This window comes from Paenibacillus sp. J22FR21 (assembly GCF_056269135.1).
Window position 1 is genome coordinate 57672 of the sequence record NZ_JBWDNJ010000013.1, and the last position, 44029, is coordinate 101700.

27 protein-coding genes (1 of these 27 running past the window's edge) are annotated in these 44029 nt (G+C 50.5%); 5 read left to right on the forward strand and 22 right to left on the reverse strand.

Annotated elements, in window-relative coordinates; genetic code table 11:
• A protein-coding gene (locus tag AC0YNS_RS29800; protein WP_475784558.1) for a phosphotransferase crosses the window boundary here: on the reverse strand, window positions 1–802 show its 5' portion. 95 nt of this gene lie to the left of the window's left edge; 802 of the gene's 897 nt are visible here — the first part of the coding sequence; the start codon lies at window positions 800–802; the stop codon falls past the left edge of the window.
• A gap of 224 nt (window positions 803–1026) precedes the next feature.
• Between AC0YNS_RS29800 and AC0YNS_RS29805 the strand changes: the two genes are divergently transcribed.
• Window positions 1027–2538, forward strand: coding sequence for a peptidase G2 autoproteolytic cleavage domain-containing protein (locus AC0YNS_RS29805; protein ID WP_475784559.1), 1512 nt, complete (start codon window positions 1027–1029; stop codon window positions 2536–2538).
• Between the two features lie 73 nt (window positions 2539–2611).
• Here the strand turns inward: AC0YNS_RS29805 and AC0YNS_RS29810 are convergent, their stop codons facing one another.
• Window positions 2612–2989 carry a nuclear transport factor 2 family protein gene (locus AC0YNS_RS29810; protein ID WP_475784560.1) on the reverse strand — a complete coding sequence of 126 codons (378 nt, stop codon included), beginning with the start codon at window positions 2987–2989 and terminating at the stop codon, window positions 2612–2614.
• A 245-nt stretch (window positions 2990–3234) separates the two neighbouring features.
• On the opposite strand from AC0YNS_RS29810, the gene AC0YNS_RS29815 reads away from it, so the two are divergent.
• Window positions 3235–5313, forward strand: a complete 2079-nt coding sequence (locus AC0YNS_RS29815; protein WP_475784561.1) for a copper amine oxidase N-terminal domain-containing protein — start codon at window positions 3235–3237, stop codon at window positions 5311–5313.
• Window positions 5314–5688: 375 nt separating this feature from the next.
• On the opposite strand, the gene AC0YNS_RS29820 is transcribed toward AC0YNS_RS29815, so the two are convergent.
• From AC0YNS_RS29820 to AC0YNS_RS29900, 17 genes are all read right to left on the reverse strand, one after another.
• Window positions 5689–6831, reverse strand: coding sequence for an acyltransferase domain-containing protein (locus AC0YNS_RS29820; RefSeq protein ID WP_475784562.1), 1143 nt, complete (start codon window positions 6829–6831; stop codon window positions 5689–5691).
• A 192-nt stretch (window positions 6832–7023) separates the two neighbouring features.
• On the reverse strand, window positions 7024–8514 hold the full coding sequence (locus tag AC0YNS_RS29825) for an arylsulfatase (RefSeq protein WP_475784563.1): 1491 nt from the start codon (window positions 8512–8514) through the stop codon (window positions 7024–7026).
• A gap of 11 nt (window positions 8515–8525) precedes the next feature.
• Complete coding sequence (locus AC0YNS_RS29830; RefSeq protein WP_475784564.1) at window positions 8526–9809, reverse strand: alpha-L-fucosidase; 1284 nt, start codon at window positions 9807–9809, stop codon at window positions 8526–8528.
• A 49-nt stretch (window positions 9810–9858) separates the two neighbouring features.
• Window positions 9859–10731 (reverse strand): sugar phosphate isomerase/epimerase family protein, encoded by an 873-nt coding sequence (locus tag AC0YNS_RS29835; RefSeq protein WP_475784565.1) that lies wholly within the window; start codon window positions 10729–10731, stop codon window positions 9859–9861.
• A 24-nt stretch (window positions 10732–10755) separates the two neighbouring features.
• Window positions 10756–11760, reverse strand: a complete 1005-nt coding sequence (locus AC0YNS_RS29840; RefSeq protein ID WP_475784566.1) for an asparaginase — start codon at window positions 11758–11760, stop codon at window positions 10756–10758.
• Window positions 11761–11794: 34 nt separating this feature from the next.
• Window positions 11795–12490 carry a copper homeostasis protein CutC gene (locus tag AC0YNS_RS29845; RefSeq protein WP_475784567.1) on the reverse strand — a complete coding sequence of 232 codons (696 nt, stop codon included), beginning with the start codon at window positions 12488–12490 and terminating at the stop codon, window positions 11795–11797.
• A 191-nt stretch (window positions 12491–12681) separates the two neighbouring features.
• Window positions 12682–15237, reverse strand: a complete 2556-nt coding sequence (locus tag AC0YNS_RS29850) for a GH116 family glycosyl-hydrolase (RefSeq protein ID WP_475784568.1) — start codon at window positions 15235–15237, stop codon at window positions 12682–12684.
• A gap of 26 nt (window positions 15238–15263) precedes the next feature.
• Window positions 15264–18632 (reverse strand): endo-alpha-N-acetylgalactosaminidase family protein, encoded by a 3369-nt coding sequence (locus AC0YNS_RS29855; RefSeq protein ID WP_475784569.1) that lies wholly within the window; start codon window positions 18630–18632, stop codon window positions 15264–15266.
• Window positions 18629–20989 (reverse strand): hypothetical protein, encoded by a 2361-nt coding sequence (locus tag AC0YNS_RS29860; protein ID WP_475784570.1) that lies wholly within the window; start codon window positions 20987–20989, stop codon window positions 18629–18631. The genes AC0YNS_RS29855 and AC0YNS_RS29860 overlap by 4 nt, the downstream gene beginning before the upstream one ends.
• A 76-nt stretch (window positions 20990–21065) precedes the next feature.
• Window positions 21066–22718: an extracellular solute-binding protein gene (locus AC0YNS_RS29865; RefSeq protein WP_475784571.1), complete on the reverse strand. Its 1653-nt coding sequence runs from the start codon at window positions 22716–22718 to the stop codon at window positions 21066–21068.
• A gap of 70 nt (window positions 22719–22788) precedes the next feature.
• Entirely contained in the window at window positions 22789–23685 is an 897-nt protein-coding gene (locus AC0YNS_RS29870) for a carbohydrate ABC transporter permease (RefSeq protein ID WP_475784572.1), read from the reverse strand.
• Window positions 23686–23713: 28 nt separating this feature from the next.
• The gene (locus AC0YNS_RS29875) at window positions 23714–24655 is read right to left on the reverse strand and encodes an ABC transporter permease (RefSeq protein ID WP_475784573.1); all 942 of its coding nucleotides are present in this window, start codon (window positions 24653–24655) and stop codon (window positions 23714–23716) included.
• A gap of 181 nt (window positions 24656–24836) precedes the next feature.
• Window positions 24837–26558: a sensor histidine kinase gene (locus AC0YNS_RS29880; RefSeq protein WP_475784574.1), complete on the reverse strand. Its 1722-nt coding sequence runs from the start codon at window positions 26556–26558 to the stop codon at window positions 24837–24839.
• Window positions 26555–28114 carry a response regulator transcription factor gene (locus tag AC0YNS_RS29885; RefSeq protein WP_475784575.1) on the reverse strand — a complete coding sequence of 520 codons (1560 nt, stop codon included), beginning with the start codon at window positions 28112–28114 and terminating at the stop codon, window positions 26555–26557. Before AC0YNS_RS29885 ends, AC0YNS_RS29880 begins: the two co-directional genes overlap by 4 nt.
• Before the next feature lie 204 nt (window positions 28115–28318).
• The gene (locus AC0YNS_RS29890; RefSeq protein ID WP_475784576.1) at window positions 28319–28885 is read right to left on the reverse strand and encodes a TetR/AcrR family transcriptional regulator; all 567 of its coding nucleotides are present in this window, start codon (window positions 28883–28885) and stop codon (window positions 28319–28321) included.
• A gap of 80 nt (window positions 28886–28965) precedes the next feature.
• Window positions 28966–33141, reverse strand: coding sequence for a S8 family serine peptidase (locus AC0YNS_RS29895; RefSeq protein ID WP_475784577.1), 4176 nt, complete (start codon window positions 33139–33141; stop codon window positions 28966–28968).
• 45 nt (window positions 33142–33186) lie between these two features.
• Window positions 33187–36516 (reverse strand): S8 family serine peptidase, encoded by a 3330-nt coding sequence (locus AC0YNS_RS29900; protein ID WP_475784578.1) that lies wholly within the window; start codon window positions 36514–36516, stop codon window positions 33187–33189.
• A gap of 603 nt (window positions 36517–37119) precedes the next feature.
• Here AC0YNS_RS29900 and AC0YNS_RS29905 point away from each other — a divergent pair.
• On the forward strand, window positions 37120–38118 hold the full coding sequence (locus AC0YNS_RS29905) for a GntR family transcriptional regulator (protein WP_475784579.1): 999 nt from the start codon (window positions 37120–37122) through the stop codon (window positions 38116–38118).
• 47 nt (window positions 38119–38165) lie between these two features.
• Here AC0YNS_RS29905 and AC0YNS_RS29910 read toward each other — a convergent pair whose 3' ends face one another.
• Window positions 38166–38672, reverse strand: coding sequence for a DUF1854 domain-containing protein (locus AC0YNS_RS29910; protein ID WP_475784580.1), 507 nt, complete (start codon window positions 38670–38672; stop codon window positions 38166–38168).
• Window positions 38672–40864 carry an ABC transporter ATP-binding protein gene (locus AC0YNS_RS29915; RefSeq protein WP_475784581.1) on the reverse strand — a complete coding sequence of 731 codons (2193 nt, stop codon included), beginning with the start codon at window positions 40862–40864 and terminating at the stop codon, window positions 38672–38674. Before AC0YNS_RS29915 ends, AC0YNS_RS29910 begins: the two co-directional genes overlap by 1 nt.
• 379 nt (window positions 40865–41243) lie before the next feature.
• Between AC0YNS_RS29915 and AC0YNS_RS29920 the strand changes: the two genes are divergently transcribed.
• Window positions 41244–42119: an NAD-dependent epimerase/dehydratase family protein gene (locus tag AC0YNS_RS29920; protein ID WP_475784582.1), complete on the forward strand. Its 876-nt coding sequence runs from the start codon at window positions 41244–41246 to the stop codon at window positions 42117–42119.
• A gap of 62 nt (window positions 42120–42181) precedes the next feature.
• Here the strand turns inward: AC0YNS_RS29920 and AC0YNS_RS29925 are convergent, their stop codons facing one another.
• Entirely contained in the window at window positions 42182–43099 is a 918-nt protein-coding gene (locus tag AC0YNS_RS29925) for an ornithine carbamoyltransferase (RefSeq protein ID WP_475784583.1), read from the reverse strand.
• A gap of 140 nt (window positions 43100–43239) precedes the next feature.
• Between AC0YNS_RS29925 and AC0YNS_RS29930 the strand changes: the two genes are divergently transcribed.
• Window positions 43240–43716, forward strand: a complete 477-nt coding sequence (locus AC0YNS_RS29930; protein WP_475784584.1) for an NUDIX domain-containing protein — start codon at window positions 43240–43242, stop codon at window positions 43714–43716.
• Window positions 43717–44029: the final 313 nt, after the last annotated feature.

Sequence of the window (44029 nt, forward strand, 5' to 3'; positions counted from 1 at the left end):
AGTCAGTTAAATCCGGAGGGGCGAGAATCGATGAATAACCTTTGAGGAAAGAAGCCGCAGAGCGCTCATCGAGCACATACTCCAATCCGACAAAATCAAGCTCACGAGGACCTGCTGCATAAGCTTCAACATCGACGACCGCGGACAACAACCCATCCTCGCATAGGAACTGTGACGAATCCAGATCAATAAAAATAGGACAGAAGTGCTGCGGGACCGGAAGAACGTCAAGTGCATGAAGCATCGCATCGAGCTGAGCCTTAATCTTGATATCATTCGCATAATCGATTTGGACGAGCTGCCTCATGGTATTCGCCAAGTGTGTATGGAATGTTGGCTGTGGAACTCGTTGAGTGCCGGCAAGGTTGCCGAAATAGTCGTAACGCTGCGCATGCACGCGCGCCAGCCAGACGCCTAATTGATACAGAACCGCATCGGATTGCTGGGTGAACGAGCGCAGTGTTTGTCCGTTCATTCGCTCGACGACGAGATATTCTCCGCCCTCGTTGATCTGATGCTTATGTATTCGCGGTGCCGGAATTTCAGCGATTGTACGGAGCATTGCAGCATTCGCTATGAAGTGGCACATATGTCTGGGATCTATCCCGAATAAATCATAACATCCCCACCAAAACTCATGGGTCGGCGCTTCCTTCATTCTGGATGCACGTACGACTTGCTCCCCAGCAGCGGTCTTAACCAGCCAGACGTCGCTGGCATGCCCGGAGTAACCGGGATCGAGAGCGGTAATCTGTTCAATCGGTTCATCAAAGAGCTGCTGAAGCTGATGGTCTGTGGTCATAGCTGGACCTCCGTCCCTTAGTTCGATTTCTCCCCCAGGAATCCCCAACATTGTATTGTCTATACTGCTCCAGCTATCGTGTGACACACTGCTCGCCTCCTTCCGTGACTCAATTCTATATACGTTCAGAAAAAGAACTCTAGCATCCAAGCACAATCTCGCTCATGTAATAATATGGAAATAGATTCATAATCATTATGGCTTAGCAAAGGAGATGTTGCAACATGGCACCATGTAACGCACAAGCCACGGGGACATGCTCCGAGGCTGAAGGTTCAGATACGTTAGCAAGCGGGGACGCCTCTCACGCGGAAGGGTTTCAATCCACGGCGAGCGCGTTTGCCTCTCATGCGGAAGGCTATGCAAATACGGCTCAAGGTCCCGCTTCCCATTCGGAAGGCGGAAGTACGCTCGCGGAGGGAATCTATTCGCATGCCGAAGGCAGAGAAACGGCTGCCGCCAATGAGGCTTCACATGCGGAAGGGTTTCTGTCCGTTGCAAGCGGTTTTGCCGCGCACGCTGAGGGCTACTTTACGATTGCAATTGGACCTGCTTCCCATGCGGAAGGCGGCGGCTCGACTTCGTCCGGTATCTATGCGCATGCAGAAGGTGAAGTAACACAGGCGATCGGCGACCGCTCGCATGCAGAGGGCATGAATACAATAGCCGATGGGATGAATGCACATGCCGAAGGGGAGTTGACCCAAGCCTCCGGCTTGAATTCCCACGCCGAAGGAATGGAGACGTACGCTTCCGCACAATGCGCGCATGCCGAAGGAGAGAGCAACACCGCAAGCGGAAGAGCATCGCATGTGGAAGGCAATCTGAACCTAGCCAGCGGCATATTCGCGCATGCGGAAGGACAACGCACAATCGCAAGCGGCGATGTCTCGCATGCCGAAGGAAACCAAAGCATTGCAAGCGGTCAATCCTCGCACGCAGAAGGAGCCATTACGACCGCAAGCGGATTTACCGCCCATGCTCAAGGCGTCAATACGGTCGCTGACGGTATCTTTTCGCACGCGGAAGGGCTAAACACGTCCACAAACTCGCTGGAAGGGGTACACATCATGGGGAAATTCGGCTCTGCCAACGAGCTGAGTTACTCGTGGTATTTGGCCAATGGAACCAGTCCGGAAGCGCCCGGCCTGGCAGCGAAAATATTAAGCAGCGGAGATGTGAAAATCGACGGAACGGTGAGCAGTCCGGCTGCAGACTACGCGGAGATGTTTGAAACCTATGATGGACAACCAATCGAACCGGGATATTTCCTTGCCCTCGTCGAAGACAAGGTTCGGATAGCTAGTTCTGCTGATCGCTACATTGTTGGCATTACCAGCGGCAAGCCTGCTTTTCTATCCGATAGCGCAGACCTGGGCTGGCTTCACAAATTTCTGACCGATGAGTGGGGACGAACCCTTTATCAGGATGTACGGATTCCAGAGTGGCTGGATGCGTCGGGACAGCTGATTTCGCCTGAGCGCACAGAAAGGCAGCCTATCCTGAATCCCGAATGGAATCCGCTTCAAGACTACGTTCCACGATTAAATCGGCCGGAGTGGGTAGCTGTAGGCATGGTTGGCAAATTGCTGGTACGAGATGATGGAACTTGTCAGCCAGGCGGGCTATGTGCACCGAGCGATACCGGCATAGCTACCAGCGCTGACCAAGGGTATTATGTGCTCAGAAGAACTCGCCCGAATCAAATCCTAGTGTTATTGGGCAACCGCTATTAGAGACACGTCCTTCATCTGCAGAAGAAAAAACCGCCGAAATCGGCGGTTTTTTCTTCTCGGCCAGCTGTCGCAGCTAGAACATGCCGTTCTCATTAAGTGAATACTCCGGTATGGCCTGACCTAAATCCCACAATTCGACGATGCGGCCGTCCTCGAAGCGAAAGATGTGGACCACAGCGGCTCCGAGGTCTTCAGGCTTCTGTTTCACATGGGAGTGGACCATAACGCAATCCCCTTCTTCGAGGGTGCGTTTGACTTCAAGAGTCTTGTGAGGATTCAACTTCGCGTTTTCTTCCATTGCCAGCATGAGCGAATCTGCATCGCCGCGGAAGTAAGAATTGTGATGACGGAAGCTCTCTCCTACATAACTCTCGTAGGCCTCGCGCACCTTCCCCGAGGCTACCAGACTTAAGAACGTTACAGCTTTCTCTTTAAGTGGTTTCGTATTCATTGCAATCATCCTTTCGATGAGAAAGTACAGGTTCTATTAGAATTACCCGGTGATGTGAATGTGAATTTGGCCTATCGGATTTTTTCACCTATTTTAACACAAATAAGCACCAAGCCGAACCGGCTCCCACTATTCCATTTACGATTATAATAATTCTTTTCCAAGCATCGCAACTTTCTGGTAAATAAAGTCGTTTAAACAGTGGTCATCTAAATTATCGATTCACAATAGAGAAGGAGTCGCGTATGAAACCACTTAAGCATTATCTTGTCTGTACTCTGGCACTACTCACTTTATTTCAAACGTCGCCGCTATCCGCGGAAGGAACGGTCGATGTACCCGCATCTACGACCGATGCACCAGTAACGACTCCAACTACGACGGGGGACTCAACGACCGCGAATCCGATTGTGGACGTCGCCCCGATTAGCGGCATGCTCACACCGGACAACGAGCTTCTGCTGAAGAAGAACAGCACCGCGATGCTGTTCAACAAGAAGCCGCTGAAAGCCGCGCAGCCGTTAACGATCAAGAACGGCTCTTCTTATGCCGCTCTGAACGGGATTGCAGGTCCTTTCGGCTACAAGCTTTCTTATGATGCGAAGACCAAAGAGTCCATCGCGAAAGCCGGAGACATCGAGCTTCGATTCAAGCCTGGCAGCGATATCATTAAACGCAACGGCGAATCCGTGAAAGGACCTGGCCCGACCTTCCTCCTGAAGGGATCGCTCATGGTACCGCTTCGCATGTGGTCCAATTTGACCGGAAGCCGCATTACAGCACGCGGTATCGACACCGTCATTACCTGGGCGGCACCGCCGTCTGCGGAATTCGCAGTGCAGCCTACTGAGATTTTCGCACAACAAACGCTTGTCGATTATTTGGTGAACGGCGTTCCTACCGTAGTGGATGAAACCAACACCCATGAGCGCTGGGAAGGACGAGAGTCCATCTTCCAGGAAGCCGGCATGCGTGTTGTAACGCACTGGGTGCAAGGTGAGAACGGCGTATGGAGCGAGCCATTCAGCGTTACGGTTAACGTGCAAATGCCGAATCAACCGCCGGTAGCTGATTTTACAACGGATAAAACGACTTATCGCATCGGCGAGCCTGTCATCTATACCGATCTGAGCACCGACGACCGTAATGACATCAAATCTGCTAAATATACGGGTAACTCGCCTGCTTTCTTCACTGAAGGTCAGTTCCCGGTCACGCTCGAAGTCAAAGATGGGGAGCAGCTGATCGGCACTGTTACGAAGATGGTTACCGTCATTCCGGAAATCTTGTACACCGAAGATGAGTTTAACCTGCTCTTCACGCCGATTGGACGCAAATATACGATGGATGGAACGGCTGTGCGCAACTACCCGACCCTCTCCTATACTTACACGAATGAACCGGCAAGACTTGTTCACAGCAACAGTCCTGAACGTTGGATGACGACCGGCCTTGTATATGATACGGAGCTTTCCGGAGCTACCCGCTTCCTTTTCTATAACGAGAATGGAGCAAGCTACCCGGTCAAAATGTTCCTTATTGCGACTAACACAAGCAGTACCGGCCTAGCTTCCGTCGGTATCGGCGCATGGGGCAAAGGCGGTCCGGACAAATCCACCATTATGGCAGGCAAAATGGCCACGATCCGCTATATGGATGCGCTAAGCAAAAATGTACCGGCTAACTACGTGACCCTAGCTCCCGGCGAATCCAAGGTACTGGTCCCTGAAATGTCGAATGTGCCGGTTAAGCCGGGGGATGTATTCTCCGCTTATGCCGATGTCGTTTCGACGACAACTATTCGCTACCGGATCGTCGTCGTACAGGATAAACAAGATCCGCTGCCGATTCTCGATTCCTTGACGGTTATGCCTCGCGATAATAAGCATGTTCGCGGCACATTCGATTACGCCGACCGCGTGATCGATCTCAGCACCTCCGAAGCAGTCGGTGCGAAGCCGCAGAGTATCTTACTTGGAGACAGCAAGATCGACAAGCTCGTGGATGGGATTGACGAGATGACCGGCCTGCTCGAGTACGATTTCGGCAACTTCGGTGTCTTGTACAAAATGAAGGTGCTAGTCGCGCCTAACACGATTGTCGGCATCAATGCCAGAGGCGGCCACTATGCAGGAGCCTTCATCGTTAACGGGAAGCTCGTGCCGGTTACAACCGACAGTGCGCTTCTGACTCAAAATGAAACTGCCGTGCTCTACCGTACCGGTGCAGCAGCGGAAACGCTCGACATTGTCTTCACGCTCGCATCCGGCAGCTACTTGCCGATTAATATGACCTTCCAACCCATGCCGCAGCTCCGTCAATAACAGCAGCGGATAAATCTAAACGCCGCACAGCGAAGTTCTCTTCGCCGTGCGGCGTTTTATTATGTCAATTGTCCCTACCCACTCATCTCCAAGTAACTCCCCCACCATCCACCTGACAGTCGCGTCTCTAGAGGAAATGTTGCAGAACATGCAGCATTTCTAACGAAAAGAGAGGCTAGCGGAGAAAATGTTGCGCGGAAATCAACATTTTCGTCCAAACTAGCCTCCTGACCGCCATTCCATAGCCAAATGTTGCATATCGCGCAACATTTGGCTGTTTTAGCTCATGCTGAGGGGAAAATGTTGCAGATTAAGCAGCATTTCCTCGATGATCCTCACTTTTGTGCCGAGGTTCCCTACTTATCACGGGGTGGTTCACGCCTGATCGTCCATTAAAATAAACCCGCCCATATCACGCAGCGCGCCGCCGTTCGCGAGATGTCCAAGTACAGCGCGACGAAGAGACGTATCGGCTGGAGCTTGCGACCAGTCGTCGTATAGCGTGCCGAAGATGCGACGCAGCCCTTCTTTGCCGTCGCCGCCTACCGGAAAGAGGCGGAATTCGCGCTGGAAAAGGACGATATTGGCGGATCCGCTAAGCAGTTGCTCGAACTGAGGATCGAGCAGCCAAGAGGTACAGACGAATGCGAGTCGTGTCTCCTCCGGAAAATACCGCTTGAAGAACCCGACTGCATCCTTCATGGAGTCCAAACACTGCGCATGATCCATCTTCCCATCAGCGGCAATATGGACATCCAGAACCGGATCGCCTACGCGCAGCACAGTTTCCCATTCGTCGGTGCGGAACGTCTCCGGCTGACGAACAGCGAAGCCGCCATCCGTAATCCGATGCCCTAGGATAACCGCATCGCCATCTTCGAGCACAGCTTCCCATGCTCCCGCTTCATCGAAGCGGTCGTTCGTGCCGTCGATCAGTCCGTCGCCGCGGAAACGGACGCCGCTCTCCGCCAAGACGACCAATTCGCGAGTGTCGAGGCGGCGAAGCACACGCCTGCCGCCACCGAAGCGGCCGCGCTCAAACTGCAGCCTTCCGACTCGGAACAGTCGGAAGGACAGATGGTTCACGAGCCACTCGTTGCCGAGTCCCCAGCGATTGTGCCGGCCGTAATAATCACGCATCCACAGCGCCATGTCGCTGAGGGTATGCTTCAGAATCTCCTGCGGAATTCCTCGCTCCGCGTAGAGTCCTTGAAGCCGATTCAGTCCGCTAAGCAGAATAAGCGGCTGATACAGCTCCGCCCCTTCACCCATCTCGGCGAGGATGCCAGAGAATGTTTCCCCATTGGAGGTCTCGCCGGTCTCATCCGAGAACAGCAATTGATGCCCTCTCACGGCCAGCGCACGCAGTCTCTCATCCTGCCTCACCTTCACCGCTGCCTGCTGCAGAGCATCCCATGCCTCATCCGGAAGCTCAGCGACAAGGTTCGCCTCTCGAAGCGCTTCATCTTGCAGAAACCATAACTCATCCTGTATCAGTTGCCGCCCTTGCCCGTTCATTCCTGCTTCTCCCCTTATAGCGCGGCGGTGCTCGCATCTAGCACATTCTGCACTCGCATTGCGTTGTTTTGTCGATTATAGCACATGTCTCTTGCTACTAATTTACCTCATGCGAGATTCACCTGACTAGATGACGATTGGTTTATTACTACGCGCAAAAAAGCGGGAGCCCAACAGCCCCCGCCTATCCTCTTACCCTCCAAACACACTCGTCAACAGCTGCCGCGGCGGACGACCGACCTTAAGCCGGCCATCTTCCGCATAACCTTCTTCGCGTCCGTCCAATTCCGCTGCCAAACGCTGCCTCCACACCGCTAATCTACCCTGCCAGTGCGCAGAAACACCTGCCGCTAGATTCACCAGCTCCTGCGGGTCACTGAGTAAGTCGAACAGCTGCTCCTCGCCGGACTGCGAGAACCAAAGATATTTCTCCCGCCCATCCGTGACAAAATGGTTCGACAGCGCCCCATACGAATGTTCGCCATGCAGATACGGCCGCCACTCAGCCTGCTCGCCTCGGCATAGCGGCAGCACGCTGCTGCCCTCTACCGTATCCGGTATCGGAGCACCGGCGATATCGAGGAGCGTCGGCATGATGTCGCGCAGCTCAATCACTTCCGCAGATTCGCCGCCTCGACGTAATCCCAGCCCGCCACCAGGATCGCTGACGATAAACGGGATTTTCGCGCTTCCTTCATACGGGAGCGCTTTGCGGTAGTAATGATGATCCCCCAGCAGCTCACCGTGGTCAGACGCGAACAGGATGATTGTATTTTGCGATACACCATATTCCTGCAAGGCATTCACCAACCGGCCAATCTGATCGTCAAGATGCGTGATAAGCGCATAATAGGCAGCTCTTGCACGATCCAGCCTGCGCTTTGGCACAATGCCGAAATGCGTAGTCGGGTCGGAGCCATTCGCCTTAGCCGCCTCTACATCCACCCAATCCCCGATCGGGGGATCAGGCAGCTCAAGATCCTTGTACATATCCATATAGACCTGCGGCGGATCAAGCGGGGAGTGCGGGCGTACGAATGACGTGTACAAGAAGAAAGGTTTGCCCGGATCCCGGCGGCGCAGAAAATCAATCGACTGCGTAACCGTCCAATTCGTCGGATGCAGCTCCTCCGCCAGATGCCACGGCCTTGCGGCCGCCGATGCATTGCAATCGAGTCCGTTATCCGTGATATCATAATCCGCGCCTGCACGCTGACGCAGCCAAGTTAAGTAATCATCCACTTGGTCAAAATGCCCATCAACCGTGTTATTATGCTTGCTGCGATTATGATGCAGATAGCCGTCATGCAGCACGATGTTATGGAACCCGCATAGATTGCGCGCGGGATAGACATGCATTTTGCCAACGCATTGGGTATGGTAACCGGCACCGGCAAGCTCCCCTGCCAGCATATGCTCGTATTCCCACGGCACGCAGTCCTGATACCCGACGCGTCCGTGCGAACGCTGGCCCATGCCGGTTAAGAGCGCCGCTCTTGCCGGAACGCAAGTCGGCGTTGCCGAATACGCATTGCGAAACAGAACACCGGATCGCGCTAAGCGATCCAGGTTCGGCGTCTCCACAATCGGATGGCCGACAGCACTTAAGCAGTCGCCGCGCATCTGATCCACCGTGATTAATAGAATATTAGGTCTCGTTTGCGATTGCTTACCTGCTTGCATCCCGCCGCCTCCTAGCCTGCGTAATGGAAGGACAGTTCGCGAAGAACCGGTTCCCCGTCGCTTTCCAGTATCTCTAGAATGACACCTGACGCTTTAATAGTAGGAATGCGGATGATTGCTTTATGACCGATATTATAGCCTTCGTGTACGACGATACGCCCATGTGACTTTTCCGTGAGGACGGTAAGTCTGAACCTCTGCACGCTTTCGCCGCGCGTCAAATCCTCTTTAATGATAATATGGTCGATCAGATGCTTCTCCTGCGCGGCATATGTCCAAGTACGCCCTTCCTGCTTACATGCCGCAAGCGTCGCGACCGGTTGCTCGAACCGACGACGAATCTCTTCGCCGAATTGCGTCAGATGCTGCGTATCCTTGCTCGGAAGCAGCCCTTCGCGGTTCGGTCCGATATTGAGCAGCAGGTTAGTGCCGCGTCCGACGGACAAATAATACAAGCCCATCAGTTCATCGACACTCTTGACCATATGCTCGTCCTCATCGCTGTAAAACCAGCTGATCCGGTTATACCGCAATTGCACGTCGCATTCGGCAGGCAGCCACATTTGCGCGCCAAGCTTCTCTTTCTCATCGGTCAGAATCGAGAAGTCGGTCGAATCAACCACATTCCAAGTTGGCGTCGATGCTACGCCGTCCTCATTGCCGATCCAGCGGAAATCCGGATCGCCCATGTTGAAGATCAGAATGCCCGGCTGCAAGCGGCGGATCTCGCCGATGATCCGATTCCAATCGTAGGTATGGCCTTCAGAGCCGCAGCCATCGAACCACAAGATATCGATCTCGCCGTAATTGCCGAGCAGCTCCGTAATTTGATTCACGAAATAATCATCGTAGGCTTTGGCATCCTGAGTGTAGAAGTTGGCAGAACCGTCATATGGCGAATAGTAAAGGCCAGCTTTCACGTCGTATTTCCGGCAAGCATCCACGTACTCGCGAATGACATCGCCTTGTCCGTCCTTCCACGGGGAAGCTTCCACCGAGAAAGAGCTGTATTTGGACGGCCAGTTGGAGAAACCGTCATGATGCTTCGCAGTCAGAACCGCATATTCCATACCCGCTTCCTTCGCGGTGCGGATCCATTGTTCGCAATCCAAGTTTACGGGATTAAAGTCTGCCGGCGACATCGGACGCTCGTCGAAATCCGCATACCCTTCATAGAACGTACGAAGTCCGAAATGAAGAAACAAGCCAAATTCCATATCCTGATAAGCCAGCTGCTTCGCCGAAGGTACCGGCTTCTGAATCGTTTGCATCTCTACTACCGCCTCTCTCTTCATCAATCGATTCTCTAATTTTCATTCATCTGATTCTTGTGCCAGGCAGTTCTTACGCTTCTTTCCACAGTGTGCGCAGGTTGTCCATCGCGATCCGCGACGCCTCTTTGCACTCTTCCATGCCTTCGAACTCAACCGTAATATAACCGTCGTAGCCGGATTGCTTAATCAGCTTCGTGATTTTGCGAATCGGGATTTCACCGTGACCTACAATAGCGCCGCGCAAGTAGTTGTCATGGCTCGTGCGGAACCAATTGCCGCCGCCCGGCGGCTCGTCGAATGGACGGAAATAGAAGTCCTTGTAATGAACCAGAGATGCATAAGGAAGATTCTTAATCACGCCGATAACGGGATTCTCGTCGACGCACATGAAATTGCCGATATCCAGCGTTGTTTTGAAATTAGGACGGTTAACAGCATGCAGCACGCGTTGTACGCGATCGCTCGCTTGCGCGCTGAAGCCGTGATTTTCAATTGTCGTAGTGATCCCGTATTGCGCTGCATAATCAGCAATGATCTGGCTGCCTTTCACCATCAGGTGCAGGTTCTCCTCGAACCAGGCAATCGTCATTTGTTCCTTCGGAATTGTAAAAGCCGTTACATCATGACGCATATGCTTCATGCCAAGGCGGTGAACCAGATCGACATGCTCTTTCACGCGCGCCATCTCGGCCTCGAACGCCTCGTCGTCCGGCTGCACGAAATTGGCAGGCATCGAATAGTTGGATAATGCAATGCCAACTTCCGCTGCTTTATTGCGAACCGCATCCGCCAGCTCCGGATTATCGACGAGCGTAAAGCCGTACGGAACGATCTCCATATGCTCCCCGCCGTTATCCGCTATCCACTGAATCGCATCAAGGACGGTCATTTCGCCCGACTTCAATGCGTTTAACAAGCTATATGTGCTTAATCCGATTTGCATCCTCTTACTCCCTCGTTTGCGTTATTATTCGTATCGCTGCAGCTTGAAGACCGCTTCATTGCGGCCGGCGACGATGCCGTTGTCATTAAGCATATCTGCAGGTGCCAAGGCACGCAGCCGGTCAATCGTTTCCTGCCGGGAATAGCCAATCTGCTCCAGGATGGAAGCGATAATGAGCGGCCATTCTTCCTGCGAACCGTCAAGCACCTTCAGGGCAAACCCGAGCCCTTCCTCACGCAAGCCGAAGCAATAAACACCTTTCGCCCCGCCTTTGGCAACAATATTGTCGTCCAACAGCAGAATCGAGCAAATTTGTCCGGATCCGGACACCATCTCAGGATGGCGGTTCATGAGGCCCGAAATCTTAATCGCTGCGCGGCGTACCGCTTCATCCTCGATAAGCTCCGGCAGAGCCAGCTTCAGATATGCCGTCGCCAGACGGTCTAGCGGGATGGCAAACACAGGACAGCCGCAGCCGTCCACACCTGTCACGACCTCTTCGACCGGCATAGCTCCCAAATAAGCAAGCGTAGCAGCGATCTCTAGCTGCGCAGGATGATCGGTATCTGTGTAGCCCTGCAGATCATAGCCTTTATGCTTGCATAACGACAGAATGCCGAGATGCTTGCCGGAGCAATTGTGATAAATTCTCCGTTTCGGCGAGCCGCTGACGAATAGCTCATCTCTGGCTGCTCCGTTTAACGGATACGTAGGCGAGCATACCAGCTGTTCCTCCTCGATGCCGATTTTCACCATCATCGATTCCAGCTCGGAAACATGGAACGTCTCCGCCCAGTGGGAGCCTGACATGATCGCCGTTTCCTTCTCCGACAATCCGAATGCTTCATCTGCGCCATGTATAAGTGCAGGAAGCGCCTGAATCGGCTTCCCGGAAGAGCGTAGAAACGTCAAGTGACGAACATTCCCCGTACCGTATCGGATACCATTAGCATCTACGCCACAAATATGGCCGTAGTGCACATTTTCCACATAACCGCCGCGATACTCATTAACCAATACCTCAGACATCGTTTACTCCTCCTACCCTATTGCGTTGTTGTGCTTATTGCGGTTTGAGAACAGCCAGAAGCGCAGCCAGCCGAGCCGGATCAATGGGGGCTTGAGACAATCCGTTCTGCCTCACGCCTGAGCCGAAATGAACGGCACGCACATCGGTTTGCTTCACGAATTCAGCTGCTGACGCAAGCGTCAGTCCGCTTCCCGCCATAATTTCCGGTCCCGACGAACCGTTCCCGCTTTGCCGTACGAGCTCTTTAATGGAATCGACCGCATCTAATACGCTCGGTTTCCCGCCGGACGTCAACACCGTGCGAATCTGCGGATAACGAGCGAGCGTCTCGTATGCCTCCTCCAGATTCCTCGCCTCATCGAACGCCCTATGAAACGTAACCGGAACACCATCTGCCGCATCCAACAGCCGCTTCAGCTTGTCTTCGTCGACTGTCTGCTCTGCGGTCAATACGCCAAGCACGTACGCGCCGATGCAGGGGGATCTAAGCAGCTTCATCTCGCGAACCATCTGCTCCATATCCTCTTCCGAGTATCGAAAATCTCTGCTGTGCGGACGAATCATGACGTGAACCGGTATCGCAGCTTCAGCTGCGATTTCTTCCAGAATGGCCAGAGCAGGCGTGAGCCCGCCTTCCTCGATGACCGAGACAAGCTCTATGCGATCAGCGCCGCCTGCGGCAGCAAGCTTGGCATCCTCCGGTGATAGAGCAATAACTTCCAGTAGCATAGACAATCTCCCTCGATTCAATCTGCGCCGGATGCGTTGGCTGCCCAGCATCTCCGGTGCTTGTACTATAACTTCTAGCAGCTGTGGCAATCTCCTTCCAAAACGCTGTCTTGCTCGTTTACCATTTTTCGCTCTACAATTTTCTCCTCGAATTCAACCCATTCATCCCTATTGGGCGATGTGTTCTTCCCTTAATGTCGAAGTTCAATCTCCAATCTTGCACCCTGTGGAACGGATCGCTTCTGCGAGAATAGGATGTTCCCTTTCTCCCACTTCCACTCTACCTGACAACCTTCGATCCTTATCTCTACAATGTCGTCTTCCGACAAGAACGGAAGTCCAAATGATGAAAGCAACAGTTCGCCATATTGAACATGCAGCTCTGCTTTCCCAGTCTCCATCTTAAAGACGCCCCAGCCGGCCGCAAGCGACCAGAAGGTTTCATAATCTTCGCGACGATCAATGGGATTAAATCCCACATATCCGCGTACCATGTCATAGTCGAAGCCGCTGAAAGAGAGCAAGAGTGCGTAACTGGCCATCGACCGAGCATAATGGCTGCCGCACTCTATTTCGTTCCACGGATTACGTTTCTCGCCATCATATCGCTCTCGAACCGCACGCACGACCGACATGCCTTCCTCGACCATTCCTTCTTGAATCATGTGAATCGCGGCTTGATATTCAAACCCGTTCATCGTTTCCGAATTGTAAGCGATCGGAATTGCAGGCCTTCTCGAGCCTTCGGGCCATGAGCAGATGATAAGTCCGGATTCTTCGTCCAAACTATATAATCGCCATAGATTCGTGAAATCGGACATCTGTTTAAAGTTATGCTCGTAAATAGACTTAAGCGCTTGCCGTGTTTGTATAGGATCAAAAATTTCGCCCAGACCGCATAAATTAGCGTGCCATTGCGCCACGACTTGGTCGATCGAGCACCCATCTAGAATCTGGTAGTTAATCTCTTTCAATCTATCATTCCAATAGTATTCGAGTGCTTCTTCATCGCATGTCTCTAACAGCGACTTGTCGGACAAGTCGATCTTCTGGATATAGTAGTTCCCGTTAAATAAGTGCTGATCGGTCCAAGACTTCCCTCTCTCGTAAAGCGCGCGATATTCCTCTTCTTTCTCAGGGTACCCCAAATAAGCCGCCATCTCCGCGCCGGCTTTAAGCGCAGCTAAGTAAAAACCATTCAACCAGGCGTTGGGACCAAACAGCTCCACATCTAGCGTATTATGCTGCCTGCCCTCCAGCACGCCGTCTCGGTCCGCATCCCAGCGATGTTCGTTCGTCTCAGCCCAAGCATACTCTAGCGATTGTTGAACGGATGGCCATAGCGATCGCAGCCAATCGGAATCGCCTGATAGTTTCCACTCTCTGTACACTTTGATAATGCCTCCAAATTGACCGTCCGCGCAAGCATACAAGTCGTTAGCCCGGCCTAACGGCAGCTGGATACGAAACGACATCCGTCCATCGGCGCGCATATTATACTTGTAGTCCAAGTCCCGCATCGACCGCTCCAGCTTCGGGAACAGAAATGGCGCCGCGTAGGCATAGTTCCACACATGTGTACATGAACCTTCACAGCAGCCTTCTGTACCGATGCAGCCTTCGAATCCGTATAAGGAACCATCCTCTAAGCGCAGCACCGTAGGCGATTTCAGCGTCGATAGGTTTGCCGCTACTGCTTCCAGCGCCTCCTTAGGGAGATGAGATGCATATAAGGACTGTTTAAACAGAAGCGTCTCCTGATATAAACGTTCCCAATGTTCGAACGCATATAAAGCGCTGGCAAAGGAATCGTTAAATAATGTCGCATAGTAGTTCTTCCATGTCACTGGCTGATTAGAATCCTTTGCATCGCCCGTCTCGGGATTCCAGTAGTTGTAGCAGTTCGGAAAATGCCAGGTGATCAAGAAACGGATGCGCCGCGTTTCTCCTGGCTGTAGCTCCACATGAGCGGATAACTGCCCCAAGTCTTTGGTAGAAGTCGGCTCGTCCAAGCTGCTCCCAAATCTGCCCGGAGAGCTAAATGTCCGCCAGTACATGTCTCTACCCTCATACCATTGGCAGTTGACTTCCTTCGCGTCCGTAGCGACAGTCAGTTCACCGAACTCCGGCCTGTTCGAATCATAAGCGTCCGAACCCATGCGGATGCCGTGAACGGAACCGATTTGCTCGTACCGATTCCAGTGCGGGCTTCCATGGTGCGGATTTGCAACGGACAAACATGCCGTGTAGGTGATCATGCTGTCGGTAGGATTATGAAACTCGATCTCGAAGAAAGCTCCCGGGATGCTGGAATCCCGATCGTTCAACGGAATGAACGGATTGTAAGCCGTCAGCTTCACGTCACCGGGGAAACGCTTGTCGCGGAAACGAAGATCAGCGATAGGAAATTCGCCAACAAAGGTGCAGTCCTCGAAATGAGGAAAACCGCCCATTGTAGCCTCACTCGGACCGAATCCATACCCGCTATGATTTTTAATTCGCTTATTTCCCATATAGGGCGGCAGCAGCTTGCCATTCAGAACTCGCGCATCCAGCACTTTCCCCTCCGACTCCGCTTTGACTGCGAAGTGGCTCATGCCGTTCATGCTTTGCTTGTTCGGGCGATTTTTAATTTCCCAATCCACTAGCCGGCCATTGCCGGCTAGTCCGATCGATCCACTGCCAATCCCTCCAAGAGGAAAGACGATCTCTTTAAGTTTGGCGTCTTTATAAACAAAGTGTCCCATATAGACTCCTTCAACCAGACATTTTATTATTCCGTCAGCTCGTCGACGGTAACGTTATCGATCACTAACGAACCTTTACTAACGTCGTTGCGAACGATGGCCAAATAGTAATCCGTGAATGGCCCGGTTACCAGCTCTGCAGTAAATGGATGCAGTCCCTTCTGAAGCGGCGCCGTGTAGACTTCACTCGATGGGCCTCCATCCGTCGTCCGCAAGGAAATCGAATATTGAGCTTCATTGTCCGACCTGTAATCGAATGTCAGCTTATAGCTATGATTCGGCTTAAGCTGTAGCCTGGATGGCAACGTTCGTAACAGCTCTCCGGAGAGTTCATCCATCGTTTTGAGCGACCATTCTCCTGCTATGGTATCTTCCGTATAGCCCTCATGAAATTGGGCGAGATGCGTCTTGCCGATTTTGGGATTGGCGCTGACGAACGGCCCCCAACCTTCGTCGACATGCTCGAAATCTTCATAGAAGTAATGATTCGTCTGCGTACGCGAACCTACCTCTCTCACTCGCACATCGTCGAAATGGACAAAGGAATCCGGCTCTCCTTGTTCTGCCAGAAGAGATAGTACCGGTTCATGCTCATCCATGGAATGCGGCCATTCAAATCGAAGCTGCAATCGCTGATAGTACGTACCCCGCTTATCTGAATCCACATCGCAATTGACGACTGCCGTTCGGCTAATGGTTCGTGTTAGTTCCAATCCCTCATAGCCGTCGATACGAATCGCCGCTTTCCTTCCCTCTGACACTTCCACCCATACCGAAGCAGAATAACACTTGCCTGGGGTTAGTCCGGAGAGCGCTTGGTAAACCCGTCCATCGGCGCCGTTATTCCCGCTAATTCGCAAGTAAGATTGACCGTAGCTCGTTTCGGCAATCGCGATATGGTCCGTATTGCTCGACTGTGATGATTTCGACCACCAGTCGAACCCTTGACTATCGAAGCCCATATCCTTTACCGGACTGCCCTCGCTCCATGCCATCTTGGGAACCGGAGGCGCTTCCGACTTATAAAGAACATATGGCGTACAAGCCTCTGCTGCCACTGTGACGGAACCGGAAACAACCTGCAGCTCATGAACAAATTCGCGCCCTAAATTCGTTAATCGGTACAGCTTCACTACCCCGTCGACAGGCCAGCTATCCGGAAGCTGCCAGACAGTTTCCCCGCCGGCGGCGTTCCAGTGGTAAATTTTCGTTTCCCCGATCGGATCCCAAGGAATAAAGACGGTATCACCGACCGCGATGATTCGATCATTCTTGCGTATGACCGCAACGCCTTCCTCCAGCCTAGACGAAACGTTGCCTTCCAAGATAACCTCTTCCGAGTCCTTCCAATTCATGATCGCAAAATGCATCAAATACCGATAGGGCAGCTGCTTCGTAAAGAAGGAACGTATGACCGCCTTTAAATCCCGCTCCCGCTGCCACCCCATGAAGCCGTTATCCCCGTACCTTGCATAGCCGCCTTTTAACAAGATATCTTCCGCATAAACGTCTTTGTCCGTGTGACGGATAAACCTAGAAATGCGGCTGTCGCCTGTGGAATCGTGTGTCCATACGGCATCCGAATCAAGCGCATCCGCTTCCTCCGTCCAGATTGTCCACCCGTTTCCGTGCAGCTTCTTAACCAGCCGCCAAGCAGCCCAATGTTCATCCCGATAAGTATCCACATAAACGAAACCAAGATGAGGTGCATGTTCGTTCAGCTCATCCAAACGCCGATCGAAGTCACCGGATAGAATATCTTGTTCCCTGTCGATATAGTAGGATTGGTCCAACCACTTCCATCCCGGCGTGCTCGTGACGAGTGAAGTCGAGTAGGAGCGCGCCTCCGGATAGGCTTCGCTATGATTGATATGCACGCCAATAACCGCTCCGAAATCACGAGCTCGTTCTGCCAGGAAATTCAACTCCTGCGCTCCTCCGGCCCGTTCATTGAAGTTGTTGCCGTAATCGGGATGCCCGCTATCATGCCCTTCACTTTGATAGCCTTTCAGTTCGATTAGTTGTCCGAACCCGTCCGTGTATAAGTGAAATTTCTTAATATTGTCCAAGATTCGGAGAAACGGAAATTGAGCCATGCTGGCAAAATTCATAACAATATGCGAATAGCTGTTTCTCAGTAATTCGGCCCCTGGGATTGGCTTCTGCAATTCCCGAACTGCAATCGCGCCATCCTGCCAATCGACGATGCCATCGCTGTTCCGGTCGTCCGTTAGGACGACCTTCGACCAAGGCTCGCCGATCACTTCCATATCCGGTCCCCGATAAGTCCAATAGGCATTCCAGACAGCAGTCCGTTTGTATCCGTTTCGCTGCACGGTTTGCACACACAATCGCCTGCGGTTGTGCAGCATGTTCCCGACTACACTCGCAGCCAATTGCTTCGTATTCACAATCGCAATCGCGCGATATACAGGTGCTCCCGACACACGCCATTCGGATGCACCTGCAAAATCGTCGCCCTTGATCCCTTCGGAGGATGCAACATGCGCGCATTCTTGTGTATCGCGAACCGAAACGAGCCCGTGATCAGGAATGGCGATCGTGCGAATGCGGAACGAGCCCTTTTCTTGGATATCGGTCATTCTCATCTCAAGCGTTGCTCCGGATAGAACGAAAGAAACGACCATCTCAACCTGAATGGACGCGAAAACAAGTTGATACGAAGCAACGGTCTGAGACTTCGATTCCAAATAAACGGCAGGAATATACCGCTCTCCGTTCAGATCCACATAGATTAACCGATCCTCTTGTCCGAATAGCACAGCACCGTTTGTTCTCCAACGATACTGCAGCACGCGCGGGAAGGAGGTATCCAAATCCACTTCCAGCAGATCGGATTCCAACTTCCACGATGGCACAGCCTCAGTTGCATCGTCAGCTTCATCCTGCACAAAACTGTCCGAACGGTACTTGTCGTCTAGGACAGTCGCCATCACTTCATCAAGATGAGCGTGCCCTTCTTCTCCCTCTCCGTTCGCCCAAGCACGGAAGCCGATGGCTCCCGCTTCGGTCTGCAAATCCGGAATATCGCCATGATATTCCGGATATCCATCCAAGGAGAGCATCAGAACCGAACCGACAAAACGGATCTCTACGCGATAAGATTTGCCCTCATATAACGGATCTGTTTTATACAGTACGCCTTGCTTGCCGCAAGGCGCGGCCCAAATCCATGTACTTCTGCCGAACGGGTCCATCGCCGTGTCGCAGCCGATGAAGATCCAACTATCCGGTGCCGTATAGCGAATAACTGCACCAACTTTGCCTGCGGCATTGAGCGGTGTCAGCGTAAACGCCAATTCCCCGTCGCCTAAGATAGGGCTATCTTCTAACAACACCACTGTATCGGAACCATTTGCCTCCACTATCATCATGGTGTATTCCCTCTTCGCACGGATTCCGGCTCGCCCCAAGTAACCACTTTGACACTCACCACCGGCTTAGGATCGCCTTCGAACTTGCAGCTGAACGACACCGTCTGTCCGCCTTTCCGCACAACCGGCGCATCTGTAGAAGCTTCAACCGTCCTTATTAAGTTCCAGTTCATATCGTAAATTTTCCCGGTTCGATCTCCGTCGCACACGAGATACTGATTCGCGCGCACCTCGGTATCGAATGTCATGTACTCCCCGCCTGTATAGAAGGTTGGCCGTTTTACCGATGCGTCCACGTTGCCATAGGATGGCGATACGCGCAGGCATAATCGCAGCGGCTGCTCCGAGAACTTATTGTAAAACGCCCAATCCGAGCCGCCCGGCTGACCGGGTTGCAGCTCTTCCGTACTGCAGACGAGTGGATTCGAAATATGGACAGGGTACAACTGCCAGATGCCAGATGCCAAGGCCTCCAAATGCCAGTCGCTCTTCGGATCGCGCATCCGCTCTTGCTGCGCAGGCGTAAACGCACCGGCATGACGAGCCGTTTCCCATTGCTTAACCGCATCCAGAAGGGCATTAATATTACCGTTGCGCTGAAGCACCGCCTGATCAGCCGATAGCGCGAAGCCGGCATTGAAGCCCGCCGCCTTCGACAGTACCCACTCGATTTCATCAGGTGATGTAGCTTCAAACCGATCCGAAGCAGATCGTACGAGAAACCAACCGAGCATGGACGGGATAAAGTTACGAACGAAATAACGTTGATTGCTAAGTCGCCATTCCAGCTGGCCTTCGCGAGTCGAGACGCCCCATGGCTCGCCCCAATTGAAACGCGTGAAAACATGCCATAAATAATTCGGAACGACGATACTTGCATCATTGATGACATCTTCATCCCATCCATCATAAATGCGCTTGACGAAGCGGTTCACGCCGTAATCGTCATGACCGGTCGCATAACAACCTTCGAGTCCGTCGAAAGAGATTTGCCTTAGTCCCGTCTTCTGGAACAGCTCTGCAATTCTCAAACTATATTCTTCCTGAAGCTCGATGTTCGGGAACAAAACGTCATAGGGATGATCCCACAACCGGCTTATAACAGAACCGCTCTCATGTGCTATAGCTGAAGTTCCGTTCGCGCCTCGCTTAACGCCCAGCAATTTCCACGGCGCCGACGGCGAAACGCTCTCGTATTCGATCAGCTCATTGCCAATAATGACGGTTTGCCGAAACAAATTAATTCGAAACGGCTCAGGGTTGTCGATCGTCAATTCCGTCATTAAAGCATCAATCGGCTCGACCAATCGTGCAGCTCCGACCGTCTGAAGCCGTGGATCCGGCAGCGGGGTCACGTACGAGTCATTGAGCGTCGTAAAGTTGGAGAGCGTATGTACGCCGACCTTAACCCCTTCCTCTGCAGCGAGCTCAACACAAGCTCTCATCCCGGCATCACCATTCGGAAAGCTTCCCGGCTTCAGTACAAAGTGTCCCCACTGCGTGAATGGATCCGGGTGGTACACATAATTCAAACCCGCTTGCTTCGTATAATCCACCGCTTGTTCTACGGAGGACTCAGAGAAATCCGTAATTAAATAGGACTGCGTCGCCGCCGGTGACTTCTTGCCCCAGACACCATCGATCATCGGATGCGGCAGCCCTTCGCCAAGCTCGATCGCCTCGATTGTATCCAGCACTTCATTCGCCGCACAGCCGAACAACGCGATTTTGGACCCGCAAATTAGCGCCTCTTCTCCACTTAGCGCAGGCACTTCGACTTCTTTCAAGTTCCACGCCGGACGACGCGCTGCCTTCGTGCGATCTCGCGTATAAGCCTGTAACAGACTTCCTTCGATTGTCGGCCATGCCGTGCTTTTGTCGTATTCGAACTTGCTATCTTCATACGGTTGATTGGCAAATTCGAGGTTCTCCAGTTCGACAGGCCAACCGCCAATTGTTTTCCAGTTAAGGGCTTGGATTCCGATGGCGAACTCGCCATCGTGAACAACGCCGACAGACTCTCCAATAGACTCAGACAAAGACGTTAAGAACGGACCCCAAATGACTGCATCTACTCCATCACCGGATAGTTGTTTCAACTCGAATGTGACATATTTCTCTTTGTTTACGATCTCAACCTCGGCCTTCACGCCGGAGTCTCCGAAATGGAATATCGCGGTAGAGTCCCCATATTGAGCGGAAACAGGACGTTCAACCTGACCGTTGATCGAAATTCGAATGAGCGGTGCCGCGCAACTCGCGTTCGTATAGGTCTTGCTTGATGCAGCTGAGGTCAAGCCGATAACTTCTCCTCTTTCATTCAGTACAACTGTGCATGCGCCTGCGTTAATTTTCATTCTTCATTCTCCTTCCAAATAAATAGAAAACGGACACCGGAACCCCGATGCCCGTTCAACCTTCATGAACTGATTCTTATTTGTGCTGATCGTAAACTTGCTGAGCTTCCGTCATCACTTTCTCTCCGCCCATTTTGTTCCAATCTTCAACAAATTTATCGAAATCGTCAATCGGCTTTTTGCCCGTAATGAAATCGATATAGGATTGCAGCGTGAACTGAGTAAGCTGGTCTTTGTTTTCGTTATAAAGCGGTTTTTGGTAAGCGTTCAGGATGTCATATACTTTGACACCTTTTGCTCTTGCTTCTTGTGCAATTGGACGAAGATCTTTATCCGCAGTATACGAGGTTTGGAAATCGTAATCGTTAAACGATCCAGCCATCGAATAGCCGCCGGCAATTCCGAGCTTCTTGCGCTCATCCTCATTATCATAAGGAGCAATATACTCGACAACGCCATGATCATTCAGTTTCCAATGCGTGTCTTTAACCCCAAAGTTGAGAAGCTCATAGAATTCCGGTTCAAACTGCGTCGCTTCGAAAATTTGCAGATACTTGCCTAATTTCTCCGGGTCATCCGCAAGCTGTTTGCCGAACATGAGGCCGGATGCATTGTTTGGAGAGGATTGGGAAATACCGAATTTGCCCTCCGGTCCTTTAATACCGCCCTCAGTCAGCCATTTGAAGTTTGGATCTACTTTGTGAAGCTTGTCATACCACGTTTCGCCTCCGAGGAATGCATTGCCCGGATAATAGACCCACCAGTAGTAATCCGCTGCGCCGGCTTTTCCGGTTAACATTTTATCCTCGAAATTGTTACCCTTATTCACGACGAACTCAGGATCGATCAGTCCGTTTGCATACCAACGGTTAAGCGTAGTCAAAGCTTGTTTAGCTCCCGGCTCGATTTCGCCGCGAACGATTTTCCCGTCTTTCTCGCGGAAGATACCCGGATAAGCGTCATAGGCACCGAATACGGAACTAAACATCATGTCCAGCGATTCCGCAGTAGCAGTCAGACCGTAAGTATCCTTCTTGCCGTTTCCGTCCGGATCTTCATTACGGAATTTCGTCAAAGCTGCTTCCTCTTCTTCGATCGTTTCCGGTATTTTGTTAATACCTACCTTCTTGAGCCAATCTTCACGGAAACCCAGCTGTTGGCCGTCGATACCGATATCCCAAATGCCCGGCAAACCATAAATTTTACCGTCTACCCGAACGTATTTGAACGGATCGTCTTTATCGATGAAGCGCTTGATCCATTCTACGTATTTCGGCATATACTTCTCGATCATATCTTGCGGAATTTCCGCAACGACACCTTGATCTACAAACTTCATATAGTCTGTCGGAGCCGGCTCTTTAATCCAGTCCGGAATGTTGCCCGAAGCGATTTTCAAGTTTACGTCTTCTTTGTACGTGTCGCCGCTTGTCGGAACGAGCTCTATCTCAGCATTGAATTTTTTAGCAAGTGCGGTTACCCCGGGTGAATCCACCTTGTTTTGATCCGGATAATACGCCCAGAAGGTCAGATGATCCGTTTTATCTTCCGTAGTTGCCGAATTCGACGCCGCTGCATTGTTCGACGATGAATCCGAGGCCTGGCTGTTGTTGCTGCTATTGATGTTGCCACTGCTGTTGTTGTTGCTCGTGCCGCAGCCTGCCAGCAAACTCGCCAGCAAAGAAATACTTGCGCCTCCATAAACCAGCACTTTAAATTTCTTGTTCATCTTCACAATCAACCCTTCCCATGATATGTATCTATCTATCTATTAACGGCTTCATCCGCATGATGCGGGTTTACCCTTTAACAGCACCAACCATGACGCCTGTTACGAAATACTTCTGTACGAATGGATAGATAACCAGCATCGGAATAATCGAGAACATAATCATTGTCGCTTGAAGCTGCCTGCCGGAAAATTCGGAATGATGGGTTAAATTTTGCTGGGCCAGCATCAAGCCTGACGTATTGTTATCAATAATGATTTTGCGCAAGATGACCTGAAGCACTTGGTGATTCGGATCTGAGATGTAGATCAAACTATCGAACCATGCGTTCCAATGGCCCACTGCAACCCACAAGGCAATCGTTGCAAGCACCGGTTTGGATAGCGGAATCACGATCTGCAAGAATATCCTCACATATCCGGCTCCGTCGACGCGAGCGGATTCCTCGAGCTCTTCCGGCAGGGAGCGGAAGAAATTGCGGATGATGAGCACGTTAAACGCGCTGATCATACCCGGCACGACAAGCGCCCATATCGTGTTATACATGCCGAGTCCTTTAATCAATAGGTAGGAAGGGATCAGTCCGCCGCCAAATAGCATCGTGAACAAGATGATCCCGGTAAAAACACGATTCATCGGCAAGTCCTTCTTCGCCAGCGGATACGCGGTCAAGGAAGTGAACACCACCGCCAAGGATACGCCAAGCAAGGTACGCACAACGGTATTTTTATACCCGTACCATAAAGCATCGTAATGAAAAGCCAGCTTATAGCTTTCAAGCGTGAACTTGGCTGGATATAACACGAGACCTGAAGCGTATGCTGTGCTCTTCGCCCCTCCACCATCCATCGAAATGATCACTTGCGTCCAGAAAGGATAAAGCGTAACCACCAATAATACCAACATGAATAGATATAGAATGACGTCAAAGCTTTTTTCGCCCGGCGTCTTCTTAACGGCAATCACAACGAAACACCTCCAACCAAACGTGCATTTACCATATCGCGCTGTCTTTCTGACCGATCATTTTGACAATCTTATTTACGACAAAGATGAGGATGAGCGCGATGATGGACTTGAATAATCCGACCGCCGTAGCATAGCTGTAACTCATATCCACCAATCCTTTTCGGTAAACATACGTATCAATGATGTCGGACACATTATAAACTTTGACATTGTACATATTGAAAATTTGGTCGAATCCGGCATCCAATATACCTGACATGGACAGGATCAGCATGATCGCTACGACAGGAGCAATCATCGGAATGGAAATGTACCACATCCGTTTGAATCGACCGGCTCCATCCAGAACAGCTGCTTCGAACATTTGCGTATCGATGCCGGACAACGCCGCGAAATAGATAATGGAACCCCAGCCAAAGCTTTGAAAGATATGGGTGATGACGAGCACCGTCCGGAAATATCGGGCATCGGCCAGATACAGGTTGGGGGTGCCTCCGAACAAGGTGATAAGCGTATTTATTGGCCCTTCCCAAGAAAGAATGGAGAAGAAAATACCGCCGAGTATAACCCATGAGATGAAGTGCGGTAAATACGACACCGTTTGCACGATTTTTTTGAATCTCACATTCGAAATTTCGTTTAATAACAAAGCGAAAATAATCGGAACCGGAAAGCCAAACAACAGCTTATAGAAACTAATGATGAGCGTGTTCTTGAGCACCGTGTAGAAATAAGGGTCGGCGAATAACTTATCGAAATGTTTAAGGCCAACCCACGGGCTTCCCATAATCCCATCCATAAATCTGTAATCCTTAAAAGCAAGAACGACACCATACATAGGAAAATAATTGAATACAACATAATAAATCATTCCAGGTATCATCATCAGAAGCAGAACGCGATACTTCCTCCAATTGCTCCATTTCTGATTCTTAACGGCCGATTTCCTCGAAGCGGCGATAGCCATTGCGGGCTTAACCTCCTTGCACCAGTTGTCATGACAGCGCTTTTATTTACTTGTACTTATCATAACAGCGGGCCCAGGGGTCGTAATTATCACATATCTTCGATCCTTATCAGTTTTCTACGTACTTTTACAAAAAAACTCCGTACCCTAGATCAGGTACAGAGTCAGCATGCTTCAATCGTTATGCCTCTATCGACAGAGGTATGGTAACTTTCATAATCGTACCTTCCCCGATCGTGCTGCTTATTGTAATTCCGTAATCGTCACCGAACTTTAACTGAAGCCGTTCGTTTACGTTTTTCAAGCCATAGCCGGAAGACTGAACCGTAAGCAAATTTCCGATCATGTCCTCTGATATCCCCGATCCGTTATCCTCTACAGTAAATACGACCGTGTCTGCCTCTATACGAGCAATGAGTTTGATTTGTCCTCGGCCTTCGTCTTTCTTGTCAATGCCATGCTGGATCGCATTTTCTACGAGCGGCTGCAAGACGAGATTGATCATTTTATGCGCATAAACCTGTTCATCAATCTCGTACACGACATCGAAGCTGTAATTTTTCATGATGAGCACAATTTCCAAGTAAGACCTGATGTTCTCAAGCTCTTCCCGGACCGTAATAATTTGCCCGCCTTTGTTCAGAGCCGTTCGATAAAACTTCGACAACGAGACGACGATGTGACTAATATCATGCTCCTCGCTTCGCAGCGCCTTCCAATTGACAAACGACAATGTATTATACAGAAAGTGCGGGTTGATTTGCGCTTGTAGCGCGCGCAGCTCGGCATCCTTCTGGATGATTTTGCTCGCATACGACTCTTGAATGACCTCATTGAGCCTTTTGAGCATATGCCCGAACCGAATCATTAACTCGCCGATTTCATCCTTCGCTCCCGTGTGCACCTGCAGGTCCAACTCCCCGGTTTCCACCCGCTTCATCCAGGAGACGAGCGTATGAATCCGCTTCATGAGATTGTTGGACATCGCCGTTATGAGGATAAGGAGAAGCAGAATGCAAGACCCGGCGACGATGGACGTTGCGGTCAAAATTTTATCGGCGTTCAACGATACGTTCTTCACCGGCACATAGGTGTAGATCAACCAGCCCGACTCCGGAATTTGTTTCTTGAGCACAAGTAATTTCTGATCGCTGATTTCTACCGTTCCGCTTTCCGCATGGATAATATCAGCGTCATTCAAGTTGTTTAATCGGAATGCTTTAACGGATTCCTTGGAATTCGAATAGAGGATGCCGCCTTTGGCATTGGTCACGATGACCCCGTTCCCCGGCATCAGTTCGGCAACTCGTCCGAATAGATCCTTCATATCGATCTGCATGACGAGGATGTCGTTCTGACCATTCACGAGCAGACGCGGAAACGTACTGATAAAGTACAGGTCGGATGAGTGTCGGATCCATACCGGCCTTACGTCTCCTTGTCCAAGCTCCTTATACCAAGCAAACGAGGGCAATCGCCGGGCAGACATAATGGCGTATCCTGACTCGGGCATGTCGTTCTCCGTATACACGGTCAATTGGTTGATTTCTTTGTTACCGATCCGTATTTGATTGAAATTCGGATAGAAGTATCGGTTCAGGTCGTAGTAGAGATTCACAAAGTCCATATAGGGGGTACTAATGATCTGCTGGATCTTGCTGTTGTTTAGAATGATGTTTGCCGTGTGGTTGTACAATTCCGCCTTGTAATTAAAATAGCCGGCCATCGTATCCACGTTGCGGTCTAATGCTTGCTCGGCTTGCGTGTTCAATAGCTGCTTGGACTGCCAGTAGGAATAGATGCCGAGTACCAGGATCGGAATGATGATGACCGACAAATAAGACAGAAACAGCTTCGGTTTCAGACGCAGACCATTCCATTTATGAACGATTCTGCTGATCATACGCCAAGCTCTTCCCGGAATTGTGTCGGCGTCATTCCAAAATGGGACTTAAACAACGAGCAAAAGTAAGCCATATTGGAGTATCCCGTCTCTTCGCTGATGTCGGCTACTTTTTTGTTGGTTTCGGCAAGCAGCTCCTTGGCTTTCTTCATTCGCGTATTCGTGATGTATTTGATAATACTGACGCCTACTTGTTTCTTGAACAAATGACTTAAATAGTTGGGAGACAAATAAACACTCTCCGCCAGCTCTTCGACGGATAAATCCCGCTTATACTCGTTATGAATCGTTCGCAGGATGGATTCCGTCACCTTGCGGTTGTTCGAATCAGCCGTCTGTCCGTCTGTCGTCTCGCAGCTTTCAAGCGTGGATATCATCAGCATGCAAAGCTCGCTTAGCTTGTTCGATTTATAGATCTGTTCGAGGTTTTTTTTGAACTGCTCCGTGTTTTTCTTCGGCGCATAGTCGAACATCATTTTCAAAATTTCCATGCAGCTGTACTTCAAATAAATCGAGGAAATCTGCTTTCCGGCCTTTAGCAGCTCATATAATTTCTCAAATCGCATGCGCGCGGATTGGAAATCCTTGCGCTCCACATCTCTTGCGATTTCCGACATCTTCTCTTCCACGCTGTCGGACGAATGCCCGTCTATCCAAGCGCTTTCTGCAATTAATACGGCACCTTTATCATAGAAAAACTTGCTCTCCAATATCGATTCGATCTCGTTATAGGCGACCCGAAGGCTGCCGATGTTCTCGATCGGACCGCTAAATGCTGCAAAAAGGTCGGTATCGTACTTCTTCTTGAATTCTTGTACGATACGGTTCCCGATTTCTTCCATGTCAGCGGTTGTATCCCCGTCCAGAACCTCCATGAAAAGCAAGCTCTGAAATTCATTGAGATTGAACCCTTCATGCTGCCGTTGTACACATTCGCTGATCATGCTTTCGAGATCGAGATCAGATAAATCGAAAACACGACTGCGTGCGTCCAAAATAACGATGCGCAGCGGGTTAGAACCGTTAAACATCGGAATCGGAGCCTGCAATTCGAATGACTCGTGCTGGAGATCGTCAATTCCCCCGTGAATCAACTGCGAAACCAGCCTCTGTTTCTCATGACGGATGATTCCTTGCCCATAAGCCTTCTCGAGCTGCTCTTGCCGCTCCTCTTCCTGCTTTTCCTTCTCGCACATGTGGATGACTTGCGAGATGACCTTCAGAAATTCGTTGACTTGAACCGGTTTCAGAATATATCGGATCGCATTCACATCAATCGCCTTCTGCGCGTATTCAAAATCTCCGTAGGCGCTCATGAAAATCACTTTAACCGGGATAGCCAGTTCCCGAACGGTGGCGGCCAGTTGAAGGCCATCCATGCCTTTCATCCGGATATCTGTAAATAAAATATCCACATGGTTCTGCTTCATGAAAGCAAGTGCACTCTCTCCGCTATCCGCTTCATGAATTTCAAGCTGCAAATCATATTTGTCGATAAGGAATTTCACGCCTTCTCTTTCGAACTGTTCGTCGTCAACGATGAGCATCTTGAACATGGGCACTGCCCCCCCGGTGAGGATAGACTCTCTCCAAAACTTATTTCATCATTGTAACTGAATCGCGTGTTCGCGCCAATGCGAATCGTTTCCAGTAGCTGGCTCATGTCAGCACAAAAAAACCTCCCATCAGCCCTATAACATCTAGGTTTTCGGCTTTAATGGGAGGTTGATATGGACGACAGTTGAAACGAGATTCAATCTCTACGGATGGATTAACATACGGCTGAGCCCCATCCAAGTATCCTTCAAGGAATCTCCGCCTCTTACGCGGCGATATTGTATGGAGCCCTTAATTGCCGACAACATGGCCAGGGCGATCGGACAACAATCAGCTTTATCGTCGCGAGAGTCCGTACCATTTGAATTAATCAAGTCATCCATAACTGAAAGCTCAAATTGACTGAGCTCCTGCGTTTTCTGTCTCATCGTTTCCGGCAGCAGCTCGAAATCCGCTTGCAGCGATGAAATCGGGCAAATCTCATTATCAGCTAGCTGTTCGGATTGCAGATGGCAGAATTGGACGAACTTTTCTTCGACCGATTCCTCCGATTCTCGCATCTTTGAAGAGAAATCGAACAGTCTCTGATAGATCTGATTTAGCACGGCCAGACCTAAGTCCTCCTTCTTCACAAAATGATAATGAATGCTCGCTTTGGATATGCCAAGATGCTTAGAGAGGTCGTCGTAACTGAAAGCCGTGTAACCTTTTTGTCGAATCAACGATTCAGCCAAATGCAGCAGTTGCTCTTTACGTTTTGCGGTTTCCATGTTGCGCACCTCGCTATTGGATAAATCAGAATGGAACTGCCGAGAACATCTCGGCAGCTCCTTCCGTCATACAGGTTAAACTAGATACGGCCAGATGCCGCCAACAGCTCGTACAGTACTTTCGCCGCTGCTTCACGCGTCGTAGCGCCGGCTGGTTGGAAGTAGAAGCTGCCTTTCGTTTCGACGCCACTCATCAATCCGGCATCCGTTACGATTTGAATGCTTTCTTGCGCATAGCCGCCGAACTGCGCGGCATCCGCGTAAGCTTGATGAGCAGGTTGGTTTGACTGCTGTAGTCCAACCAGCTTGATCGCTCTAGCCAGCATGACCGTCAAATCTTGACGGGTGATGGCTGCGTTCGGATTGAACCGGCCATCCGATCCTGTTACAAGTCCTGCCTCGTAAGCGCTCAGCACATCGGAAGCAAACCAATCGCTGCTGCGTACATCACTGAACGGTTTGACCGCCGCTTTTGTTTGCAGTCCAAGCGTTCTTGTGAGCATCGACGCGAATTGCGCGCGAGTCACATTAGCCTTCGGCGAGTAGGCATGCTCGGAAGTGCCGTTCAACAAGAATTTATCCGCAAGCGTTTGGATTTGATCATGCGCCCAAGACTTATCAATATCGGCGAACATGACATGCCTCGATGCAGCGGCATAAGTCGAGAAGCCCGGTCGACGAATCGTTACGATGGACTTGCCTTCGCCTGCAGCCGTGACTTTGGCAGGTACAGGATACACGTGGCCGCCGTCAAGGTACAACGCACCTGCTGCGCTTGCACTGCTCTCGACAAGGAACGATCTGGTCACGGTTTGGTCCGCTTTAAGTTTAAGCGGTGCAGCAACGCCATCCTTCAGGCTGCTTGCTTCGAAGACATATGGCGTACCCAGTATAGTGGCATCTTTTACTTGCTTCGTAAACTCGGATTTGCTTCCTTCATCTTTCTTGATTGTGATTACGATATCCGTTCCATCGGACCCTTGTCCCAAGGCAAGGAGCGGCAATGCGACGGATGCATCGTTCCAGTTGAAGACGATGGTCCCCTTCAGCCCGGCTTCTTTCACCAGCTTCACCTGCGCAGCCGTTAATTGCAGCTGTGCGGAGGAAGCGTCCTTGGAAGCTGCTCCGATGGTGAGTGCGACAGACTGCTTCGCGTCGGCAATCGCTTTCTGCAAATCGGCATCCGTGACGGACACGGACAATTGCGTGCCTTTTAAAGTCGATTGCGGTGCGATTGCAATGCCGGTTTGCCCCTTCTCGATGACGGTGGCAGCGACATCCTTGTTGTACGCCTCATCATTAGGGGTAATAATCGGTCCCCCTGTATATGGCGGGTTTGTCGGCGGGTTAGGCTCATCCACAACAGACTCATTCGTCACGTAGAACGATTTGAATGCGACAGATTCATCGACGACATTGTAGTTCTTATCTAAGACGCTGCCTACAACCGCCAGCTTATACCGCCCTTCCGGGAGATATTCATTTAATTTATTGCCATCTTGCAAGAGGATACCTACGTTATAAGAGCCATCGAATTCAGGGATGATGACGTTTGATGGAATCGGCTTTAGAGTATCCGTCGCATCATCCCGGTCATAAATTTCGGCCAATAAGCCTAATACTTCATTATTCAAATCGACGATCATCGCGTAAAAGTGATTAATTTGTCCTGTCGGGAGCGATGCCGTAATGTCTATGGGAGCATCTTTGGACACTGTTGTATGGCTAAGTGTCAGGTTCTGAATCAGGAAATCGTTGTCATCAGACTCATCGCCGATATGAACGACGAAAGGCAGATGCAGGGAAGGCAGACCCTCGCTCTCCAGCAAGACTTCACCCTCATATACGCCAACCTTGGCGCGCGCGATAGACTTCGCGGTCAGGTTGAAATTGAACTCGTCGCCCGCTGCTACCGTAATTTGGTTGGATGTGAATCCCTCCAGTCCCATAATGATCTCGCCCGGATTCGGCGTAGGGATCGGATGATGCGGATCGGAAGTTACCGAAGGGTGCGTCACGATTCTCGCCTTATACGTCACCGATTTATCCGAGAGGTTCTTGACCCGAAGCGGCTTCTTAACTGCTTCTTTGGCGCCTGGATTCATCATGCCGAAGCTCACGCTGCTGCCTTCGCTAGGCATAACGATCGGGTTCATCTTATCGTCGTGAAGCGTTATTTCGTCCATCGATTCAATAATGGCACGCGTGTCAATGGCGTTCATGACATTGACGCGCCCTGCGCCTTGCGAATAGACATCATACATCGTGCCATTCTCATCATGGATCTCCTCCGCCGTATTCGCCAGCGCTGCGCGAATGTCAGTCGGTGTCCAATCCGGGTGAGCCTGCTTAATCAACAACGCAAGTCCGGCCACATGAGGGGTAGCCATGCTAGTACCGCTTAACTTGGCATAGGCTTTGTCATAGTTAGCATCCGGATTTGCTTGCCCATATGCAGGAATTGAAGAGAAGATCGACACGCCGGGAGCACTCAAATCCGGCTTAATGCCATAGTTGCCATCCGAGTTCGGCCCTCTGGAGCTGAAATCAGCCATTCGGTCACCGGCTACCACAACCGTCTTAAAGTCATTCTTCATCGTGAACTGCAACTTTTGATCCGGATGCGCCTTCAGCTGGCGAGCTAATGCACGCCCCATCTTGCCCGGCATGTCGAATGCGGGAATGTAATCGTAGCCGTCGCCAAGGAAAGCAAGCGGACCGATCGCGCCGTCACGAGACAGTATTTCTTCCGATAAGTCAGGCACATTCTGATCACTGGAAGAGTAATTGCCATTAAAGATGACGGCCGCCTTCGCGCCGTGCTTGGCTGCCAACTTCACTTTCTCGTCGAAGCTGGAGAGTCCTCTGGAGATGAATACGATTTTGTCAGCCAGGAACTCCGGTTTAAGGCCTTTATAATCATCTTCCCTGCCCAAGCCGACGTAAACGCCTTGAATCGGATTGGTGCCGAACATGGTGTTAAAGCTCTCTTTATCCGTCGTCCAGCTCATCAAACTCATATTCGTGTCATAAACCTCTGACCCAACTGCGCTGTGAATCGTCCCCTGGACGCGGTTGCTATCGCTTGTCACCGCACCAACGGAGATCGCCATTTGCGAAGCGGCCGGTGATCCCATGGAGTAGTAATATTGATTGCCGCCGCCGGCATTGCCGTTCGCGACCACCGCTACAACGCCTGCTAAGACGGCATTGTTCACCGCGATGGAGTCAGGCGAATCCGGATCCTTCTCCAGATCGCTCCCTAAGGAAAGGTTAATGACGTCCATATGGTCATCGACGGCGTGTTCGATCCCATCGATAACCTGGGAGGATGTGCCGCCTTCCGGGCCGAGCACTTTATAGGCATACAGATCCGCCTCATAGGCAACACCTTTCTGCACATGCACGGACGTCGGGTTGGAGGCCGTGCCGGCGATCGTGCCGGATACGTGCGTACCGTGGATAGAGCCTGTTGAGTCTTCATAGCCTTTTTCCGGTAAATCTTCATACGGATCGTCGTCCTGATTAATGGCATCGTAACCGCCCTCGACATAATTGCCTTTGAGATCCGGATGCAGGTAATCGATGCCCGTATCAATGACGCCGACCTTCAACCCTTTGCCTGTCAATCCGCGGCCCCACGCCTTTAGAACACCAATTTGCTCTAGTGGAACCGGATCGAAATCCGATGAACCGGCAGCGCCTTGATAGCTGTCAGGCTCGTCAATCGGGTAATAGATGACATTGTTATGAATAGATTTCACACCCGGAAGCTTGGCCAATTGTGGAATAAGGTCAGCGCGGATCGTAATTTCCATTCCGTTGAGCACCGTATCGAAGCTGCGGTTGATCTTAAACGGAATGCTGCTCGCCTGTGCGCTGCGAACGAATGCGTTCTGCTCGGATTGCACATGAACTTCGCTTGCTTCCACAGCCAATGTTTTATAGCCGAGCTTCGCGGCATAGGTACCAACGGCAGCAGGCTGGCCGCTTAGTTGGATGATGACATTCATTTCCTTCGCAGAAGAAGTATCGATGTCATCGGCAATGTAAGCTTCACCCGGGATCGCATCAATCCCGGCCTCCGGCTTCGCTTGCTGCAGCAGCCGAGTTACGGCTTGCAGCCCTTCTTTCGTTATGAATGTCTTGTCGCGCGGAGCGGCATGCGCGGCTGGCAAGCCGGTCGTGACCAGACTTCCGGCCAGCACCGAGACCGTTGCGAGCGAAAGTGATTTTTTGAGAAGTGATCGTTTCACGTTCAAGTACCCCATTTCGGTTCAGAATAGTAGCTGCTTGGCGAGCTAGTTTAAGTTCAGGACGTCCAGACCGTCGATGGTTACGATGCTGTTGCTCGACTTGGGATTCGCTTCACCGGCATGCACGATTGAGACATGATGCGCGCCGCTTGCGAGCTCGCCAGACGTAAAGACTGGAACTTGATAGCGGATCTTGTCGCTGTACAGATCAATAGGAGCCGCCGTCACAGATTTACCATCGATGAAGATATTAACCTTGCCGCGGTTACTGCCGGTCGAGGACCAGACTGTGACCTTCGTGCCTGTGAATGTAAAGTCGACGGAACTGCCCGGAGTCGAAGTATAGGTCTGCACACCGTCGGCATATTTCTTGCCGTACCGAATAGCCCAAGGACCCTCATAATTAGCGGAAGGATGCGTCGGCGAAATTAAGCTGGAGAACACGAACGCATCCACGTTAATTGCAAACTTCTGATCCGCACCGCGTACGGATGAAATCTCTACTTCGTGATGCCCGTTAGTCAGGATCATTTTGAACAATGATTGCTTCGATTGAGGCGTCTTGCTGGACAAATCGACGTAACCCATAGCCAATCCGTCTACGCGGATCTCAGCGGTGCCTTGCATATCGTTCTTTGTGCCGATCCATTCAAACAAGTTACCTCTAAAACCGAATTTGACGGAACCGTTTCCGGTGAGCTGCTTCAAGGTTCCACCTGAATAAGATGAGCCATTAAGCGAGGTCCAGTTACCGTCGTAGATAAGCGACGCGTCGCCGTCTTCAATCGCTCCTGATGAATTACCATACTGCACGTTCAAGGTATAAGCACCCGCCGCCTCTACGGCATAGATGTTCACATAATAAGTACCCGCCTTGGTTGCGCGGTACGTAATTGCTTCAGTAGACGTGCCCGCCGTTTCGGAATAGGCTACCGCGCCTTCCTTGCTTTGCACGGTCGTTGCGGAATCATCATATAGAATCAGATCGAAATCCGTCCCCTCTTCACCCTTGAGCGTGAAGGTCGCCGTTTCGCCGGCGTTCAGTTCCACGGAATAGACATGATTCGGATCGTTCGCCTGATCGAGCTTGCCCGTAACAGACGTATCAATCAACGACATGCCCGGGATGTCCTTGTTCCACAACGCGCGATAAGCACTGATCAGTTTCCCGCTCACGGTAATTAGTTTCAAGGTAGGAATCGATTTGCCGCTGGTCACAACGCGCTGTTTAATATCTAAAGCACTCATATCCGGATTCTGACTTCCAACCAGGGCAGCCACGCCTGCAGCATAGGCGGCGGCGTATAACGTACCTTGGGAATAGGAGTACCTGCCTTTGCTATTCTTGATATTGATCGTGGTCATGTCCGGCTTATTGCTAATGACGGTGTCGTAAAATAAAGAGAAATCCATTAGCTTGTATTCTTGTCCCTCATAAATCGTGCCGGGAACACCCCAACCTTTGAAAATGTACCCGCCTTCCTTGACGAGCTTCAGACCCAGCACATCTCTTACAAAGGCGGATTTCGGGCTCTGATCGATGGAGTCTTGGCCCGTGAGCATTAGATGACCGCCAGTGCCAAGATAGCTGGTCAAGTTTGCTTGATCCTTGTCTGTAATCAGTTTGGCATCATTGGTTGCTGCTGCCGTTCCCGTGAACCAAATCACGATATTGTAGTTCTGCAGCCCTTGCGGTCCTGTAAGCGCCGGACCATCAAAGGTCTCATCCGCCGTCGTGAACGTTTCATAAGAGTAACCTGCTTGCTGAAGCAGCCCTTCGTAAACAGCCATAGGATCGCTCTCGTATAGAGGTCCAACCCCTCCATCGCCGTTGTTAAAGGAGCGCTTACTGTCATTGACGAGTAGGATTTTCGGTACGACCTCGCCTTCCGGCTTGAGGTAATCTAAGGCGCGATTAAACATATCCTGCCGTTGACCGGCATATTTTGGGTCATTGATCGGAATTTCTTCAAACCCAATTCCGTTGAAGTAAGCTTTATAAGTACCGCTATCGATTTGTGCCGCATAACCGGCATCAACGTCAGGCGTTGTCGAGAGGATCAGTTCGGACGGTGCAGACACATCGACGGACATTTGTCCGATCGCAGCTCCTAAAGCCGGGTCCCCCAGAATACTAACTCCGGTAACCGACAGCATGTTCGAACTTGGATAGGCAGCCGGATACACCGGTTTCACATCCGTATTTAAGGTTCCGCTCAAGCCTTGGCTTTCGCCGGCAGGAGCCACGAACAGCATGTCTGAGGCGTTGATTGCATCTTCGACCAGTCGGCTTCTGTAGAGATACACAAGTCCAAGGGTAGCGATCTTGGCGCCTTGCTCTTCGGCATAGTGGATGGCATCTACGACATCCGTGAAGTAACCGAGCTCTTCGGAAGCCACTTTAAGCGGCATGACGTTAACATTTGGCGCCACGCCGGCGATGCCCTCGTTATTGTTCATAGTGGCGGCAATTTGCCCGGCAATCGTCGTACCGTAGGTATCATTCAGGCCATCGCTCGTATCGAATAACGTGTTATCATCGTGGGCGAAATCCCAGCCGTTCACGTCATCAATTAATCCGTTGCCATCATCATCGACATTGTTGCCTGCGATTTCTTTATCGTTGGTCCAGAACTGACCGACCAGATCGGGAGCATCGGTCTTTACACCGGTACCGATAACGGCAACGGTAACGTCCTTGCTGCCCGTCGTAATTTCCCATGCTTCAGGCAAATCCATATCGATATCTTCCAAGCCGCCGGGCACCGTGCCTTCATTGAGATCTTGCCCGGTGTTGTTTAGCCCCCATTGTTCATGGAAAAGCGGGTCATTCGGCGTTACGGCAGATTGACCGGCGTCCGCTGCTGCAGCGGATGCCTCGTTCGTCAAGTCGACCGGTCGAATCATTTGCGGCACCAATGCAGAATTTATCTTGTAATCAGGTTCCGCATAGAGAACGTTCGGATCCTTTAGCAGCTCTTCTATGACACTATGTACATCAGATCCAGTCGCGAGCTTCAACAGCTCCGCATTAGGTACGGAAAGTGGACTGGACCCTGTTATTTGATTGCTTAGTGATAAGGCAAATACGGACTTCTGCTCCGTGCGATATCTGACAATGACGCGATCAGCGGCATACTCCGGTTTCTCAGGTAGTGTGCTACCGAAAGCAGGCAACTGCATGAAAGCTTGCCGTGCGGCATTCGTGTTTGAATTTTCGATAGATGGGTCAAGGGAAATCTCTCCTTCAGTCCATTGGCTTTTACGTATCGGGCCGGTTTGTTGTGATTGCTTGGCCAATACAGGTGTTACAACTCCAAATACCAGCATCGTCGACAGGAGTGCGGAAGCCATTCGCTTACTTTTTCTGATCAAGCCATATCACGTCCTCACTAAAATATTGAAAAATTAATAATAAAAACATAGGAAACGCTTACAATTCATTTAACTTACCTACTAGTAAATAGATGAGTATCGTGAATTTTCATACACAGACTTTATTTAATTAATAAAAATATTTATAGGCATATGCCCCCTTTCGCTTCTACCTTTCAAACGATTCTGCGGCTTGATTCCTCATGTTAACGATTTGAAAGATCGTGTCACTTAATCTAACATACTCTTTACAGCGAATTCTGAGATGATTATATATTTACTTAATCAAAAGAGTCAATTTATTTATTTTTTTAACTTTTTATTTATTTCTATAACTTTTTAAAGAAAGTTTGCGTCAGTATACTGAGGATTCGATTCGGAGGTGGCATTAACCTAACGTAAATAGTCAAACCAATATTTAAAGCCATGCATGCTTGCCTATACATTTAAACTTCGAAATTTCTCGTAAATCTTCTAGAGGTCGTGGTTATTTCCCAAGAACATGAAGAATATCTCGCTAACTAGCATTCTTGGATCTTTATTTAATCAGAAAATGAGATACATGCATTATGCATAGATATATAGGTAAATGAGGGTGTTCATATGATTTCGAATCGCTTCTGCTTAACAGTCGACCATCAAGTAAATTTTGGGATACATACCCAAATGAAAGAACAGCTCAAGTGGCTGATCGGAACGGGGCAACTGAAGCCCGGCGATCCTCTGCCTGCCGCAAGCCACCTGGCTGATCTGCTGGGGCTTAACCGAAATACCGTAAATGGGGTATATAGCCAGCTGAAAGTCGAAGGTCTTGTTTCCATGCAGAAGGGCAAAGGGACACAAGTGCTTGGCGGCGCGGCGACAGAGCGGCTCCGAAGGAAAGCTGTACCTATGAAGAGGCTGCTGGATGGCATAATCAAAGGAGCCCGAGCAGAAAAACTAGATCTGCAGGAGCTCTTCATGGCCGGCCTGGGTTATAGTCTGCTGCAGAGCGGCCTTCCGACCGTTCCGGCTCGCATCCTGCTCGTGGAAAGCAAGGACCATGATCTTTATTTCTATCAAGAAGAAATCGAGCGGGTGACCGGACTTGAGGTCTGTACGATTTTCCTCGAGGATCTGTTGGAAGGAACTCGCACGATCAAAGAGGCACGCCCGAACGATATATGGGTGACCAGCTTGAACCAGGCGAATCGCGCCAAAGCGATACTGGCTCCTCTGGACAAAAAAGTGCATGTCGTCGGAGTCACGGTCGATTCTTCTATCGTGCTTGAATTAGCTACGCTGCAACGAGATTCGCATATATCCTTCGTCTCTCATGGTCAAACCGGAGGGGAGTGGATGCTCCAGCGCATTCGTGATGACGGCATTACTCACTTAAATCCGGTCATTATCGGCATTGATGAGCACGACAATCTGGAGAAGGCCCTTCATCGCTCAGTTAAAATATATACTTCCAAGGCTGTATACTCGGAGCTTAAACAACTGGCTCCGGACAAAGTCCAACTCTTCAAATTACGATTGGAACGAAGCAGCGAAAGCCTGCTGAGAGAGCTGGCTGCCTCGGACCTGCATTATCGATACGGTACTGGATTTGCAACTTAAAGCATACAAAAAGAGTTGGGCAGAGGTTATCTGCCCAACTCACAAGATTACAACACTTCTTCCAGCAGCTTGCGGCTATGTGCATCCAGCTCACGCCAGTCCGTAATCTCGCAGCGTTTACCGCTCATGTCGGTCAGAATGACTCGACCGCCACCAGGATATTGCATATGCTCATGCAGATTCCGCATGACCATCCGGGTCGCGCCCAGATGGGTTTGCAGCTCCCACATCCAGAGATCAGACTTGAACTTCACGCTCTCAACACGCGTCACGCGCGGCATGAAATAACGCAGCTGCAGCTCCTTCTCAAGCTCTCTCGCACTCTCTTCATACAGCTCTTTAATGTCCGGAACGATCCCAAGCTCTTCGCCTTTCGTATTTCGAATCGAAATATATTGAGTGGTATAGAGAAACGGAAACGCACGGTATACCTCAAGCTCTTCGTATGGTACGCCTTCTATAATACCTTGGAATACGCCGCCATTACCGCGGCTGAAATAAACATCATCCGGCGAGAATAACCGAATATCATATTTGTCGACTTCAACAGTCATCAGCCTTCAACCCCCTTGATCTTGGACAGCTCTTTCTGCGCATCCACGAGCTTCCGGTAGGCGCCGTCCTCTTTCTCAAGCAGTTGCTCATGCGTGCCGACTTCAACGATATTGCCTCGATCCAGTACAACAAGCCGATCTGCATTGCGGAGCGTCGACAGGCGATGCGCGATCGCGAATGTCGTCCGGCCTTTCACCAGCCGCGAAATCGCTTCTTGAATTTGACGTTCTGTCTCGGTATCTACCGATGCCGTTGCTTCATCCAGAATAAGAATACGCGGATCATGAATAATGGCACGAGCGATGGCCACTCGCTGCTTCTCACCGCCGGAGAGCTTATGCCCACGCTCGCCTACGCGTGTATCGTAGCCGTCCGGGAGACGAACGATGAAGTCATGCGCGTTGGCAATCTTCGCTGCTCGCATAATCTCCATCGGCGTTGCGTCTGGCTTGGAGTAAGCGATATTCTCAGCAATTGTACCGTCGAAGAGAAACGTCTCCTGCAGCACGACGCCGATCTGCTTACGCAGGTCAACCTGACTAATGTCTCGAAGATCCGTACCGTCAATGAAGATGGCACCTTCATCGGTGTCATAGAAGCGGCAAATCATGTTAATGAACGTCGACTTACCCGCCCCGGAATGACCGACCAGGCCGATCATTTCACCTGCTTTAACCTGCAAGTTGACGTCTTTGAGCACCGGATGATGCTTCTCATAGCCATAGGTGACTTTCTCGAAGTTAACGTCGCCCTTAATGACGCCAATTGCTGCAGGATTACGAACGTCAGGCACATCGGGCGGTGTATCCATGATCTCGAATACACGATGCGCAGCCGCCATGGCATTGCTCGCCCAACTGATCATTTGACTGATCCATTGCAGCGGGCCGAATAACATCCCGAGGTAAGCAATAAGTGCCATCAGTACACCAAGCTGCATGTCGTCACTCAGTACTTTACTTCCGCCGTTATACCAGATGAGCAGCGTACCCAGTCCGGCAATGAAGGCAAAAGCCGGGAACATGAATGACCAGAGACCTTCCATGCGGATATTGCGTCGTACGACTTCAACATTCGCATCTGCATAACGAGATAGTTCATCCCGCTCCCTGCCGAACGCTTTAACAACGCGTATCCCTTGGAGGGAATCGCCGACAAGTGTGTTCAACCGAAATATCGATCGCCATTGCTGGTACCAACGCCGTCCAATCTTCGGCCAGATGGTCATCGATACGGCGATCATGACCGGCACAGGCAGAATCGCATACAACGTAAGCTGCCAATCGAGTCCGAACATAATGATGAAGATCGCGATGATCCGCAGTCCCTCAGCGGACATGAACACGACGCCATCCGTCATGAACTGCCTCATCGCTTCTGAATCGTTGTTGACCCTGCCGATGAATTGCGATGTTTGGCGGCGATCGAAGAACGCAAGTGAAAGACGCATGAGCGAGCTGTAAACATCTTTGCGCAAGTCGCCCATCAGCTTCGATCCAACCCATACGCCGATTAAACCGCGAATCGTCTGCATAACCGACATGAGAAGCATCGTTACGCCTAACCCAAGCACAACATACAGCAGTGTCGAACCAATATCCTTAGGGCCAAGGACGTCATCAATAATGACCTTCGTTAAGTAAGGCGGTACCAATTCTACGAGTGTTGTTGTGATTAATAGACAAGCGGCAGCTATCATTTGCAGCTTATACGGCTTGGTGTAGCTCAGCATTCGAGCGGCTACCTTGCCATTGTGTGTGCATATCTGGCAGATCTGCGTCCCTTCAGACAGCGGGTTGCCGCAGCTATGGCAGCTTCGCGGAAGCTCGCGCTCCGAAAGCACCGGACGCTCCTCGTTCTTCGCCATCGCGCCGAGCAGCTTCGCCGCAAAACCGAACACCGGCGATTGTGCAGCTGTATAACGCGCGATCACGACCGGTCCTTTGCCCGTATCAGCCAGCAGCGTGCCTCCACCGATTGCACTTACAGCCCGCGCATCCTGCAGCTCCGCTAACGGCTGTTTGAGCAGCTGCGTCTTGTCTTGCTGCCATACCACGATGTCTTGCTCCGTGACAGCTATCCATTGCTCTCCGAATCGGCCATCCTGCAGCAGATCGGTCTTGGCGCTGAACAGAAGTTCAGACGTTAGTTGCTTCCTCAGTACTTCCGGAAGCTGGTCTTGAATCGACATGGTGCCCTCCTGTGTCTCCAAACAATTATTGGGCTGACTCCAATTTAGACCCGACAATCCAATTTCGAGTCGGCCACTACGAATATATGTTCTATATTCACTTTATAATTCCTTCTTTCTTTGTAAACTTTAACCAGAATTATGACTATGCGCAAAAATATCCCCACTTTTCGCACGATACCACACATTCTAGCAAGTACCACTCCGCCTCCGAAATGATAGTATAGACTGTGGATGCTGCAATACCATCGGAGATTCTAAATCCCACAGGGGTATTAGAACTTTTTTCTCCCTATCGACGAACTAAAGTACCGGGTATACAAAGGCAGGCTCATGCTATAATGCTAGAATCAGAACATAGAAGCGAGGGATTCCCATAATGAAAGTATTAGTTACCGGTGCTTCCGGCAATGGCGGGCAAGCGATTAGCAGAGCGCTTATTCAAGCGGGATATACGGTTCGTATGGCAGATGTGTCGCCTCCGGCGGGGGCAGATTTCTCCGGTGTGGAATTTGTTCGCTGTGACAGCCGTACAGCCGGCGATGTTCGCCGCGCTGTAGAAGGAATGGATGCTGTCGTTCATCTGGCCGCATGGCATTGCGCTCATAATCCGCCAGTAAGTGATGAAACGATCTTTGCTGTGAATGTGGATGGTACGTTCAACGTCCTGGAAGCATGTAAGCAAGCAGGTATCCAATCCATCGTATACGCTTCTTCAATGGCCTACGGGTGGGGCTCCGTATACAGCGTTTCGAAGGTAATCGGAGAAGATTTGTGCAGGGCTTATCACGAGATGACCGGTGCATCGATCGCCATGCTTCGCTATCATGAATTCATTCCTCGTCCTTACTTAGAATTCGGATCACGTTTGCTCCGCAATGGCGTCGACCGCAGAGATGTGGCCGCTGCTACCGTAGCATCCGTGAAGGCCGCCCTTAATCGGGATATCGGACTTTTCTGCACAATTGTACATACCAATCACGGCATGCCTGAGGAAGTCGTGAACAACTTCCGTGAGCTTGGCCCCGACTGGTGCGAATCGCAAGTGCCCGGCGCACGTCAGTTAATCGAGAAATATGCAATCAGCCTACCAGGCTCTGTTGAGCAGCACGACCTCTCCGAAGCAGAGCAAGCGCTTGGCTGGAAGCCGGCGACCGGGTTTGTTGAGTTCCTACGTGATCTCAAGATCCGCGATGAACGCGGAATCGATGTAGCCAGCCTCTTCGTACCATCCGAATTACCAGCAGATCTATAACCATATCAAAGGCCGCTTCCTAAGTATGCATCGCAACTTTTGAGGCGGCCCTTATTATACAATCAACTCTTATCCAGTACATGCAGCAGTAACGCCTTTTGAACATGCATTCTGTTCTCCGCTTGTTGATAGATGATTGACTTATCGGACTCAATCAACTCTTCTTCAATCTCGAACCCGGGATGAATAGGCATATCATGCATGATATAAGGAGAGTAGCCACTAAGGTTCTTTCTGTTTAACTGAAAGGGGAGCATTTGCTCGATTCTTCGATTCTTTTCCTCTTCGTAACGACTTTCTTGGACAAACTCCATATCAACCCATGTATCCGTATATACGAAATCAGACCTGGAGGCTGCTTCAGACAAGCTGCTTACGTGCTCGACAAACCCGCTCTGGCAGGCATTCTGCATCAGTTCTTCATCCCATGACGGCGTGTTTATAATAGGGGTCACCGGCAGCAGCTTTATTCCCAAAGTGACACAGCCAGCTATCAATGAATTAGCCACATTATTATGTATACCGACATAGGTGAGTGTCACTCCCGAGAATGTTCCCGCTACCTCATAAATGGTCATCAAGTCTGCAAGCGCTTGGCAAGGGTGATATTTATCGCAGCAACCATTGATTACCGGGACCTTAGAGTACTTTGCTAGTTCAAGCAGATCGGAATGGTTCTTTAATCTTGCCATGATGACATCACAGGTTCTTGATGCATACCTGGCCTCATATTGTATGGGAGAAATGCTGAAATTGCTAGCGTCCCAATCCAGCGTCACTGCATATCCACCTAATTGATTCATGCCGGACTGAAAGGATAAGTTGGTTCGAGTCGACGTCTTCTGAAATAACATAAGAAGGCCTTTTCTATCGCATTCGTGATCATAGCGCTGGGGGTTCCCCTTGATCTCAACCGCCATTTCGATGATGGACTGCAGAACGTCTGGACTAAATTCTTGTAAGGATAGCAAATGCTTCACGAGCTCACCCCTAATGAATACTTATACATAACAACGTATATAAATACAATATTATGATAGGCAGGCTATCCACGTCAACTGTAGAACTAAGAGTATAAGCGGTAGATGTGTAGAAATAAACACAAGGAGGCGCACAACAGGTGCAGATTAGTGTAGGGGTACAAGCCGTTATTCTGAGTCAGAATATGATTCTAACGATCCATAAGAGAGATGATGCAACTGGAGAGGAGTCTTATATCCTCCCCGGCGGCAAACAAGAGTTTGGCGAAACGATCGAACAAGCCGTGCGTCGCGAGGTACTCGAAGAGACGGGGCTAACCGTAAGTGTCGAAGAGTTTCTGTTCCTGCGAGAGTTTATCGGTGCCAATCATGATAATGCCAGCACGAATAATAACAATCTCCATATCGTCAGTCCCATTTTCTTATGCGGCATCCAATCGAGCAACAGGCTCACCTCAACTCCCTCCAATCCCGATCCTGACCAAATCGGAGCAGAATGGATATCCATTCACGAAATAGCGAATCTCCCCTTCTATCCGAAGACATTAATTCCTCAGTTAATTGAAGTTGCTAACGGCAATAAACCACGTCACTGCTATGTCGGCGATATGAACTAACAATAGAGAAGGCCTGCAATACTCCCCAGAACCAACCCTTTAATAAAGTATTTCTACAGGAATGGGTACGCCAGAATATTGTAGGTTACATGCACTTTTTATAGATTACAAACAACAAAAAAAGCACCCTCATCGAGGATGCTTTCAAATCTATTCCGTTTATGCCTTGAAAACTGGATACGAACCTTTGCGAAGGTCTTGTTTAGCTGATTGTTGTCCGAAGTTGAACATCCGAGCAGATGTTCGTAGGATAAGCCCTCGACCGATTAGTATTCGTCAGCTGCATGCATTGCTGCACTTCCACCTCGAACCT

Excerpts from the sequence above, each read along its gene's own strand:
- AC0YNS_RS29915 (WP_475784581.1), bottom strand. The coding sequence starts at position 40,864 with ATGTCGATTCAAGACCAGCTTCCGGAAGTACTGAGGAAGCAACTAACG.
- AC0YNS_RS29875 (WP_475784573.1), bottom strand. The coding sequence starts at position 24,655 with ATGGCTATCGCCGCTTCGAGGAAATCGGCCGTTAAGAATCAGAAATGG.
- AC0YNS_RS29865 (WP_475784571.1), bottom strand. The coding sequence starts at position 22,718 with ATGAACAAGAAATTTAAAGTGCTGGTTTATGGAGGCGCAAGTATTTCT.
- AC0YNS_RS29860 (WP_475784570.1), bottom strand. The coding sequence starts at position 20,989 with ATGAAAATTAACGCAGGCGCATGCACAGTTGTACTGAATGAAAGAGGA.
- AC0YNS_RS29805 (WP_475784559.1), top strand. The coding sequence starts at position 1,027 with ATGGCACCATGTAACGCACAAGCCACGGGGACATGCTCCGAGGCTGAA.
- AC0YNS_RS29835 (WP_475784565.1), bottom strand. The coding sequence starts at position 10,731 with ATGCAAATCGGATTAAGCACATATAGCTTGTTAAACGCATTGAAGTCG.
- AC0YNS_RS29825 (WP_475784563.1), bottom strand. The coding sequence starts at position 8,514 with ATGCAAGCAGGTAAGCAATCGCAAACGAGACCTAATATTCTATTAATC.
- AC0YNS_RS29910 (WP_475784580.1), bottom strand. The coding sequence starts at position 38,672 with ATGACTGTTGAAGTCGACAAATATGATATTCGGTTATTCTCGCCGGAT.
- AC0YNS_RS29845 (WP_475784567.1), bottom strand. The coding sequence starts at position 12,490 with ATGCTACTGGAAGTTATTGCTCTATCACCGGAGGATGCCAAGCTTGCT.
- AC0YNS_RS29820 (WP_475784562.1), bottom strand. The coding sequence starts at position 6,831 with ATGAACGGGCAAGGGCGGCAACTGATACAGGATGAGTTATGGTTTCTG.
- AC0YNS_RS29885 (WP_475784575.1), bottom strand. The coding sequence starts at position 28,114 with ATGTTCAAGATGCTCATCGTTGACGACGAACAGTTCGAAAGAGAAGGC.
- AC0YNS_RS29830 (WP_475784564.1), bottom strand. The coding sequence starts at position 9,809 with ATGAAGAGAGAGGCGGTAGTAGAGATGCAAACGATTCAGAAGCCGGTA.
- AC0YNS_RS29920 (WP_475784582.1), top strand. The coding sequence starts at position 41,244 with ATGAAAGTATTAGTTACCGGTGCTTCCGGCAATGGCGGGCAAGCGATT.
- AC0YNS_RS29905 (WP_475784579.1), top strand. The coding sequence starts at position 37,120 with ATGATTTCGAATCGCTTCTGCTTAACAGTCGACCATCAAGTAAATTTT.
- AC0YNS_RS29815 (WP_475784561.1), top strand. The coding sequence starts at position 3,235 with ATGAAACCACTTAAGCATTATCTTGTCTGTACTCTGGCACTACTCACT.
- AC0YNS_RS29850 (WP_475784568.1), bottom strand. The coding sequence starts at position 15,237 with ATGGGACACTTTGTTTATAAAGACGCCAAACTTAAAGAGATCGTCTTT.
- AC0YNS_RS29880 (WP_475784574.1), bottom strand. The coding sequence starts at position 26,558 with ATGATCAGCAGAATCGTTCATAAATGGAATGGTCTGCGTCTGAAACCG.
- AC0YNS_RS29855 (WP_475784569.1), bottom strand. The coding sequence starts at position 18,632 with ATGATGATAGTGGAGGCAAATGGTTCCGATACAGTGGTGTTGTTAGAA.
- AC0YNS_RS29810 (WP_475784560.1), bottom strand. The coding sequence starts at position 2,989 with ATGAATACGAAACCACTTAAAGAGAAAGCTGTAACGTTCTTAAGTCTG.
- AC0YNS_RS29890 (WP_475784576.1), bottom strand. The coding sequence starts at position 28,885 with ATGGAAACCGCAAAACGTAAAGAGCAACTGCTGCATTTGGCTGAATCG.
- AC0YNS_RS29840 (WP_475784566.1), bottom strand. The coding sequence starts at position 11,760 with ATGTCTGAGGTATTGGTTAATGAGTATCGCGGCGGTTATGTGGAAAAT.